The organism is Streptomyces sp. NRRL F-6676, from assembly GCF_000725625.1.
Taxonomy (GTDB): domain Bacteria; phylum Actinomycetota; class Actinomycetes; order Streptomycetales; family Streptomycetaceae; genus Streptomyces.
Genome location: NZ_JOHS01000019.1, coordinates 1 through 57,671, shown reverse-complemented (window position 1 = coordinate 57,671; position 57,671 = coordinate 1). Strand labels below are relative to the sequence as shown.

At 68.7% G+C, this 57,671-nt stretch carries 46 protein-coding genes, 1 tRNA gene and 1 pseudogene (1 of these 48 running past the window's edge); 16 read left to right on the top strand and 32 right to left on the bottom strand.

The window, feature by feature from the left end:
- From IO29_RS15220 to IO29_RS15210, 3 genes are all read right to left on the bottom strand, one after another.
- A protein-coding gene (locus IO29_RS15220) for an ATP-binding protein (protein ID WP_030380015.1) crosses the window boundary here: on the bottom strand, positions 1–2,400 show its 5' portion. The gene continues 258 nt to the left of window position 1, outside the view; only the first 2,400 of its 2,658 coding nucleotides appear in the window; it begins with the start codon at positions 2,398–2,400; the stop codon falls past the left edge of the window.
- Positions 2,401–2,694: 294 nt separating this feature from the next.
- Positions 2,695–3,018 carry an STAS domain-containing protein gene (locus IO29_RS15215; RefSeq protein ID WP_030380016.1) on the bottom strand — a complete coding sequence of 108 codons (324 nt, stop codon included), beginning with the start codon at positions 3,016–3,018 and terminating at the stop codon, positions 2,695–2,697.
- Positions 3,019–3,370: 352 nt separating this feature from the next.
- Positions 3,371–4,012 (bottom strand): TetR/AcrR family transcriptional regulator, encoded by a 642-nt coding sequence (locus IO29_RS15210; RefSeq protein ID WP_030380017.1) that lies wholly within the window; start codon positions 4,010–4,012, stop codon positions 3,371–3,373.
- An 81-nt stretch (positions 4,013–4,093) separates the two neighbouring features.
- Here IO29_RS15210 and IO29_RS15205 point away from each other — a divergent pair, with 81 nt between their 5' ends.
- Genes IO29_RS15205 through IO29_RS15195 form a run of 3 tightly spaced genes read left to right on the top strand, consistent with a single transcriptional unit; the run spans position 4,094 to position 6,243 of the window.
- The gene (locus IO29_RS15205) at positions 4,094–4,879 is read left to right on the top strand and encodes an ABC transporter ATP-binding protein (protein ID WP_030380018.1); all 786 of its coding nucleotides are present in this window, start codon (positions 4,094–4,096) and stop codon (positions 4,877–4,879) included.
- Between the two features lie 19 nt (positions 4,880–4,898).
- Positions 4,899–5,657, top strand: a complete 759-nt coding sequence (locus IO29_RS15200) for an ABC transporter permease (RefSeq protein WP_030380019.1) — start codon at positions 4,899–4,901, stop codon at positions 5,655–5,657.
- 13 nt (positions 5,658–5,670) lie between these two features.
- On the top strand, positions 5,671–6,243 hold the full coding sequence (locus IO29_RS15195) for a cob(I)yrinic acid a,c-diamide adenosyltransferase (RefSeq protein ID WP_030380020.1): 573 nt from the start codon (positions 5,671–5,673) through the stop codon (positions 6,241–6,243).
- A gap of 140 nt (positions 6,244–6,383) precedes the next feature.
- Here IO29_RS15195 and IO29_RS15190 read toward each other — a convergent pair whose 3' ends face one another.
- Entirely contained in the window at positions 6,384–6,923 is a 540-nt protein-coding gene (locus IO29_RS15190; RefSeq protein WP_234307528.1) for a snapalysin family zinc-dependent metalloprotease, read from the bottom strand.
- Positions 6,924–7,149: 226 nt separating this feature from the next.
- On the opposite strand from IO29_RS15190, the gene IO29_RS15185 reads away from it, so the two are divergent.
- Positions 7,150–8,997, top strand: coding sequence for a glycoside hydrolase family 18 chitinase (locus IO29_RS15185; RefSeq protein ID WP_030380022.1), 1,848 nt, complete (start codon positions 7,150–7,152; stop codon positions 8,995–8,997).
- An 84-nt stretch (positions 8,998–9,081) separates the two neighbouring features.
- Here IO29_RS15185 and IO29_RS15180 read toward each other — a convergent pair whose 3' ends face one another.
- From IO29_RS15180 to IO29_RS15060, 25 genes are all read right to left on the bottom strand, one after another.
- On the bottom strand, positions 9,082–9,528 hold the full coding sequence (locus tag IO29_RS15180) for a DUF2550 domain-containing protein (RefSeq protein ID WP_030380023.1): 447 nt from the start codon (positions 9,526–9,528) through the stop codon (positions 9,082–9,084).
- A 154-nt stretch (positions 9,529–9,682) separates the two neighbouring features.
- Positions 9,683–10,057, bottom strand: coding sequence for a F0F1 ATP synthase subunit epsilon (locus IO29_RS15175; protein WP_030380024.1), 375 nt, complete (start codon positions 10,055–10,057; stop codon positions 9,683–9,685).
- A 114-nt stretch (positions 10,058–10,171) separates the two neighbouring features.
- On the bottom strand, positions 10,172–11,608 hold the full coding sequence (gene atpD / locus IO29_RS15170; RefSeq protein ID WP_030380025.1) for a F0F1 ATP synthase subunit beta: 1,437 nt from the start codon (positions 11,606–11,608) through the stop codon (positions 10,172–10,174).
- 6 nt (positions 11,609–11,614) lie between these two features.
- A complete protein-coding gene (locus IO29_RS15165) occupies positions 11,615–12,550 on the bottom strand; it encodes a F0F1 ATP synthase subunit gamma (RefSeq protein WP_030380026.1) in 936 nt (311 codons plus the stop codon).
- A 21-nt stretch (positions 12,551–12,571) separates the two neighbouring features.
- Entirely contained in the window at positions 12,572–14,161 is a 1,590-nt protein-coding gene (atpA, locus tag IO29_RS15160; protein ID WP_030380027.1) for a F0F1 ATP synthase subunit alpha, read from the bottom strand.
- Positions 14,162–14,314: 153 nt separating this feature from the next.
- Entirely contained in the window at positions 14,315–15,136 is an 822-nt protein-coding gene (locus IO29_RS15155; protein ID WP_030380028.1) for a F0F1 ATP synthase subunit delta, read from the bottom strand.
- Entirely contained in the window at positions 15,133–15,693 is a 561-nt protein-coding gene (locus IO29_RS15150; RefSeq protein WP_030380029.1) for a F0F1 ATP synthase subunit B, read from the bottom strand. Before IO29_RS15150 ends, IO29_RS15155 begins: the two co-directional genes overlap by 4 nt.
- Before the next feature lie 41 nt (positions 15,694–15,734).
- Positions 15,735–15,965, bottom strand: a complete 231-nt coding sequence (atpE, locus tag IO29_RS15145; RefSeq protein WP_006142454.1) for an ATP synthase F0 subunit C — start codon at positions 15,963–15,965, stop codon at positions 15,735–15,737.
- A 72-nt stretch (positions 15,966–16,037) separates the two neighbouring features.
- Positions 16,038–16,859 (bottom strand): F0F1 ATP synthase subunit A, encoded by an 822-nt coding sequence (gene atpB, locus IO29_RS15140; protein WP_030380030.1) that lies wholly within the window; start codon positions 16,857–16,859, stop codon positions 16,038–16,040.
- 225 nt (positions 16,860–17,084) lie between these two features.
- Complete coding sequence (locus tag IO29_RS15135) at positions 17,085–17,522, bottom strand: Cg1360 family ATP-synthase-associated protein (protein WP_030380031.1); 438 nt, start codon at positions 17,520–17,522, stop codon at positions 17,085–17,087.
- 345 nt (positions 17,523–17,867) lie between these two features.
- Entirely contained in the window at positions 17,868–19,175 is a 1,308-nt protein-coding gene (locus tag IO29_RS15130) for an MraY family glycosyltransferase (protein WP_030380032.1), read from the bottom strand.
- Positions 19,176–19,314: 139 nt separating this feature from the next.
- A complete protein-coding gene (gene glyA, locus IO29_RS15125; RefSeq protein WP_030380033.1) occupies positions 19,315–20,577 on the bottom strand; it encodes a serine hydroxymethyltransferase in 1,263 nt (420 codons plus the stop codon).
- 120 nt (positions 20,578–20,697) lie between these two features.
- Positions 20,698–21,354 carry an arsenate reductase/protein-tyrosine-phosphatase family protein gene (locus tag IO29_RS15120; protein ID WP_030380034.1) on the bottom strand — a complete coding sequence of 219 codons (657 nt, stop codon included), beginning with the start codon at positions 21,352–21,354 and terminating at the stop codon, positions 20,698–20,700.
- 52 nt (positions 21,355–21,406) lie between these two features.
- Entirely contained in the window at positions 21,407–22,054 is a 648-nt protein-coding gene (locus IO29_RS15115; RefSeq protein WP_030380035.1) for an L-threonylcarbamoyladenylate synthase, read from the bottom strand.
- Between the two features lie 56 nt (positions 22,055–22,110).
- Positions 22,111–22,950 carry a peptide chain release factor N(5)-glutamine methyltransferase gene (prmC, locus tag IO29_RS15110; protein WP_030380036.1) on the bottom strand — a complete coding sequence of 280 codons (840 nt, stop codon included), beginning with the start codon at positions 22,948–22,950 and terminating at the stop codon, positions 22,111–22,113.
- Between the two features lie 92 nt (positions 22,951–23,042).
- Positions 23,043–24,119 (bottom strand): peptide chain release factor 1, encoded by a 1,077-nt coding sequence (gene prfA / locus IO29_RS15105; RefSeq protein ID WP_030380037.1) that lies wholly within the window; start codon positions 24,117–24,119, stop codon positions 23,043–23,045.
- 105 nt (positions 24,120–24,224) lie between these two features.
- Positions 24,225–24,446 carry a 50S ribosomal protein L31 gene (gene rpmE, locus IO29_RS15100; protein ID WP_030380038.1) on the bottom strand — a complete coding sequence of 74 codons (222 nt, stop codon included), beginning with the start codon at positions 24,444–24,446 and terminating at the stop codon, positions 24,225–24,227.
- A 194-nt stretch (positions 24,447–24,640) separates the two neighbouring features.
- Positions 24,641–25,798 carry an LCP family protein gene (locus tag IO29_RS15095; protein WP_030380039.1) on the bottom strand — a complete coding sequence of 386 codons (1,158 nt, stop codon included), beginning with the start codon at positions 25,796–25,798 and terminating at the stop codon, positions 24,641–24,643.
- A 203-nt stretch (positions 25,799–26,001) separates the two neighbouring features.
- On the bottom strand, positions 26,002–28,053 hold the full coding sequence (gene rho / locus IO29_RS15090; protein WP_030380040.1) for a transcription termination factor Rho: 2,052 nt from the start codon (positions 28,051–28,053) through the stop codon (positions 26,002–26,004).
- A 418-nt stretch (positions 28,054–28,471) separates the two neighbouring features.
- Positions 28,472–29,428 (bottom strand): homoserine kinase, encoded by a 957-nt coding sequence (thrB, locus tag IO29_RS15085; protein WP_030380041.1) that lies wholly within the window; start codon positions 29,426–29,428, stop codon positions 28,472–28,474.
- Between the two features lie 411 nt (positions 29,429–29,839).
- Positions 29,840–30,898 (bottom strand): threonine synthase, encoded by a 1,059-nt coding sequence (thrC, locus tag IO29_RS15080; RefSeq protein WP_030380042.1) that lies wholly within the window; start codon positions 30,896–30,898, stop codon positions 29,840–29,842.
- 6 nt (positions 30,899–30,904) lie between these two features.
- The gene (locus IO29_RS15075; protein ID WP_030380043.1) at positions 30,905–32,206 is read right to left on the bottom strand and encodes a homoserine dehydrogenase; all 1,302 of its coding nucleotides are present in this window, start codon (positions 32,204–32,206) and stop codon (positions 30,905–30,907) included.
- 154 nt (positions 32,207–32,360) lie between these two features.
- A complete protein-coding gene (lysA, locus tag IO29_RS15070; RefSeq protein ID WP_030380044.1) occupies positions 32,361–33,761 on the bottom strand; it encodes a diaminopimelate decarboxylase in 1,401 nt (466 codons plus the stop codon).
- Positions 33,762–33,792: 31 nt separating this feature from the next.
- The gene (nrtL, locus tag IO29_RS15065; RefSeq protein ID WP_030380045.1) at positions 33,793–34,770 is read right to left on the bottom strand and encodes an ArgS-related anticodon-binding protein NrtL; all 978 of its coding nucleotides are present in this window, start codon (positions 34,768–34,770) and stop codon (positions 33,793–33,795) included.
- Between the two features lie 310 nt (positions 34,771–35,080).
- The gene (locus IO29_RS15060; protein ID WP_078618298.1) at positions 35,081–35,584 is read right to left on the bottom strand and encodes a response regulator; all 504 of its coding nucleotides are present in this window, start codon (positions 35,582–35,584) and stop codon (positions 35,081–35,083) included.
- 372 nt (positions 35,585–35,956) lie between these two features.
- Here IO29_RS15060 and IO29_RS15055 point away from each other — a divergent pair.
- Together IO29_RS15055 and IO29_RS15050 are read left to right on the top strand one after the other, a co-directional pair.
- Positions 35,957–36,028, top strand: a tRNA-Arg gene (locus tag IO29_RS15055).
- A gap of 308 nt (positions 36,029–36,336) precedes the next feature.
- Positions 36,337–36,969, top strand: coding sequence for a hypothetical protein (locus IO29_RS15050; RefSeq protein WP_234307682.1), 633 nt, complete (start codon positions 36,337–36,339; stop codon positions 36,967–36,969).
- An 88-nt stretch (positions 36,970–37,057) separates the two neighbouring features.
- Here the strand turns inward: IO29_RS15050 and IO29_RS15045 are convergent, their stop codons facing one another.
- The 3 genes and pseudogenes from IO29_RS15045 to IO29_RS40355 all read right to left on the bottom strand — a co-directional run.
- On the bottom strand, positions 37,058–37,495 hold the full coding sequence (locus tag IO29_RS15045; protein ID WP_234307681.1) for a nuclease-related domain-containing protein: 438 nt from the start codon (positions 37,493–37,495) through the stop codon (positions 37,058–37,060).
- 508 nt (positions 37,496–38,003) lie between these two features.
- The gene (locus IO29_RS15040; RefSeq protein ID WP_324608191.1) at positions 38,004–38,273 is read right to left on the bottom strand and encodes an ATP-binding protein; all 270 of its coding nucleotides are present in this window, start codon (positions 38,271–38,273) and stop codon (positions 38,004–38,006) included.
- Positions 38,274–38,523: 250 nt separating this feature from the next.
- Positions 38,524–38,604, bottom strand: a pseudogene (locus IO29_RS40355) (hypothetical protein); the annotation flags it as partial.
- 296 nt (positions 38,605–38,900) lie between these two features.
- Here IO29_RS40355 and IO29_RS40220 point away from each other — a divergent pair.
- The 10 genes from IO29_RS40220 (at position 38,901) to dpdD (ending at position 57,414) form a co-directional block, all read left to right on the top strand.
- Positions 38,901–39,149 carry an ATP-binding protein gene (locus tag IO29_RS40220; protein ID WP_324608190.1) on the top strand — a complete coding sequence of 83 codons (249 nt, stop codon included), beginning with the start codon at positions 38,901–38,903 and terminating at the stop codon, positions 39,147–39,149.
- Positions 39,142–39,408, top strand: a complete 267-nt coding sequence (locus IO29_RS40215; RefSeq protein WP_324608189.1) for an ATP-binding protein — start codon at positions 39,142–39,144, stop codon at positions 39,406–39,408. The genes IO29_RS40220 and IO29_RS40215 overlap by 8 nt, the downstream gene beginning before the upstream one ends.
- Positions 39,409–39,881: 473 nt before the next feature.
- Positions 39,882–43,205, top strand: coding sequence for a protein DpdE (gene dpdE, locus IO29_RS15030; RefSeq protein WP_030382960.1), 3,324 nt, complete (start codon positions 39,882–39,884; stop codon positions 43,203–43,205).
- Between the two features lie 17 nt (positions 43,206–43,222).
- The gene (gene dpdF / locus IO29_RS15025) at positions 43,223–45,799 is read left to right on the top strand and encodes a protein DpdF (protein WP_158709361.1); all 2,577 of its coding nucleotides are present in this window, start codon (positions 43,223–43,225) and stop codon (positions 45,797–45,799) included.
- Positions 45,799–46,665 carry a protein DpdG gene (gene dpdG / locus IO29_RS15020; RefSeq protein ID WP_030382958.1) on the top strand — a complete coding sequence of 289 codons (867 nt, stop codon included), beginning with the start codon at positions 45,799–45,801 and terminating at the stop codon, positions 46,663–46,665. Before dpdF ends, dpdG begins: the two co-directional genes overlap by 1 nt.
- Positions 46,658–49,714, top strand: coding sequence for a protein DpdH (gene dpdH / locus IO29_RS15015; protein WP_051707826.1), 3,057 nt, complete (start codon positions 46,658–46,660; stop codon positions 49,712–49,714). Before dpdG ends, dpdH begins: the two co-directional genes overlap by 8 nt.
- The gene (locus IO29_RS15010) at positions 49,711–50,394 is read left to right on the top strand and encodes a hypothetical protein (protein WP_030382956.1); all 684 of its coding nucleotides are present in this window, start codon (positions 49,711–49,713) and stop codon (positions 50,392–50,394) included. Before dpdH ends, IO29_RS15010 begins: the two co-directional genes overlap by 4 nt.
- Positions 50,395–50,466: 72 nt before the next feature.
- A complete protein-coding gene (dpdJ, locus tag IO29_RS15005) occupies positions 50,467–54,882 on the top strand; it encodes a protein DpdJ (RefSeq protein WP_234316387.1) in 4,416 nt (1,471 codons plus the stop codon).
- Positions 54,879–55,406 (top strand): phospholipase D-like domain-containing protein DpdK, encoded by a 528-nt coding sequence (gene dpdK / locus IO29_RS15000; RefSeq protein ID WP_051707825.1) that lies wholly within the window; start codon positions 54,879–54,881, stop codon positions 55,404–55,406. The genes dpdJ and dpdK overlap by 4 nt, the downstream gene beginning before the upstream one ends.
- Positions 55,396–57,414, top strand: coding sequence for a protein DpdD (gene dpdD / locus IO29_RS14995; RefSeq protein ID WP_030382953.1), 2,019 nt, complete (start codon positions 55,396–55,398; stop codon positions 57,412–57,414). Before dpdK ends, dpdD begins: the two co-directional genes overlap by 11 nt.
- The last annotated feature ends 257 nt before the right edge of the window (positions 57,415–57,671 follow it).

The window sequence follows — 57,671 nt, the reverse complement described above, 5'->3', positions numbered from 1 at the left end:
CGACGACGACCGCGAAGCCGACGCCGACGCGGAGGACGACGCCGACGGCGACGGATCGTCGGCCGTGCCGTACGTCCCGTCCGGCCCGGGATCCGACGGCGTCGCCGCCTTCACCCCGGCCCCCGCCTCACCCTTCCCACCGCCGTCCTTCTTCGCCGTGTCCCCGCCCAGGCTGTCGTCCCCGCTGTCCTGGCCGATCGACGGATCGACCCCGATCCGCTCGGAGGGCGCGTTCTCGTTGTGGTTGTTGTCGGAGGTCGCCCCCAGCGTCACCACCGTGCCGAGCACGGCCACGAGCAGCGCCCCCGCCCCGGTGGCGACCAGGTTGCGCCGGGTACCGCGTGCCACCCCGCGGAGCCCGCCCCGCCGGCGCCCGTCGACAGCGGCACCACCGACGGCACCCGCACCCGCACCCGCCCCCGGCGGCAGCGCCGCCACCTCCCGGTACGACACCAGCGTCGCGGTGTCCCCCACCGGAGGCCACGCGGCCGGGGAACCCCCCACCGCGGGCTCCTCCCCCGCCGACTCGACGGCGCCGAAGTCGGAGGCGAGCACGAGCGCCGCCCCCGGCGCCGTCCCCGCCCGGTCGTCGACGAGCGCCAGTGCCCGCCGTCCCGCGACGGTCCCCCGCCGGTCGGCGACCGCACCGCGCAGCCCGACGGACGTCTCCAGCTCGGCCCGCGCCCGGTCCAACTGGCCCTCGCAGAGCGCGAGGACGCCCAGCTCATGGTGGAAGTACGCCTGGTCGGCCACCTCCCCCGCGAGCCGCGAGGCCTCCGCGCCCGCCCGCAGCGCCCGCTCCCAGGCGCTCCACCGCAGACCCGCGGCGAACGCGGGCGCGGCCTGCCGGGCGAGCCGCACGGCGACGGGGCGCTCCGCCTCCGCGTCGGCCTCCGGCTCCTCGGCATCCTCGTCCACCGGCGTGGTGAGCGGCACCAGCGCGGTGAGCGCGGCCAGCACGGCGTCGGCCTCGGCCGAGACCCGCTCGGGCGTGACCGAGGGGTGCCCGGCCCACCAGGCGTAGTGCCGGGCGGCGGTCAGCAGGTGCTCCTCGGCCGCCGTGCCGTACCCGGCGGCCACCAGCTGCTCCAGGACCCCGGCGGCGAGCCGGTAGCGGGCGCCGACCGGGGTGACCAGCGCGCAGCCGGCCAGCTCGGCGAGGGCGGCGTCCGCGTGGGTGTCGTCGACGAGCGCGGGGAGGTGGGTGAGGTGCGGGACCTCGCCGTCGAGCGCGACCGCGAAATGCAGGGTCTCGCGGGCCGACCGGCTCAGCCGGGAGGCGAGCAGCGGGGCGGCCGCCGCGGCCTCGGCGAGCGGGGGCAGCGGCTCCTCGTCGCCGGTGCCCGGCTCGGGCGCGGTGTCCTGGACGGCGGCGGCCCCGGCCTTGGCGTCCTCGAAGACGCCGTACTCGTCGAACGCCTCGGCCTCCAGGCGCAGCCGGTCCCGCTGCCGCAGCAGCGCCCCGGCCTGCTTGAAGCGCAGCGGGAGCCCCTCGGACTCGAAGAGGAGGTCGCCGGCCCAGTTGGACTCCTCCTCGGTGAGGACGCGTCCGACGGCCCGCTCGAGGAGTTCGACGCAGCCGGCGCGGTCCAGCCCGCCCAGTTCGACGTCCTCGAAGGCGGCTTCGGCGGAAGGCGCCGGCACGTCGGGCGTGACGGCGCACAGGTAGGCGCACTCGGGGGTGGCGTCGAGGAGGTCGTCGAGGGCGGCGCCGCCGAACTGAAGGTCGTCGAGGAGGACGACGGCGCCGATCTCGGCGAGGGCCTCGCGCAGTTCGTCGCGGTCCGGGCGGTACTCGGGGGCGTCGTACACGGCGTGGTACAGGTCGTCCAGCAGTTCCTCGGCGGTGCGCCGGTGGCCGCAGAGGCGGACGACGCCGTCGGGGGCGAGGCCGGCGCAGTCCCCGGCGACCGCGTCCAGCAGGACGGTGCGGCCGGAGCCCGGGGCCCCGACGAGGCGGACGGAGCGGCCGCGGGCCAGCAGCCCGACGAGCCGGTCGTGCACGTCCTCGCGCTGGAGCAGCCCGGAGTCCGGGAGCGTGGGGCCCGGCGGCACGGGCGGCCGGGCGGCGCGCTCGCGCTCGGCGCGGCGGGCGGCGCTGTACTTCGCGGGCCGCCCGGGGTGTCCGGGGCTCCCGGGATGTCCGGGGCGTTCCCGCGGCGGGCGGCTCTCGATCTCGCTGCCGTCCACCGGGTTGACGGTGAGCAGGAACTCGCCCGCGACGAGCTGGACGGTGCGGGCCGGAGCGGGCGCGTGCTGGCCGAAGTCGGCGGTGAGGGGGTCCCTGGGCGGGCGCCGGGCGGTGCGGCCCTGGCCGTCACTGCCGTCACGACTGCCACGGCTGTCACGGCCGTCACCGTCGTGGCCGTACTCCTCGGATCCGGCGTTGTTCGGGTCCATCGGTTCTAGCCCCCAAAAGCGTCGTGTGCCGAAAACCCTCCCGGCCTTGCCGCACACCGCGCTGTCGCTTCTGGTCCGGTACCCGCCCGGGCTGACGGGCGGCGGGCAGCCGAACCCTAAACCTTCGCACAGTATCGCGGAACAGTCGGGGTACCGGGCGGTCCGCAACATCACGGCTTCATGAGGATTGGGCGCGTCGTACGGTTCGCGACGAGACGTACGCCCCTGCCCGGTGCCGTGCGCCGGGCGGAACCGGCCCCGTGCGCCGGGCGCGTCCGGCCCCCGGGCGGGTGGTCAGACGCGGGGCAGGGACTCCACGCCGATGCCGCCCTCGATGGCCAGGATGCGGTGCAGCCGGGTGGCGACCAGCAGCCGCTGCATCTGGGGCGGGACGCCGCGCAGGACGAGCCGCCTGCCGCACCGCCCGGCCCGCCGGTGGGCTCCCATGATGACGCCCAGTCCGGTGGCGTCCCAGGAGTCCAGTTCGGACAGGTCGAGCACCAGGTCGCCGACTCCGTCGTCGACGGCCGAGTGCAGGACCGTACGGGCGTCCGCCGCGCTCCGGACGTCGAGGCGGCCCCCGACGACCAGCCCGGCGTGGTCGCCCCTGATGTGCATATGCGCTCCCCGAGAGTGCGGTGTCGAACTCCGTTGTCCGTGGTGGTGCAAGTCTGATGCGACTCCGATGCAACTCCTGACTGCCTGATGGGCGGTCCGGTTGCTGGTTGTTGGCGAACCGATACCGAATTCACTCCTGCGGGTGATCCCCCCGAGGTGCGTACGGTGCCGGTGTACGCCATTCGCGTGAGCCGCGTGCGGCCGGCGCCCGCCGGTGTGGCGGCGGGCGCGGACGGGGTGTCAGTACGCGCGTCACCAGTCCTCTCGGCGGACCCTAGCGCCCGTTCGCCCGTCTGTGACCGCTAAGTAACGCGGGTCACGTCTCACTTGACGGACATCACACCGGGTCGGGTCATTCCATGCCCCGGACGGCGTAGTTGAGCACGCGCTCGCTCAACAGCTCCTCGATGTCGTCGAGAAGGGCCAGCGCCTCGCGGGACACTTCTCGCACGTCCCGGCCGGCCCTCATCTCCCGTCCGACCGCGGCCGTGAGGGCCGAGTGCGCCCAGGCGATCTGCCCGGCCATCAGCCGCGGCAGCGGGTCGTCCGCAACGGCCCCGGTCTCCTCCCGCAGGGTCCGTTCCAGATCGACCTGAGCCTCCTGAGCGAGGGCCCACATCCGGGCCCGCAAGGTGGGGGCCTCCTCGATGACCCGGGTGAACGCGGCGTACCCGGGGAGCAGCCCGACCCGGGGCGAGACCGTCTCGACCTCCTCGCGCAGTTCCCGCAGCACCGCGCAGGCGGCGGACTCACCCCGCCTCCGCCCCCGCACCCACCGGGAGAGCCGGTCGACCATCCCGGCGGAGCGGTCGAGGAAGAGGTCCTCCTTGGCCGGGAAGTAGTTGTAGACGGTGTTGACGGACACGTCCGCCGCCTCGGCGACCTCCGCGACCGTCACCGCGTCGAACCCGCGCTCGACGAACAGCCCGGTGGCGACGTCCGAGATGTACTGCCTGGTCTGCCGCTTCTTCCGCTCCCTGAGTCCCTCAGCCATGCCCGCATCCTAGTCGGTCTTGGGTGGACTTAAATTTTGGAGTCATTGCAAACTTTCAGTTCCTCTGTTTTTCTGTGGGGCATGGCACCTGTCATCAGCGCGGCCGGACTGGCCCGCACCTTCACCACCAAGCGCGGCCCCGTGGACGCCGTGCGCGGTGTCGACCTGACCGTCCACGAAGGCGAGATCCTGGGTCTCCTCGGCCCGAACGGGGCAGGCAAGACCACGACCCTGCGCATGCTCACCACCCTGCTCGCCCCCACCGGCGGCGCGGCCACCGTCGCCGGGCACGATCTGGCCGGCGAGCCGGCCGGGGTGCGGCGGGCGTGCGGGTACGTCGCCCAGTCCGGCGGCGTCGATCCGGCGATCACCGTGCGGGAGGAACTGGTCACCCAAGCCCGGCTGTACCGCCTGCCGAAGGCCGAGGCGGCCGGCCGCGCCGAGGAGCTGGCCCACGAGCTGGACCTCACCGCACTGCTGGACCGCAGATGCGGCGCGCTCTCCGGCGGTCAGCGGCGCCGCCTGGACATCGCGATGGCGCTCACCCACCGCCCGAGGGTGCTCTTCCTCGACGAGCCCACCGCCGGCCTGGACCCCGGCAGCCGCGCCGACCTGTGGGACCTGGTCCGCCGGCTGCGCGACGCGCACGGTACGACCGTCTTCCTGACCACCCATTACCTCGACGAGGCCGACGCCCTCGCCGACCGTCTGGTCATCGTCGACCACGGCGTCGTCGCCGCCGAAGGCACCCCGGCCGCGCTGAAGCTGGCGCACGGCGGCTCGATCGACGCCACGCTCCAGGACACGTTCCTCGCGCTCACCGGCCGCGGCCCCGCTCCGGCCGGCACCGACCCCGTATCCGTATAGGACAGACAGGACAGCCGAGATGCTCGCCCACCTCCTCCATGACACGGCCCTCGTCTACGGCCGCTCTCTGCGCCAGTCCCTGCGCTCCCGCTTCGCGCTGCTGTTCGGGGTGCTGACGCCGCTCCTTTACCTGCTCTTCTTCGGACCGCTGCTGACCGGGCTCCCGCTGGGTGGCGGGGGCAGCTCCTGGCAGGTGCTCGTCCCCGGACTGTTGCTTCAACTCGGCCTCTTCGGCTCCCTGTTCGCGGGGTTCGCGGTCATCATGGAGAAGGGGCAGGGGGTGGTGGAGCGGATGCGCGTGACACCGGTCAGCCGGCTCGCCCTCCTCCTCGGCCGGGTGCTGCGGGACGCCACCGTCCTCGTCGTCCAGGCGGTACTGCTGGTGGCGGCGGCGCTGGTGACGGGGCTGCGCGCCCCACTGGCGGGGGTCCTGATCGGCTTCGCGTTCGTCGCCCTGCTCACGGTCGCACTGGCCTCGCTGTCGTACGCGATGGCGATGAAGGTCGCCACACCGCAGGAGTTCGGCCCGCTGATCAACGCCGTGTCGATGCCGTCGATGCTGCTCTCCGGCCTGATGCTCCCGATGACCCTGGCACCGGCCTGGCTGGACGTGCTCTCGCATCTCGTCCCGTTCCGCTATCTGGTGGACGCGGTCCGGGACGCCTACGTGGGCCAGTACGCGACCGCGCACATGCTGCACGGCACGCTCGTCGCGATCGTCTTCGCGGCGCTCGCCGTGGCGGCGGGCACACATGTGTTCCGGACGGCCGGGGCGTAACTACCCTGGTCGCATGGTCAATCTCACGCGCATCTACACCCGGACCGGCGACAAGGGCACCACCAACCTCGGTGACATGAGCCGCGTTCCCAAGACCGATCTCCGGATCTCGGCGTACGCGGACGCCAACGAGGCGAACGCGGTGCTCGGGACGGCGATCGCGCTCGGCGGCCTCGATGCGGACGTCGTCCGGGTCCTCACCCGCGTGCAGAACGACCTGTTCGACGTGGGGGCGGATCTGTCGACGCCCGTGGTGGAGAACCCCGAGTTCCCGCCGCTGCGGGTGGAACAGTTCTACGTCGACCGGCTCGAGGCGGACTGCGACCGGTTCAACGAGCGGCTGGAGAAGCTGCGCTCCTTCATCCTGCCCGGCGGCACCCCGGGCGCGGCCCTGCTGCATCAGGCGTGCACGGTGGTGCGGCGGGCCGAGCGGTCGACGTGGACGGCGCTGGAGGCGCACGGCGAGGTCATGAACCCGCTGACCGCGACCTACCTCAACCGCCTCTCCGACCTCCTGTTCATCCTGGCCCGCGTGGCGAACCTGGAGACGGGCGACGTGCTGTGGGTGCCGGGCGGGGAGCGCTGAGGCCCCGTCCCGACAGAGGGCCGGAGGGCCGGAGGGCCGGAGGGCCGGAGGGCCGACGGTGCCGCCGCGACGGGGCGCCGGCTCACGGGGCGCCCGGAGCTGCCGGGCTCACCGGGCTCACCGGGCTCACCAGGCAGTCTCTAGTCGTCCGAGGGCGGCGGCCATCCCGGTACCGGGTCGCCCACGTCGTGGGCGGCGAAGAAGTCCGTCACTTCGGCGACCTCCTCCGCGTCGGGCCGGGTGTTGGCGCACTCCGGCCCCGCCCAGCCCCCCGACATCACCTTGGAGCACGGGCTGCCCGGTCCGAGATCGGGGAGGGACAGGATGTGCCCCAGCTCGTGCACGGCGACCCGGGTGGGCCGGTAGACCTGTGCGTCACCGGTCTCCAGATACACCCAGCCCCTGCCCAGCCCGTTGACGTAGACGTGCGAACCGGTACCGGTCGCGGTCGTGTACTCCTTGACGCGCAGTGACGCGGGAGTGCTCTGCTCGACGAACCTGATCCCGGGGACGGCCGTGTTCCAGATGTTCATGGCCTCGCGGACGGGTTCCGCGTAGGAACCGGCGAGTATCAGATCGACGGGGATGGTCTCGGGCTCCGGCTCCGCGGCGCCCGCCGGGGACCCCGCCCCCACCACGACGGCACCGGCACAGGCCAGGGCCGAGATCAGGCTCAGCACTCGTCGACGCACCCTCACGACCTCCCCGTGGTCCTGCCCGCTGCGCTCACGCTACCCGTCAACTTCCGTGCGTACACGCCAAGTTGGCGAACAGCGCACGCTCCCCTCCGCAAACGCGGCCTCCGCACTCACTGGTCCAGACCTATTGACGGATGGTCCAGACCTTTCTACTCTCGCGGCAGCGTGCACAGTCATGCCCCCGACAACCCCACACAAGGAGGCGCGGATGCGCTTCGGACACCGGGCTGCCGCAGGGTTCGCGACCCTGCTCCTCCCCCTCGCCGGCCTCGTCGGCCTCGCGAGCCCCGCTCAAGCCGCCACCTCGGCCACCGCCACCTACGCCAAGACCCAGGACTGGGGCACCGGCTTCGAGGGCAAGTGGACCGTCAAGAACACCGGTACCAGCAGCATCAGCTCCTGGACGATCGAGTGGGACTTCCCCTCCGGGACCGCCGTGACCTCCGCCTGGGACGCGGACGTCAGCCACTCCGGCAACCACTGGACCGCCAAGAACAAGTCCTACAACGGCACCCTCGCCCCCGGCGCCTCCCTCTCCTTCGGCTTCAACGGCTCCGGTTCCGGCTCCCCCGGCGCCTGCACCCTGAACGGCGCGAGCTGCGACGGCGGCACCACGGTCCCCGGCGACAACCCGCCCTCCGCGCCGGGCACCCCCACCGCCTCCTCCGTCACCGACACCTCGGTCAAGCTCTCCTGGAGCGCGGCCAGTGACGACAACGGCGTCAAGAACTACGACGTCCTGCGCGACGGCGCCAAGGTCGCCACCGTCACGTCCACCTCGTACACGGACACCGGCCTCACCGCCGGCACCGACTACTCGTACACGGTCCAGGCCCGCGACACCGCCGACCAGACCGGCTCCCCCAGCGGCGCGGTCAAGGTCCACACCACCGGCGGCGGCACCACCGACCCCGGTGACGGGGACGACGGCGGCACCACCGGCGGCAAGGTCAAGCTCGGCTACTTCACCGAGTGGGGCACCTACGGCCGCAACTACAACGTCAAGAACATCGTGACCTCCGGCTCCGCGTCGAAGATCACCCACATCAACTACGCCTTCGGCAACGTCACCGGCGGCAAGTGCGCCATCGGCGACTCCTACGCCGACTACGACAAGGCGTTCACCGCCGACCAGTCCGTCAGCGGCGTCGCCGACACCTGGGACCAGCCGCTGCGCGGCAACTTCAACCAGCTCCGCGAGCTGAAGGCCAAGTACCCGAACATCAAGGTCATCTGGTCCTTCGGCGGCTGGACCTGGTCCGGCGGCTTCGGCGAGGCCGCGAAGAACCCGGCCGCCTTCGCCGAGTCCTGCTACAACCTGGTCGAGGACCCGCGCTGGGCCGACGTCTTCGACGGCATCGACATCGACTGGGAGTACCCGAACGCCTGCGGCCTGTCCTGCGACAGCAGCGGCGCGGCGGCCTACAAGAACCTGATGCAGGCCCTGCGCGCCAAGTTCGGCAACAGCAACCTGGTCACCTCCGCCGTCACGGCCGACGGCACCGACGGCGGCAAGATCGACGCCGCCGACTACGCGGGCTCCGCCCAGTACGTCGACTGGTACAACGTGATGACGTACGACTTCTTCGGCGCCTTCGACGCGGACGGCCCCACCGCCCCGCACTCCCCGCTCACCTCGTACAGCGGCATCCCGACGCCGGGCTTCACCACGGCCGACGCGATCGCCAAGTACAAGGCGAAGGGCGTCCCCGCGAGCAAGCTGCTCATCGGCATCGGCTTCTACGGCCGCGGCTGGACCGGCGTCACCCAGGACGCCCCGGGCGGCACGGCCACCGGCCCCGCGGCGGGCACGTACGAGCAGGGCATCGAGGACTACAAGGTCCTGAAGAACTCGTGCCCCGCCACCGGCACCGTCGCGGGCACGGCGTACGCGCACTGCGGCACCAACTGGTGGTCGTACGACACCCCGGCCACCATCGGCACGAAGATGTCGTGGGCCAAGAACCAGAGCCTGGGAGGCGCGTTCTTCTGGGACTTCAGCGGTGACACCAGCAACGGCGAGCTGGTGAGCGCCATCAACAGCGGCCTGTCGTAACGACGACCGCACACACGTCGGCCCCCTTCCCGCTCGCTCACACGGGAAGGGGGCCGATGCACGTTCCCCAACAGCTCCGTGGACTCAGGCCACGTTCACCCTCTGTCCCGGAGGCGCCGCCTCCAGCCACGCCAGGAAGCCCGTCAGCGCGTCGTCGCTCATCGCCAGCTCCAGGCGCACCCCGCGGTGCAGACAGGTCAGGATGACGGCCTCGGAGAGCAGCGCCAGCTCCTCCTCGCCCTCGGGGGCGCGGCGGCCGGCCACCTCGATGGCCGAGCGTTCCAGCAGACGGCGCGGGCGGGGCGCGTAGGAGAAGACGCGGAACCACTCGACGCGGTCGCCGTTGTAGCGCGCGATGCCGTACCCCCAGCCCTTGCCGCTGGTGTCGGTCTTCTCGGGGACGTCCCAGCGCAGGCTGCAATCGAAGGTGCCGCCGGAGCGCTGGATCAGCCGGCGTCTGAGACCGAAGACGAAGAGCGCGACGGCCAGGAGCGCGATCACCGCTCCGCACACAGTCAGGGCGAGGACCATCGGCGCCGACCTCCTCGTCTCCCCGGCCATGTCCCAGGCCGTCGGATCAGGTAACGGAACGGAAAAAACATCCGGATTCGCCTCAGCCGCGGCCGGCACCGGAGCAATCCGGTACCGGCCGCGGCTGAGGGGTGTCAGGGCATGTGCGGGGCGGTCAGTGTGCCGACACCGCACGCAGTCGGACGTCCGCGCGGCGCTCGGCGGACGCGTCCGCGTCCGACTTCGCGCGCTCGAGCGCCCGCTCCGCGCGCTGGACGTCGATCTCGTCCGACAGCTCGGCGATCTCGGCCAGCAGCGACAGCTTGTCGTCCGCGAAGGAGAGGAAACCGCCGTGCACCGCGGCGACGACCGTTCCCCCTTCACTCGTACGGATGGTCACGGGGCCCGACTCCAGCACACCGAGCAGCGGCTGGTGACCGGGCATGACGCCGATGTCGCCGGAGGTGGTGCGCGCGACGACCAGGGTGGCCTCGCCGGACCAGACCTGGCGGTCGGCGGCGACCAGCTCGACGTGCAGCTCAGCAGCCAAGGGTGGCTCCTCGGGTCACCACCCGGCGGTGATGCCGGGTGTTGGTTACAAGTCTAATGGGCGTGGAGGAGGGGACGGGGACGACCCCCGCCCCCTCCGCCGCGAGCACCGGGCTCAGGAGACGCCCAGCTCCTTCGCGTTGTTCTTCAGGTCCTCGATACCGCCGCACAGGAAGAACGCCTGCTCGGGGAAGTGGTCGTACTCGCCGTCGATGATCGCGTTGAACGCGGTGATCGACTCGTCCAGCGGCACGTCCGACCCGTCGACGCCGGTGAACTGCTTGGCGACGTGGGTGTTCTGGGACAGGAAGCGCTCCACGCGACGGGCGCGGTGGACGGTGAGCTTGTCCTCCTCGCCCAGCTCGTCGATGCCGAGGATCGCGATGATGTCCTGGAGGTCCTTGTACTTCTGAAGGACCGTCTTGACGCGCATCGCGGTGTTGTAGTGGTCCGCCGCGATGTAGCGGGGGTCCAGGATGCGGGACGTGGAGTCCAGCGGGTCCACGGCCGGGTAGATGCCCTTCTCCGAGATCGGACGGGAGAGCACCGTCGTCGCGTCGAGGTGGGCGAAGGTGGTGGCCGGGGCCGGGTCGGTCAGGTCGTCCGCGGGGACGTAGATCGCCTGCATCGAGGTGATCGAGTGACCGCGGGTCGAGGTGATGCGCTCCTGGAGGAGGCCCATCTCGTCGGCCAGGTTCGGCTGGTAGCCCACCGCGGAGGGCATGCGGCCGAGCAGGGTCGAGACCTCGGAACCGGCCTGCGTGAAGCGGAAGATGTTGTCGATGAAGAACAGCACGTCCTGCTTCTGCACATCGCGGAAGTACTCCGCCATGGTCAGACCGGCCAGCGCCACCCGCAGACGGGTGCCCGGGGGCTCGTCCATCTGACCGAAGACCAGCGCGGTCTTGTCGATGACGCCGGACTCCGCCATCTCCTCGATGAGGTCGTTGCCCTCACGGGTGCGCTCGCCGACACCGGCGAACACGGAGACACCGTCGTGGTTGTTGGCGACGCGGTAGATCATCTCCTGGATGAGCACCGTCTTGCCGACGCCGGCACCGCCGAACAGGCCGATCTTGCCGCCCTTGACGTACGGGGTCAGCAGGTCGATGACCTTGACGCCGGTCTCGAACATCTCGGTCTTCGACTCGAGTTCGTCGAAGTTCGGCGCCTTGCGGTGGATGGACCAGCGCTCGCCGTCGTAGGTGTCGTCGGCGTTCAGCACCTCGCCGAGGGTGTTGAAGACCTTGCCCTTGGTGAAGTCGCCGACCGGGACGGTGATGCCCGTGCCGGTGTCGGTGACGGCCGCCTGGCGGACCAGGCCGTCGGTGGGCTGCATCGAGATCGTGCGGACCAGGCCGTCACCCAGGTGCTGGGCGACCTCCAGGGTCAGCGTCTTCTTCGCGCCGTCCTGGGCCGGGTCGGCCACCTCGACGTGAAGGGCGTTGTAGATCTCCGGCATGGCGTCGACGGGGAACTCCACGTCGACGACCGGGCCGATGACCCGGGCGACGCGGCCCGTGGCAACGGCCGTCTCAACTGTCGTCGTCATTACCTGTCACTTCCCCGCGGTCGCGTCGGCCAGGGCTGCGGAGCCACCGACGATCTCGCTGATTTCCTGGGTGATTTCGGCCTGGCGGGCCGCGTTGGCAAGCCGGGACAGCGTCTCGATGAGCTCTCCGGCGTTGTCGGTGGCCGACTTCATCGCGCGCCGCGTGGCGGCGTGCTTGGAGGCGGCCGACTGGAGCAGCGCGTTGTAGATCCGGCTCTCGACGTAGCGCGGCAGCAGGGCGTCGAGGACGTCCTCCGCCGACGGCTCGAAGTCGTACAGCGGAAGGATCTCGTCCTTCGCCGACCCCGCGGCGGCAGCCGCTGATGTCTCCGTCCGGGCCACCTCGTCGAGGCTGAGCGGCAGCAGCCGGTCGTCGAGCGCCGTCTGCGTCATCATCGAGACGAACTCGGTGAACACGATGTGGAGCTCGTCCACGCCGCCGTCCGCCGTGTCCTTCTCGATGGCCTCGATCAGCGGGGCCGCGACCTTCTTGGCGTCCGCGTACGTCGGCTCGTCGGTGAACCCGGCCCACGACTCCGCGACCTTGCGCTCACGGAAGTTGTAGTGGGCGAGGCCACGCCGGCCGACGATGTACGTGTCGACCTGCTTGCCCTCGCGCTCCAGGCGCTCGGTGAGCTGCTCCGCGGCCTTGATGGCGTTGGAGTTGAAGGCGCCGGCCAGACCGCGGTCGCTGGTCAGGAGCAGCACCGCGGACCGCGTGACCGTCTCGGCCTGCGTGGTCAGCGGGTGCTTGGTGTTCGAACCGGTGCCGACCGCCGTGACCGCGCGGGTGAGCTCGGTCGCGTACGGCGTGGAGGCCGCCACCTTGCGCTGCGCCTTGACGACGCGCGAGGCGGCGATCATCTCCATCGCCTTGGTGATCTTCTTGGTCGCGGTGACGGATCGGATGCGACGCTTGTAGACCCGGAGCTGGGCTCCCATGAGTCAGGTCCCTTCCTTACGTCACTTGGCCGCGGCCGGGGCATCCTCGCCGAGGAGCTTGCCGTCCGAGGTCTCGAACTGCTTCTTGAACTCGGCGATGGCGTCGCCGACGGCCTGGAGGGTGTCGTCGGACATCTTGCCGCCCTCCTTGATGGAGGTCATGAGGCCCTGCTCCTTGCGGTGCAGGTGCTCCAGGAGCTCCTTCTCGAAGCGGCGGATGTCGGCGACCGGCACGTCGTCCATCTTGCCGGTGGTGCCGGCCCAGACGGAGACGACCTGGTCCTCGGTCGGCATCGGCTGGTACTGGGGCTGCTTGAGCAGCTCCACCAGCCGCTGACCGCGCTCCAGCTGCGACTTCGACGCGGCGTCCAGGTCGGAACCGAAGGCGGCGAACGCCTCCAGCTCGCGGTACTGGGCGAGGTCGAGGCGCAGTCGGCCGGAGACCTGCTTCATCGCCTTGTGCTGCGCGGAACCACCGACTCGGGAGACGGAGATACCGACGTTCAGCGCGGGACGCTGACCGGCGTTGAACAGGTCCGACTCCAGGAAGCACTGGCCGTCGGTGATGGAGATGACGTTGGTCGGGATGAACGCCGAGACGTCGTTGGCCTTGGTCTCGACGATCGGCAGACCGGTCATCGAACCGGCGCCCAGGTCGTCGGAGAGCTTGGCGCAGCGCTCCAGCAGCCGGGAGTGCAGGTAGAAGACGTCGCCCGGGTAGGCCTCGCGGCCCGGCGGACGGCGCAGCAGCAGGGAGACGGCGCGGTAGGCGTCGGCCTGCTTGGAGAGGTCGTCGAAGATGATGAGGACGTGCTTGCCCTCGTACATCCACTGCTGGCCGATGGCCGAGCCGGTGTACGGCGCCAGGTACTTGAAGCCGGCCGGGTCGGACGCCGGGGCGGCGACGATGGTCGTGTACTCCAGCGCGCCGGACTCCTCGAGGGCGCCACGCACGGAGGCGATGGTCGAGCCCTTCTGGCCGATGGCGACGTAGACGCAGCGGACCTGCTTCTTCGGGTCGCCCGAGCGCCAGTTGTCGCGCTGGTTGATGATCGTGTCGACGGCCAGGGCGGTCTTGCCGGTCTGGCGGTCACCGATGATCAGCTGACGCTGGCCGCGGCCGACCGGGGTCATGGCGTCGACGGCCTTGTAGCCGGTCTCCATCGGCTCGTGCACCGACTTGCGCTGCATGACCGTGGGGGCCTGCAATTCGAGGGCGCGGCGGCCGGACGTCTCGATCTCGCCGAGACCGTCGATCGGGTTGCCGAGCGGGTCCACGACGCGGCCGAGGTAGCCCTCGCCCACGGGGACCGACAGGACCTCGCCGGTGCGGGTGACCGGCTGGCCCTCCTCGATGCCGTTGAACTCGCCGAGGACGACGCAGCCGATCTCGCGCTCCTCGAGGTTGAGGGCGAGACCGAGGGTGCCGTCCTCGAACTTCAGCAGTTCGTTGGCCATGGCCGAGGGCAGCCCCTCGACCTTCGCGATGCCGTCGCCGGCAAGGGTGACCGTACCGACCTCCTCGCGCGAGGCCGCGTCCGGCTGGTACGACTGGACGAAGTTCTCCAGTGCGTCCCGGATCTCCTCCGGCCGGATCGTGAGCTCCGCCATCTGGGTTCCCTGCTCTCCTTGTTGGGCCCGAAGTTTCACTTTGGGGGGGATGTCTGACACTCCGGACTCCCCCCTTGAACGAGGTGAATCCTCTGCACGGCCCAACGCGGGCCGTATTACTGCGTCGTTGTACGTTGCCGCCGGCGGGCCGGACTAGCTCACCATGCGGCGGGTGGCGTCCTCGAGCCGGTCCGCGATCGACCCGTTGATGACCTCGTCACCGACCTGCACCCGGATCCCGCCGACGACTTCGGGGTCGACGTCGAGGTTGAGGTGCATCGGGCGGCCGTAGAGCTTCGCGAGGGCGGCGCCCAGGCGCTGCTTCTGCGGGTCGCTCAACGGCACCGCCGAGGTGACGACCGCGACCATCCGGTCCCGCCGCTCGGCGGCGAGCCTGGACAGGGACTCCAGTCCCGACTCCAGGCTACGTCCCCGGGGCGCGGTGACGAGTCGCGTCACCAGGCGCTCGGTGACGGGCTTGGCCCGGCCGCCGAGCAGACGGTGCAGCAGCTCGCTCTTGGCCGACGCCGCGGCGGCGCCGTCGGTGAGCGCGGACCGCAGCCCGGTGCTGGAGGCGACGATCCGGGCGAACCGGAACAGCTCGTCCTCCACCTCGTCCAGCGTGCCGTTCTTCTGCGCGGCGGTGAGGTCGGCGATGTCCGCCAGCTCCTCCAGCACGTCCACCAGGTCGCGCGAGCGGGACCAGCGGGAGCGCACCGTGCCGGACACGAGGTCGAGCGCCGTGCCGCCGACCTGGCCGCCCAGCAGCCGCTGGGCCAGCTGGGCCTTGGCCTCGGCGGGCTGCGCCGGGTCGGTGAGGACCCGGCGCAGGCCGACCTCGCGGTCGAGCAGCGCGGTGACGGCGGCCAGCTCGTCGGCGAGCGCGCCGGGGTCGGCGGCCGTCGAGTCGGTCAGCGCGTCGAGGCGCTCGCGTGCGGCGGCCAGCGCCTCACGGCTCGCTCCGTGTGCGGTCATCGAGCCGCCTCGGCCTTCGACGGGGCGTCGGCCTTGTCCTCGAGCTCGTCGAGGAAGCGGTCGATCACGCGGCTCTGCCGGGCGTGGTCCTCCAGGGACTCGCCCACGAGCTTGCCGGCGAGGTCGGTGGCCAGCCGGCCGACGTCCTGCCGCAGCGTGTGCGCGGCGGCCTTGCGGTCCGCCTCGATCTGCGCGTGACCGGCGGCGATGATCTCCTCACGCTGCCGCTGGCCTTCCGCGCGCATCTCGGCGATGAGCGCGGCACCCTGCTCCTGCGCCTCCTGGCGGAGCCGCGCGGCCTCGTGCCGGGCCTCGGCGAGCTGGGCCTTGTACTGCTCGAGGACGCTCTGGGCCTCGGTCTGCGCGGCCTCGGCCTTCTCGATACCGCCCTCGATGGCTTCCCGTCGCTCTTCCAGAACCTTGTTGATGTTCGGGAGGAGCTTCTTGAACAGGAAGCCGAAGACGATGACGAAGGCGATCAGGCCGATGACGAGCTCGGGGATCGGCGGGACGAGGGGGTTCTCCGTCTCCGCCGCGAGCTGAACCAGGGGGCTCACATCAGTGCCTTTCGTCTAGTCGGCTGGGCTGAATCAGCAGGTCACTTGCCGAAGACGAACGGCATGACCAGACCGATCAGCGCCAGGGCCTCACAGAAGGCGAAGCCGAGGATCTGGTTGGCGCGGATCAGACCGGCGGCCTCGGGCTGACGGGCCAGGGCCTGGGTGCCGTTGCCGAAGATGATGCCGATACCGACACCGGGACCAATGGCAGCGAGGCCGTAACCGATGGAGCCGAGCGAGCCGGAAACAGCGGCAAGGGTCTGGGACATGCCAGTTCTTCCTTTTCTTTGCGGACCGGTGGGGGTTGGCCACCGGACGATAGGGGGTGGGAGCCGGGGTGCTCAGTGGTGCTCGGCGAGCGCACCCTGGACGTAGCTACAGGCCAGGAGGACGAAGACGTACGCCTGGACGGCCTGGATGAAGAGCTCGAACAGCGTCATCACCAGGACCATGACGAACGAGACGCCGGCGTAGGCGATCCCGATGCCGTTCAGCAAGTACCAGCTGGCGATGGTGAAGAGCAGCAGCAGGGTGTGGCCCGCGAACATGTTCGCGAAGAGCCGCACGGCGTGCGTGAACGGCCGGATGAACAGGTTCGAGAAGAACTCGATGGTCATCGACAGCGGCAGCACGGGGCCGATGGAGGGGTCGTAACCCGTGACGTTCTTGAAGAAGCCGACGAATCCCTGCCGCTTGAAGGTCAGGATGACCCACGTCAGCCAGACGATCACCGCGAGCACCAGCGGGTACGAGATGATCGCCGTCACCGGGAAGGCCGCGAGCGGGACGATGGACCAGAGGTTCATCATCCAGACGCAGAAGAACAGCGAGACCATGAAGGGCACGTACTTCTCGCCCTCACGCTTGCCGATCGTCTCGTAGACGATGCCGCGGCGGACGAAGTCGTAGCCGGCCTCGGCGATCATCTGGAGCTTGCCCGGCACGACCTTCGGCCGGGCGAAGGCGGCCCAGAAGAACCCGACGATGACCAACGAGCCGAGCAGCGCGAGCAGCATCGTCTTGTTGAAGTACAAGTTGCTGTCCCCGTCGCCCCACAGGGGCTCGAACAGGAACGAGTGCAGGCCCGGAGCGGGGAAGCCACAGCCGTCGAAGATGTGGCAGTCGGTCTCGAAGGCGAGCACCTGCGTCGGGTCAGCACTCACCGCGGGCTCCTTCAGCGTGGCGCATGGGTAGGGCAACCTCGTTGTGTCGGCGCGGCGAGCGGCCGCGGGTCGGCACTGGACTGGTGTTACGGATGTGGGGGCGGCTGAGGGGCATTGAGCCTCGCGATTGAGCAGGCGTCAGCTCTGGTGCCCGCGCCCGCGATGCCGCAGTTGGCACCGGACGATAGCAGGATCTCCTGGTCGGCTTTATCTCGGCCCTATCCCTCACGGCCTCGACCCTGTGGTCGTGGGCCGGTCGCTCCGCTCCGAGTCGGGTTCGACGTAGAAGATCTTGGCCTTCATGTGCGCCCGGGCCTGGGCCACCATCCACACGAGGGTGGCCACGACGAGCCCCGCGGCGAAGGCCCTGGGGTTGAACAGAGTGGTGTCCTTGAACAGCCCCATGAAGATGACCAGCAACAGGAGTTGGGCGACGTACAGCATCAGCCCCATGGCCTGGAACAGGTGCGGAAGCGATTTTGCCGTCCACTGGAGGACGTACAGACCGATTCCCATGAAGAGGATGGCGAGCACCGCGCCGACCGCGGCGCCGAGGGCGCCCTTGCCGCCGGCGACCCCGGCACTGACCGCGACGGCGATCGCGCCGGCAGCCGCTGTGGGCACAGCGGTCTGCAACAGGTTCCGGACGTCATTGGACGGCATGGCGGCTACTCCGCATTGCTGGTGGGGGCAGGTGTCGTCATGGACGAGCGTAGTCCCGGGGCGAGGCCGAACCTCTCGGTCGAGAGGCCGACGAGAGGCCGTCGATTGACGTCTCTCGGCTCTGTCCTGGGTTCTCGTGAACCGTATCACAAACTATTTGATGAGGTCTTTACCTGGTTGGTGTGCCAGGTGTCACACATGAGGGTGAACCTGCGCGTCTGCGCGAATACGGGGCCCACTTGTCTGGTATTGCCCCGCTTCGCACCCCCACGTCTTGGCAACGCGTTAGTCAGATTCTTACCTTGAGACCTTCACGAGGAGGTCTGGCGGGGGTGGCGCGAACGGTCACCGCCGGCCCCGGATCCCCAGCGCGCTGGCCCCATGTGCCCCGGCGGCGACGGGCGTACGCGGCTCCCTGTCCGTCCCGGTCCCGGGCTCGGTCGTGCCGTCCGTCTCCTCGGGGCACTCGGCGGCGGCCAGGTACCTGCGCCGCCGGTAGCGGGGCGGCACGATCCGCTGGGCCCACCTGGGAGCGCGCGGCCGGAACCGCGGCAGCAACAGCAGCACCAGCCCCACCGCGCTCAGCGCGACGATCCCCAGCACGATCCACATCGACGCCGAGTTGACCGAGTACGCCAGCGCCCCGAACGCGATCAGCGCCGACCAGAAGTACATGATCAGCACCGCCCTACTGTGCGAGTGCCCGATCTCCAGGAGCCGGTGGTGCAGATGACCCCGGTCCGCCGCGAACGGCGACTGGCCCCGCCATGTGCGGCGCACGATCGCCAGCACCAGGTCGGCCGCCGGCACCGCGATGATCGTGAGCGGCAGCAGCAGCGGGATGTAGACGGGCACCGTCTGGTGCACGGTGTTGCGCTCCGAACCGGAGAAGAGGTTCATCGCGTCCGGGTCGATCTGCCCGGTGATGGAGATGGCCCCCGCCGCCAGCACGAGACCGATCAGCATGGACCCCGAGTCGCCCATGAAGATCCGCGCGGGATGCATGTTGTGCGGCAGGAAGCCCAGGCACATGCCCATCAGGATGGCCGCGAACAGGGTCGCCGGGGCCGCCGCCTCCAGCCCGTAGCCGTACCAGATGCGGTACGCGTACATGAAGAACGCGGCGGAGGCGATGCACACCATGCCGGCGGCGAGACCGTCGAGGCCGTCGACGAAGTTGACCGCGTTGATGGTGATGACGACGAGCGCGACCGTGAGCAGCGTGCCCTGCCACTGGGTGAGCGCGAACAGGCCGACGCCCGGGATGGGCAGCCACAGGATGGTCAGACCCTGGACCACCATCACACCGGCGGCGATCATCTGGCCGCCGAGCTTGATCAGCGCGTCGATCTCGAACTTGTCGTCGAGGACGCCGATCAGCCAGATCAGCGCGGCTCCGGAGAGCAGGGCGCGCGGTTCGTTGGAGTTGGAGAAGACCGCGTTGAGGTTGGTCAGATGGTCCGCGACCAGCAGCCCGGCGCACAGTCCGAAGAACATCGCGATGCCGCCGAGGCGGGGGGTGGGTTCTCGGTGCACGTCCCGGGCGCGGATCTCCGGCATGGCTCCGGCCACGATCGCGAACTTCCGTACCGGTCCTGTCAGCAGATACGTCACCGCGGCCGTGATGCAGAGCGTCAGGAGGTATTCACGCACGGGCTTCCCCACAGGTCTCGCTGGCCATCCTCAGCCCCACACCCTAGCTGTGTCGTGCATATGGGTGAGGACTTACGGGTAGCGACGATGGTTGCACGTGTGGCTGTGCACGGGCCGCGCCTACCCGGTTCCCACTGGATTACGGGGCCCGTTGCGGTGGATACGGCGGATATCTCCCGGTGAGCCCGACGACGGCGTCGCGCACGCGCTGGATCTCGCCGTCCTCTCCGACCTGGCCGGATCTCTTCAGTACGGCACCGAGCAGCCGCCCGATCCTTCCCATTTCGGCCTCCCCCATCCCCTGCGTGGTCACCGCGGCGGTGCCGAGCCGCAGGCCGCGGGCATCGCCGTACGGCAGGGCGCAGGTGTCCAGGACGAGGCCGGCGGCGGCGAGCCGGCCGCGGGCGGTGCGGGCGTCGACGCCGAGCGGGGCGGGGTCGACGGTGAGGAGGTGGGTGTCGGTGCCGCCGGTGGTGACCGAGAGCCCCTCGGCGGCCAGGGCGGCGGCGAGCGCGCGGGCGTTGACGACGACCTGGTGGGCGTAGGCGGCGAAGGCGGGGGTCGCCGCCTCGCCGAACGCGACGGCCTTCGCGGCGACGGCGTTCATCTGGGCGCCGGCCTGGGTGAAGGGGAAGACGGCGCGGTCGACGCGCTCAGCGAGGTCCGCGCCGCAGAGGATCATGCCGCCGCGGGGGCCGCGCAGCACCTTGTGGGTGGTGGCGCAGACGACGTCGGCGTACGGCACGGGGCTCGGTGCCGCTCCCCCGGCGACGAGGCCGATGGGGTGGGCGGCGTCGGCGATGAGGTGGGCGCCCACCTCGTCGGCGACGGCGCGGAAGGCGGCGTAGTCGAGGTGGCGGGGGTAGGAGATCGAACCGCAGACGATCGCCTTGGGGCGGTGGGCCCGGGCGAGGGCGCGGACCTGGGCGTAGTCGATGAGGCCGCTGTCGGCGTCGACGCCGTAGCCGACGAAGTCGAACCAGCGGCCGGAGAAGTTGGCGGGCGAGCCGTGGGTGAGGTGACCGCCGAAGGGGAGGCCCATGGCGAGGACGGTGTCGCCGGGGCGCAGGAGCGCCGCGTAGGCGGCGAGGACGGCGGAGGACCCGGAGTGCGGCTGCACATTGGCGTGCTCGGCGCCGAAGAGGGTTTTCGCCCGGTCGACGGCGAGGCGTTCGGCGGCGTCGACGATCTCGCAGCCGCCGTGGTGGCGGGCGGCGGGGTAGCCCTCGGCGTACTTGTTGGCGAGGGGCGAGCCGAGGGCTTCCAGCACGGCGGGAGAGGTGAAGTTCTCGGCGGCGACGAGCTGGAGGCCGGTGGACTGCCGGGTGAGCTCGCCGAGCAGGATGTCGGCGACCTGGGGGTCCTGGTGGCGAAGGGCGTGTGCGGGGGGTGCGACCGTCATGGGGTACTCCGGAAGCGACGGTGACGTGCTCCCACGGTAAGCCCGGGACCGGGGTGCCGCCTCCGGGCGCCCTGCCGCGGGGGCGCCCGCAGGGGCGCGCTCCCGCGCGTGCCCGGCGGCTCACGCGCGGGCGGGAACTCCGGTCAGGGCGGTGACGACCGGGTCCAGTGCCTCGTTTATCTCTTCGCCGATGGACCGGAAGAACGGCAGCGGCGCCCCGTACGGGTCGTACACCTCGTCCGCCTCCGCCGTCGGCGCCAGCAGCCAGCCGCGGAGCGCCGCCGCCGCACGGACCAGCGCGCGGGCGCGGCCCACCACCCCGTCCTCGAGCGGCGGCAGCGTCGCCATGTCGATCGCGTTGACCAGCCGCGTGAACTCCTTCAGCGTGAACGTCCGCAGCCCCGCCGAGTGCCCCATGGAGATCACCTGCGCCCGGTGGTCGCGGGTCGCGGTCAGCACCAGGTCGGCCTCGATGACGTGCTCGTCGAGCAGCTCCCGCCCCACGAAACCGGACGCGTCCGCGCCGAAGTCGGCCAGCACGGTCTCCGCGTTGGTCTCCATGGGCGCCCCCTCGTGCCCCCAGGTGCCCGCGCTCTCCACGACGAGCCCGCCCCACAGCGGATCGCCGAGCCGGTCGGCCAGGGCGTGCCGGGTGAGCCGCTCGGTGATCGGCGAGCGGCACACGTTGCCGGTGCTGACGTGGAGGATGCGGAAGGTGTCGCGGGGAGCGCCGTACGCCGGGCCGCCCCACCCGTCCCCGTTGCCTATGCCACGCATGGGGGTCCCCCCTGCTCGAGCGCGGCCGAGAGCCCGGGGGATTCAGGGGCCGTCAATTCGCCACCTCGAGGTCGGGTACGACCTTGCGCAGATCCTCCGGGGAGAGGGCGCCCTGGCGCAGCAGTACCGGGACCTTGCCGGTGACGTCGACGATGGAGGACGGCACGTTGCCGGGGGTGGGGCCGCCGTCGAGGTACACGGAGACGGAGTCGCCGAGCATCTCCTGCGCGGCGTCGCAGTCCTCCGGCGCCGGGTGGCCGGTGAGGTTGGCGGAGGAGACGGCCATGGGGCCGACCTCGGTGAGCAGCTCGATGGCGACGGGGTGCAGCGGCATGCGCACGGCGACCGTGCCGCGGGTCTCGCCGAGGTCCCACTGCAAGGACGGCTGGTGCTTGGCGACGAGGGTGAGCGCGCCCGGCCAGAACGCGTCGACGAGCTCCCAGGCCATCTCGGAGAAGTCGGTGACGAGCCCGTGCAGGGTGTTCGGGGAGCCGATGAGGACAGGCGAGGGCATGTTGCGGCCGCGCCCCTTGGCCTCGAGCAGATCGCCGACGGCCTCCGCGGAGAAGGCGTCGGCGCCGATGCCGTAGACGGTGTCGGTCGGAAGCACCACGAGCTCGCCCCTGCGCACGGCGGAGGCCGCCTCGCGCAGCCCGGTCGCGCGGTCGGTGGCGTCGTTGGTGTCGTATCGCCGTGCCATCTAGGGGGCCTCCTCGTACGCGTACTGCATCGTTGTCGTCAGGGGCGCGAGCCGGTTCACGGCAGCGCCTTGCGGGCGGTCGCGAACCGCGGCCGGTTGTTGAGGTCGGGGTGGTCGGCCGCGTCGGCCCAGCCCTTCTCCTCGGCGAAGATCCACGGCACCTGGCCGCCCTGCGTGTCGGCGTGCTCGACGACGACGACCCCGCCGGGCCGCAGCAGCCGGTGCGCGGTGCGTTCCAGGCCCCGGATGAGGTCGAGGCCGTCCTCGCCGGAGAACAGGGCGAGGTCGGGGTCGTGGTCGCGGGCCTCGGGGGCGACGTACTCCCACTCGGTGAGCGGGATGTACGGCGGGTTGGAGACGACGAGGTCGACCTGTCCGTCGAGGTCGGGGAAGGCGGTCAGGGCATTGCCCTGGCGCAGCTCGACCCGTGACCCCTCCATGTTCTTGCGGGCCCACTCGTGGGCGTCCTCGCTCAGCTCCACGGCGTACACGCGCGAGCGCGGAACCTCCTGGGCCAGGGCGAGCGCGATGGCGCCGGAGCCGGTGCACAGGTCGACGATGCACGGCTCGACGACGTCCATGGCCCGTACCGCGTCTATCGCCCAGCCGACGACGGACTCGGTCTCCGGGCGGGGCACGAAGACGCCGGGGCCTACCTGGAGCTCCAGATAGCGGAAGAAGGCGCGTCCGGTGATGTGCTGAAGCGGCTCGCGGGCCTCGCGGCGGGCGACGACCTCCCAGTACCGGGCGTCGAAGTCGGCGTCCTTGACGGTGTGCAGCTGCCCCCGCTTGACGCCGTGCACGAACGCGGCGAGCTCCTCGGCGTCGGTGCGCGGCGAGGGCACGCCGGCGTCGGCGAGCCGCTGGGTGGCCTGGGCCACCTCGGCGAGCAGCACGCTGCGGGGGCTGGGGGTCCGCCCCCCGGGATTAGGCTGCACCGCTCGTCCTCCGGTCACTGTGTTCGTACGTCCCTGCCCTGCGGCCCGCCCTACGCGGCGGCGAGCTTGGCCGCCGAGTCCGCGTCGACGCAGGCCTGGATGACCGCGCCGAGCTCGCCGTCCAGGACCTGGTCCAGGTTGTACGCCTTGAACCCGACCCGGTGGTCCGAGATGCGGTTCTCCGGGAAGTTGTACGTACGGATCTTCTCGGAGCGGTCGACGGTGCGGACCTGGCTGCGGCGGGCGTCCGCGGCCTCCTTCTCCGCCTCCTCCTGGGCCGCCGCGAGGAGCCTGGAGCGCAGGATACGCAGCGCCTGCTCCTTGTTCTGGAGCTGGCTCTTCTCGTTCTGGCAGGAGGCGACGACACCGGTCGGAATGTGCGTGATACGGACCGCGGAGTCGGTGGTGTTGACCGACTGCCCGCCGGGCCCGGAGGACCGGTAGACGTCGATCCGGAGGTCGTTCGGGTTGATCTCGACGTCGACCTCCTCCGCCTCGGGCGTGACGAGCACCCCGGCGGCGGAGGTGTGGATACGGCCCTGCGACTCGGTCGCCGGGACGCGCTGCACGCGGTGCACGCCGCCCTCGTACTTCAGCCGCGCCCACACGCCCTGCCCGGGCTCGGTGGCGCCCTGGCCGCCCTTGGTCTTCACCGCGACCTGGACGTCCTTGTAGCCGCCGAGCTCGGACTCGGTGGCGTCGATGATCTCGGTCTTCCAGCCGACGCGCTCTGCGTAGCGCAGATACATGCGCAGCAGGTCCCCGGCGAACAGGGCGGACTCGTCGCCGCCGGCACCGGCCTTGATCTCGAGGATGACGTCCTTGTCGTCGTTGGGGTCGCGCGGGACGAGCAGCAGCCGCAGCTTCTCGGTCAGCTCCTCGCGCTGCTGCTCCAGCTCCTTGACCTCGGCGGCGAAGTCCGGGTCGTCGGCGGCGAGCTCGCGGGCGGTGCCGATGTCGTCGCCGACCCGCTTCCAGGACCGGTAGGTGGCGACGATCGGGGTCAGCTCGGCGTAACGCTTGTTGAGCCTGCGCGCGTTGGCCTGGTCGGCGTGCACGGCAGGGTCGGCGAGCTTCGTCTCCAGGTCGGCGTGCTCACCGACGAGTTCCTCGACCGCCTCGAACATCTCCGGCTCCCATGTGAAATGACGAACAGTGGCTGCACCGCAAAGCGCCGGCCCCGGCGCCCCCGCCATGACGGCGGGGGCCCGGGGACCGGCGCTGTGGGCTCGCTACTTCTTGGCAGCGGCAGCCTTGCCGAAGCGGGCCTCGAAGCGGGCCACGCGGCCACCGGTGTCGAGGATCTTCTGCTTGCCCGTGTAGAACGGGTGGCACTCGGAGCAGACCTCGGCGCGGATGGCGCCGGACTGGATGGTGCTGCGAGTGGTGAACGACGCGCCACAGGTGCAGCTGACCTGCGTCTCGACGTACTCGGGGTGGATGTCGCGCTTCAAGGTGTCTCCTAGGTTCGGGAGGGCGCCGGGTCGCAGCCGCGGGATGCGGAGCGTGAACCGGAGCCGACGTGCCAGTCTGCCAGCAACTGGCCGCATCCCCCAAAACGGGGGGTTGCGGCCAGTTATTCCGGCGACCGGGGGTGGGGGTTCGGGTGCGTTGCCGGGTGCGGGTGGGTTCGTGGTTGCTCGCGCGCTCAGGACCCCGTCACGACCCCCTTCGCCTCGCCGGAGGCGGTCCCCTCCGTCGCGGCGGAGGGGATCGCCTTGTCCCCCTTCAGCGCCGTCCAGACCTGCGCGGCCTTGGCCTCGTCCACGAGCACCCGGTTCCCGTTCGCCGGGTCGTAGCGGACCGGCATGGTCACCATGTGCATCCGGTCCGCACTGATCCCCTTCAGCCCCCCGGCGAAGGACACCAGGTCCTTCACGGACCCCAGGTCGGAGTCGGTGGTCACCGCCTTCGTCGCCGTGTCCGCGAGGTCGTACAGCTTCTTCGGACTCGTCAGCACCCCGATCTGCTTCACCTGGGTGACCAGCGCCTTCATGAACGCCTGCTGCAACTGGATCCGCCCGAGATCGGACCCGTCGCCCACACCGTGCCGCGTCCGGACGAGCCCGAGCGCCTGCTCGCCGTCGAGCCGGTGCGTGCCGGCGGCGAGGTCGAGGTGGCTGTCGGGGTCGTCGATGGCCTTGGTCGTCGTCACCTCGACCCCGCCGAGCTCGTCGATGAGCTTCTGGAAGCCCGCGAAGTCGACCTCCAGGAAGTGGTCCATCCGGATGCCGGTCATCGTCTCGACGGTCTTGACGGCGCAGGCGGCGCCCCCGGTCGAGTACGCGGAGTTGAACATCACGCCGGACGCGGCGGGACGGTCGCCGCCGTCGGCGCCGGTACACGCGGGGCGGTCGACGAGCGTGTCGCGCGGGATGGAGACGACGCTCGCCTTCTTGTGGCCCTCGTACACGTGCACGATCATCGCCGTGTCGGAGCGTGCCGTGCCGTCGTCGCTGCCGCCGCCCAGCTTCTTGTTGCTGCCGGAGCGGGTGTCGGAGCCCAGGACGAGGATGTCCTCGGAGCCGTTGTCGACGTTGGAGGGCCGGTGCCCGCCCAGCGCCTGGTTGAGGTCGACGCTGCGGATGTTGCCGTTGAGCTTGAGGTACAGATAGCCGACGCCGGTGCCGCCGAGGACGAGGATGCCGAAGGCGACCCAGGACGTGACGCGCAGGGCCTTGCGCCGCGCGCTGAGCGGCTTGCGGCGGCGGCCTCTGTTCCCGCCCCGTCGGGAGCCCCCGGGGCCTCTGGGGCCCGTGGGACCGGTGTCCGGGGTCACGGCGTCCGGTGTGGTGTCGGCGGGCATGTGCTCCTCGGTTCGCGTCGGGTCGTCCCCCCATGGTCACTCCGTTCGGGGAGACGGCGATAGCCGACATAGGGTTGCACACCCCGTTGTGCCCCCTGTGTTCGATTTGTCACCGCGCGAACGGCGACGGCTCGCGGGGGCCCGGACACGCAGGAGGGGCGTACGGCCCACCGGCCGTACGCCCCTCCTGGTCGTGCCTGCGCTCAGTCGCCGTTGCCCGGCGCCGGCGTCGTCTTCTGGATCTGCATCAGGAACTCGGCGTTCGACTTCGTCTGCTTCATCTTGTCGAGGAGCAGTTCGATCGCCTGCTGCGAGTCGAGCGCGTGCAGCACCCGGCGCAGCTTCCAGGTGATGGCCAGCTCGTCGCTGCCGAGCAGGATCTCCTCCTTGCGGGTGCCGGACGCGTCGACGTCCACCGCGGGGAAGATGCGCTTGTCGGCGAGCTTCCGGTCGAGCTTGAGCTCCATGTTGCCGGTGCCCTTGAACTCCTCGAAGATCACCTCGTCCATGCGGGACCCGGTGTCCACCAGGGCGGTGGCGAGGATGGTCAGCGAACCGCCGTCCTCGATGTTGCGGGCCGCACCGAAGAAGCGCTTCGGCGGGTACAGGGCCGTGGAGTCGACACCGCCGGAGAGGATGCGGCCGGAGGCCGGGGCGGCGAGGTTGTACGCGCGGCCCAGACGGGTGATCGAGTCGAGCAGCACGACGACGTCGTGGCCCAGCTCCACCAGGCGCTTGGCGCGCTCGATGGCGAGCTCGGCGACCGTGGTGTGGTCCTCGGCCGGACGGTCGAAGGTCGAGGAGATGACCTCGCCCTTGACCGACCGCTGCATGTCGGTGACCTCTTCCGGACGCTCGTCGACCAGGACGACCATCAGGTGGCACTCGGGGTTGTTGTGCGTGATCGCGTTGGCGACCGCCTGCATGATCATGGTCTTGCCGGTCTTCGGCGGGGCCACGATCAGACCGCGCTGGCCCTTGCCGATGGGCGAGACCAGGTCGATGATCCGGGTCGTCAGCACACCGGGGTCCGTCTCCAGACGGAGCCGGTCCTGCGGGTAGAGCGGGGTGAGCTTGTTGAACTCCGGGCGGCCGCGGCCGTGTTCGGGCGCCATGCCGTTGACGGAGTCCAGGCGGACCAGCGCGTTGAACTTCTCGCGGCGCTCGCCGTCCTTGGGCTGGCGGACCGCGCCGGTGACGTGGTCGCCCTTGCGCAGGCCGTTCTTGCGGACCTGGGCGAGGGAGACGTAGACGTCGTTCGGGCCGGGCAGGTAGCCGGAGGTGCGGATGAACGCGTAGTTGTCGAGGATGTCCAGGATGCCCGCGACGGGGATCAGGACGTCGTCCTCGTTGATCTGCGGCTCCTGCACGTCGTCGCGTCCGCGCCGGCCCCTGCGGTCGCGGTACCGGCCGCGACGGCCGCGGCGGCCGGTCCCGTCGTCGTCGTAGCCGTCGTCCTGCGGGCCGCCGCCACCGCGCTGCTGGTTGTTCTGCTGGCCGCGCTGCTGGTTGTTCTGGTCGTCGCCCTTGTTGCGGCGGTCCCGGTCACCGCGGTCGCCGCGGTCCCTGTCACCGCGGTCACCGCGGTCGCGGTCCCGGTCGCCGCGGTCACGGTCGCGGCCGCGCTCGCGGCGGCTCTGCCGGCCCTGACGGCCGTCGCCGCCCTGGTCGCCGTCGCCGCCCTGGCCCTGGCCCTGGTTCTGCTGGCCCTGGTTCTGCTGCGGGGCGGGGGCCTCGGCCTTGGGCTCGGTGCGGGCCTCGGCGGCGGCCGTCTCGGGGCTGCCGGCCTCGGCGGTCGCGCGGCGCCGGCGGCGCTCGGCGGGGGCCTCGCCACCCGCCGGCTGGCCGGGGATGTCGATCTGCTGCTGGGAGGCGGCCTGCTCGGCGGACTGCTCGGCCTTCTTGGCGGCGGACCCGGTCTCGTCACCGGTACGCGTACGGGAGGTGGCCCGGCGCTTCGGCTTGGTCTCGCCCGCGGCGTCCGCGACGGCGGGCGCGGCGGCCTTGGCGGGGGCTCCCCCGGCGGCCTGCGCCTCCTTGATGACCTCGATCAGCTGGCTCTTGCGCATCCGCGCGGTGCCCCTGATACCGAGGCCCGAGGCGACCTGCTGCAACTCGGCCAGCACCATGCCCTCGAGGCCGGTGCCACGGCGCCGCCGGGAGCCGGCACCGGTGGCAGGCGCGGAGGCGTCCGTGGCGGGCGCGGCAGCGGTGTCCTCGACACGTGCGCCCATCAGATCGGTGGTGTCGCTCACGAAGGGTCCTTCCCTGGAGCGGACGTCGGCCTGTCTGGCTCGGCGACCGGTTGTGCTGTCCGGCTTCGGTCCGATGCTGTCGGATCGTGCCGGGGCGGTGGTCCGCCAACGCGGCGGAGGAGATTGCTGGTGATGGCGTTTGCCTGAGCGGTGGCACGTGGTGTCGGTGTCACGCGGCCGGCGCACGCCGGTTCCGGAGCGTGCCCGGCAAACAGCTCAGCGCTGCCGTACGGCGTACTGCCCGCATACGTCGTACGGAACACGGTGCGGCTTGGGAGGCTCCCGGAAGAATGTCTGTCCCGGACGGGGACACGAAGCACCTCGCCATGGCGGGGTCGGGTGCAGACTTGAGGTTAACACTACCGGATCCAACAAACATTCCCCCTCTCGAAATCCGGCAACCGGACGCTGTGGGTGGTTATCGCCCGGCACCGGCCTCGGCGCCGGCCTCCGCACCGGGGGCGGCGAGCGGCAGCACGCTCGCCCCGGTGCCGTCGAGTTCCAGCCGGTTGGCGGCCCAGCCTGGGCCCGCCAGATCGGCGACCTTGTCGGCGCTCGCCGGGTCGGCGAGGGCCAGGACGGTGGGTCCGGCGCCGGAGATGACCGCCGGGACGCCGTCCCCGCGCAGCCGCTCCACCAGCGCGGCGCTCTCCGGCATGGCCGGGGCGCGGTACTCCTGGTGGAGGCGGTCCTCGGTGGCGGGCAGCAGCAGTTCGGGACGCCGGGTCAGGGCCTCGACGAGCAGGGCGGCGCGGCCCGCGTTGGCGGCGGCGTCGACGTGCGGGACGGTGCGCGGGAGCAGTCCGCGCGCGGTCTCGGTCAGTACCGGTTTCCCGGGTACGAAAACCACTGGAACGATGGAATCGGCGGGCTCGGTCCTGATGGCCCGGGCGGCGCCGGCGTCCATCCAGGAGAGCGTGAAACCGCCGAGCAGACAGGCGGCGACGTTGTCGGGGTGGCCCTCGATCTCGGTGGCCAGCTCGAGCAGCGCGGTGTCGTCGAGCCTGGCCTCACCGCCTATGGTGACCGCCCGCGCGGCGACGATGCCGGCGCAGATGGCGGCGGAGGAGGAGCCGAGGCCGCGGCCGTGCGGGATGCGGTTGGCGCACACGATCTCCAGGCCGCGGGGCTGCCCGCCCAGCACGTCGAAGGCGGTGCGCAGGGCGCGGACGAGGAGATGGCTCTCGTCGCGGGGCAGGGTCTCGCTGCCCTCGCCCGCGATGTCGATGTGCAGCCCTGAGTCGGCCACCCGGACGACCACGTCGTCGTAGAGCCCCAGCGCGAGGCCGAGGGCGTCGAAGCCCGGGCCGAGGTTGGCACTGGTGGCGGGGACGCGCACCCGGACGGCGGCGGCGCGGAACGCTGGACCGGCCATCGCTCGATGACTCTCCTTGAACTGCGGGACTGTCGAATGGCGTTCGACGCGGGGGAGGCGCGCGACCGGCATCCGAATTCGGGACCTGTGCTGCGGGATGTCTGCTGCGGATGTGGAGGTTTCGGTACGTACGGGCGATACGTACGGGGACCCATCGGCCGCGTACGGCCGCGGAGCGACCCGGCAGGCGCCTGGCGGGCACCGGAACCGGCCGCGTGGGGTCGCGCGAAGGGCGCGACACCGCGGCATATGCGGCGGGCGGGTTCGGTACAGCCTATCGAAGGTGGGTTCAGTGGCGACATAGGGCGCACGGGAGGCGCACGATGCGTGTCGCCTCCCCCGCCGTGCACCCCCGCACCGTCGCGAACGCGGCGGCAGGGGGTGCGGGCGGTCCCGCCGTACGACTCCCCGTTACGCGAGCCCGAGCCGCTCCGCCGCCGTCGCCGCGTCGACCGGCACGGTGACCGGCTGCGGCGCTCCGGCGACCGCCCAGTCCGGGTCCTTGAGCCCGTTCCCGGTCACCGTGCAGACGATCCGCTGCCCCGGGTCGACCTTGCCCTGCTCGGCCGCCTTCAGCAGACCGGCGACCGAGGCGGCCGAGGCCGGCTCCACGAACACACCCTCCTGCGCCGCCAGCAGCCGGTAGGCGCGCAGGATCTCACGGTCCGTCACCTCGTCGATGGCGCCGCCCGATTCGTCCCGCGCGGCCAGCGCGAACTGCCAGGACGCCGGGTTGCCGATGCGGATGGCGGTGGCGATCGTCGACGGGTCCTTGACGACCTCGCCGCGCACGATCGGCGCCGAACCGGAGGCTTGGAAGCCCCACATGCGGGGCGTGCGGGAGGCCACGCCGTCGGCGGCGTACTCGGTGTAGCCCTTCCAGTAGGCCGTGATGTTGCCCGCGTTGCCGACCGGCAGGACGTGGACGTCCGGGGCGTCGCCCAGCATGTCCACGATCTCGAACGCGGCGGTCTTCTGACCCTCGATCCGTACCGGGTTGACCGAATTGACCAGCGCCACCGGGTAGTTGTCGGAGAGCGAGCGCGCGAGCGTGAGGCAGTCGTCGAAGTTGCCGTCGACCTGGAGGATCTTGGCGCCGTGGATCAGCGCCTGGCCCATCTTGCCGAGCGCGATCTTGCCCTGCGGCACGAGCACCGCGGAGACCATTCCGGCGCGTACGGCGTAGGCGGCGGCGGAGGCAGAGGTGTTGCCCGTGGAGGCACAGATGACTGCCTTGGCACCCTCCTCCTTGGCTCGCGTGATGGCCATCGTCATGCCGCGGTCCTTGAAGGAACCGGTCGGGTTGGCGCCCTCCACCTTGAGGTGGACCTCGCAGCCCGTGCGCTCGGAGAGCACCTGCGCGGGTACGAGCGGCGTGCCGCCCTCGCGGAGCGTGACGACCTCGGTGGTGTCGGAGACCGGCAGCCGGTCCCGGTACTCCTCGATGATTCCGCGCCACTGGTGGGTCATTGCTGGTTACTCTCCTTCAACCCGCATGATGCTGGCGACGCCCCGCACGGTGTCGAGGCTGCGCAGCGCCTCGACGACACCGGTGAGGGCGGCGTCGGACGCGCGATGGGTGACGACGACGAGGGAGGCCTCGCCGTCCCCGTCCGGCCGGCTCTGCTGGCGGACGGTGTCGATCGAGACGCCGTGCTCGGCGAACACGGTGGCCACCTGGGCGAGGACGCCCGGTTTGTCGGCGACGTCCAGGCTGATGTGGTACCGCGTGACCACCTCGCCCATCGGCGAGACCGGCAGCCGGGTGTACGCGGACTCGCCGGGCCCGGTGGTGCCGTGCAGCCGGTTGCGGCAGACGGCGACGAGGTCGCCGAGGACCGCCGAGGCGGTGGGCGCGCCGCCCGCGCCGGGGCCGTAGAACATCAGCTGCCCGGCGGCCTCGGACTCGACGAAGACGGCGTTGTAGGCGCCGCGCACGGAGGCCAGCGGATGGCTGAGCGGGATCATCGCGGGGTGCACGCGCGCGGTGACCGAGCCGCCGTCGGCCGCGCGCTCGCAGATGGCGAGCAGCTTGATGGTGCAGCCCATCTCCTTGGCGGAGGCGAAGTCGGCGGCGGTGACCTCGGTCATGCCCTCGCGGTAGACGTCGTCCAGGCGCACGCGGGTGTGGAAGGCGATCCCGGCGAGGATGGCGGCCTTGGCAGCGGCGTCGAAGCCCTCGACGTCGGCGGTCGGGTCGGCCTCGGCGTACCCGAGCGCGGTGGCCTCGTCGAGGGCCTCCTGGTAGCCGGCGCCCGTGGAGTCCATCTTGTCGAGGATGAAGTTGGTGGTGCCGTTGACGATGCCGAGGACCCGGTCGACCTTGTCGCCGGCGAGGGACTCGCGCAGCGGCCGGATCAGCGGGATGGCACCGGCGACGGCGGCCTCGTAGTAGAGGTCCCGGCCGTGCTCGGTGGCGGCGGCGTGCAGCGCGGCGCCGTCCTGGGCGAGGAGCGCCTTGTTGGCCGAGACGACGGAGGCGCCGTGCTCGAAGGCGGTGGTGATGAGGGTGCGGGCGGGCTCGATCCCCCCGATGACCTCCACCACGACGTCGATGTCGCCGCGTTTGACGAGGGCGGTGGCGTCGGTGGTGACCAGGGCGGGGTCGATGCCCTCGCGGACCTTGGCGGGCCGGCGTACGGCCACTCCGGCGAGTTCGAGGGGGGCGCCGATCCGGGCGGCGAGGTCCTCCGCGTGCGTCGTCATGATGCGCGCCACCTCTGAGCCGACGACCCCGCAGCCCAGCAGCGCCACTTTCAGCGGACGCGTACGCATCATCCGACCTCGTTTCCTCATACCGTCTAGGTTCGACCAGTCTCACGCACCGGACCGGAATTCCTGCCCTTGGTCCGGATTGTGAGACATGCATTTCATTGTCGCGGCGGCGGAAGGCGGGAGATCTTCCGCCGCCGTGGAGCGGTTGACGAGGGGTTCAGCCGACGTCGAGCCGCAGCAGGTCCTCCTCGCTCTCCCGGCGCACGATGACCCGCGCCTCGCCGTCGCGCACGGCGACGACCGGCGGCCGCAGCGCGTGGTTGTAGTTGCTGGCCATGGAGCGGCAGTAGGCGCCGGTGGCGGGGACGGCGATGAGGTCGCCGGGCGCGAGGTCGGCCGGCAGGAACGCGTCCTTGACCACGATGTCGCCGCTCTCGCAGTGCTTGCCGACGACGCGGACGAGCATCGGCTCGGCGTCGCTCGTACGGGAGGCGAGGGCGACGCTGTACTCGGCGTCGTACAGCGCGGTACGGATGTTGTCGGACATGCCGCCGTCGACGGAGACGTACGTCCGCAGTCCTTCCAGCGGCTTGACGGTGCCGACCTCGTACAGCGTGAAGGTGGTGGGGCCGACGATGGCGCGGCCCGGCTCGACGGAGATGCGCGGCGTGCGCAGCCGGGCGGACTCGCACTCGCGAGTGACGATCTCGGTGAGCGCCTTGGCGATCTCGTGCGGCTCGCGGGGGTCGTCCTCGCTGGTGTAGGCGATGCCGAGGCCGCCCCCGAGGTCGATCTCGGGGAGTTCCACCCCGTGCTCGTCACGGATGTCCTTGAGCAGCCCCACCACCCGGTGGGCGGCGACCTCGAACCCGGACATGTCGAAGATCTGCGACCCGATGTGGGAGTGGATGCCGATGACGTCCAGCGAGTCGAGCTGCAACGCCCGCCGCACGGCCTCGGCGGCCTGCCCGTCGGCCAGCGGGATGCCGAACTTCTGGTCCTCGTGGGCGGTGGCGATGAACTCGTGGGTGTGCGCCTCGACCCCCACGGTCACCCGGATCTGCACCCGCTGCCGCTTGTCCAGCTCACGGGCGATGTGGGCGACGCGCACGATCTCCTGGAAGGAGTCGAGCACGATCCGCCCGACCCCGGCCTCGACGGCCCGGCGGATCTCGGCCGGGGTCTTGTTGTTGCCGTGGAAGGCGATGCGGTCCGGGGAGAGCCCCGCGGAGAGGGCGGTGGCGAGCTCGCCTCCCGAGCACACGTCGAGGTTGAGCCCCTCCTCGTCCAGCCAGCGCACGACGGCGCGGGAGAGGAAGGCCTTGCCGGCGTAGAACACGTCGGCGTCGTGCCCGAAGGCGGTGCGCCAGGCGCGCGCCCGGGCGCGGAAGTCGGCCTCGTCGAGGACGTACGCCGGCGTCCCGACCTGCGCGGCGAGCGCGTTGACGTCGACCCCGCCGACGGTCACGACACCGTCCGCGTTCCGGGCGACGGTCTGGGCCCACACCTTGGGGTCGAGGGCGTTGGGGTCGGCGGGCGGAGCTGCGCTTGCTACGGAGCGCCCTTCGGGAAGGACGTCGGCGTGCCGGGGCCCGGCGGGATGTGCGGAACGACTCATGGGTTTCTCTCCAGCTTCTGAGCCTCTGACCTCAGAGGTGGACGGGTGCGCTGATGCCGAGCAGGGACAGGCCGCCGGCCAGCACCGTCCCGGCGGCTTCGGCGAGGGCGAGCCGGGCGCGGTGGGCGGCCGAGGGTTTCTCGTCGCCGAGGGGCAGCACGGTGTGCTGGACGGCGAGGAAGGCGTCGGCGGTGGTGACGAGGTGCCGGGCGAGCCGGTCGGGCGCGCGGTGGTGCGCGGCGCGCGAGAGGGCGTGCGGGTACTCGGCGAGCGCGTGCAGCAGGGGCTGGGCGCCGGGTACGTCCACGGCCCCGGGCTCGGGCGTGAGGTGGAGCCGGGCCGCACCGCGCGCGAGGGCGCACGCCCGGGCGTGCGCGTAGCGCACCCGGAACAGCGGGTTGCTCTCGCGCTGCACGAGGTGGTCGGCGGTGATCCGGGGCCGGTCGTGCGCGGCGGGATGCAGCAGCGCCCAGCGGGAGGCGTCCCCGCCGAGCGGCGCGGGGTCCTCACCGGCGGGCACGGGCCGCAGCGTGACGGGCTTCCCGTGCGCGACCTCGGCACGCCCGCCCTGGCTGGCGATGATCCGCACGAGCGAGTCGGCGACGACTTCGGCGCGGATGTCGTAGGGGATGCGGAGCGCGACGGGCTCGCCGGCGAGCTCGTCGGAGAACCCGTACCGACTTCCCTCTTGGTCGATCTGCCGCACAAGAGCGGAGGCGGCGAGCTCCCCGTCGAGCCGGATGTTGAGAAACCCGGGCCCACTGACGACGACGTCGGCGACGCCGTCGGCGTCGCGGAGCCGCGGCCGCAGGATGTCGGCGACCTGGCGCGGCGACCGCCCGGCATCCCGGGCGAGCTGGAGGGCGATGTTGGTGGCGTAGTCCCCGGAGCCTCCGGGCCCCGGCGGCGTGACAACGGCACGCACGGGAACGGCCACGCTCAGCTCCCCGTCATCGACAGCGGACCGCACCGCGCGCAGCACGGTACGGGAGAACTCGACGGGGGTCACGAGACAAGGGTAGGGGAGGAGGGGGGTGGGAAGGCGAGCGGATAAGGGCGGGGTATCGGGATGTGGACGGGGCTGGGGTTTTCGGGATGTGGACGGGGGCCGGGTTATCGGGGTGCGGACGGGGCCGGGTTATCGGGGTGCGGACGGGGGCGGGGTTATCGGGGTGCGGACGGGGCTGGGGTTTTCGGGATGTGGACGGGGCCGGGGTTTTCGGGATGTGGACGGGGCCGGGGTTTTCGGGGTGCGGACGGGGCCGGGGTTATCGGGATGTGGATGGGGGCGGCGGGAGTACGGGACGATCACGGGATGGTCAGGGAGCGGGTTGCGCCCCGGCCCGCCCGACATGCCCGGTTCCGGGCCCGGAATCCGGCGAGGACTCGCCCTCACCGCCACCACGCTCCAGCAGCTCCCGCACGACCCGCACGAGCTCGGCAGGGTCGAACGGCTTGGCCAGAAAGGCATCGACGCCGACGTCGAGCCCGCTCTCGACCTCGTACTGCGTACAGGCGCTGACGACGGCGAGCGGAAGATGCCGGGTCCGAGGATCGGCCCGCAGCCGGGCGGCGGTCCGCAACCCGTCGAGCCGGGGCATGACGACGTCGAGGGTGACGACATCGGGCCGCACCCGATGCACGACATCCAGACACTCGACACCATCGGCCGCGGTCACGACCTCGATGCCCTCCAGCTCGAGATTGACCCTGATCAGCTGCCGGATGACCTTGTTGTCGTCCACAACAAGCACCCGGCCGGACGCGCCTGACACAACTCGAGAGTAGGTCGAGCCGGGGCACGGCGTCCGGGTTTTGCCCACTTCCGACCCGTGCGGGGGGAGTGGGGGCGTGTTTGTGGGCGTGCGGGGGGTGGGGGGCGTTGTTTGTAGGCGTGCGGGAGGAGCGGGGGCATGTTGGTGGGCGTGCAGGGAGGTGGGGGCATGTTGGTGGGCGTGCAGGGAGGTGGGGGCATGTTGGTGCCCGTGCACGAGGGGCGCCCTCCCACCGCGTCCGGGGTAGCGATGCGCCTGCCTCCGCGGACCCCACCGTTGCGGTGTGCAGAAGGCTGCCGCCCCTGCTAGGGGACCACCCCGCACCCGACACGTCCGGCCCCAAAACCCGTTCATGACCACGCCGAAGGAGCTGGTAGTGTTCTACCCGTCGCCGCAAGCACCACCAACCGCGGCCGACACGCCCCCGTAGCTCAGGGGATAGAGCAACGGCCTCCGGAGCCGTGTGCGCAGGTTCGAATCCTGCCGGGGGCACCTTGGATCAGGTGCCCAAAGACCCCGTCACCAGCGGAAACGCTGAGGTCGGGGTCTTCGCGTATGACCAGGCGTGTGCGGTCCGGAGCGGCTCTATGTCGGGGTCTGTGGACGAGGCGTGGACGGATTCTTGAGGCATTCCCGCAGGTGACGCCGCGCATCGAAGCCGAGCAACTGCGCCCCTCATTATCGTCGTACCGGTATTGGATGACGCCGAGGATGGGAAGCTTGAGCGTTGCTCGGCGCTGCCGCGCTGTCTTCGACCGACACGGGCGGCGGACAGCTGATCGGACGAGGTGGGGGATCTCGTGGACGTGACCACGCTTGCAGTTGCGCTCATCGGTGTCGGAGGAACGCTCGGCGGAACTCTGGGCGGAGCGCTGCTCAGCCAGCGCGCAACCCGGGAGCAGAACCAGCGCGCGGATCGTGAACGAGCAGAGGACCGTCACGACCGAGCGCAGGAAGCTAGAAGGGATCTCTACGCCCGCCTGAACACCACAGCCCGCGCTTACCGGGTCGCTGCCCGAGACACCGTCCGAGCAGCCGAGCGTGGTGAAACCGTCGAGCCAGCAGCCCTTGACACCGCCAGGGACGCTTGGTTGGAGCAATACTCTTCGGCGCAGATGGCGCTGCCGAAGTATGTCCACGAGATTGTTTCGACCCTCAACAGGGCGCTCGGAGTCGGGTATTCCGTGGTCAAGCAGTTGCCGAACAGTCCTGACCCAGACGAGTCGTACAGCCGTGCCAAAGCTTGGTTCAGCGGTCCAATGTCCGACGGGGTGTATCTACTGCGGGTCACTCTGCGCCATGACCTCGGTGTCGAGGTCGAGCCCGACTTCGAACGCACCTGCACACGGATGCTCGCCGCGCTCGATGGCGAGCGAAGGAACCTTGAACGCCTGCTCTCCTCCGAACAGGCCCGGGCGACCCGGCCTGCTTGACGGGCCAGGAAAACGACGAGGCCTTTGGGCATCACGCCACAGGCCTCAAACACGAGCAAGGTCATGTCGACGCCGGCAGGACCTGGCCTCAAGCCTGACGATAGCGTGCGACGCCGTACACCTGCTCGACTGTCAGCACCCCTGGGAGCGGTGCTAGTGCTGCCACCTCGCGCTCCCTGTACACGCGCACGCTGAGTTGAGCGACGGGCACCTTCAAATCGGTCACGCCGGCGAAGACGAGTACCGGCTCCACCGGTACGGGAGAGCCGCCATAGCGCTCAAGCACTCGAGCTACCCGCTTGGCCTCAGCTCGGCTCTTGCGCGCATAGGACACCGGCTTTCCGTGATCGACCTTCACAGAGTCGTCGCCGACCCATACGACCCTTTTGTGGTGGTGCTTCGCATTGATGCTGAACACGCCACCGGGCCCGATCAACAAATGGTCCACGTCCGCCTTGTCGGCCAAGAGGACGGAATGCAGGACGCGCCGGCCGTGCCGCTTCAAGCGGCTCAGTTCGGCTCCCACCCGCGGGTGCGGACGAGGAGTGCTCGGCCACCCTGACCACGTCCTCTCCGTCGGTTTCGGGCATGGCGGGGGTAAGGACTTGACGCGAGTCGGTCACGCCGGCCGTTGAGGTGGACGAGTCAGCCGGTCACCGGACGCGGTTCGGTCACTGCGATCGGAGAGGGGACAGAAGAGGTAAGGACGCGCGGCCGGAACGGAGACAGGGCCGGTACGTCGGGTACAAGTTCGGCCACCTCGCGGCAGACGGACGCCGCGTCGGTCGGCGACACATAGGGGGTGCGCATGCGCGCCCATCCGCCGGAGGTGTCACCAGCCACGGACCGGCCCGGCCGCTCCACCGGAACGGTGGAAGCAACGCCAACCGCCTCGGGAGCGATGTCGCCGAGGCCTCGCCGCTGACGCGGTGGCAGACGCGTCCGCTGAGCTGAGTGTCTGTGGTTCCCGCCTGCGGAGATTCCGCTGGCTTCGGTCAGACCGGGAGCCCGTCGGTGTTGATGATGGTCAGCGGTTACTTGCGGTGGATCACGGCGAGGATGCTGCCGGGCTGGGCGATGGTCTCGCGTTTCACCGACCGCTGGTGGTCGAAGTCGAAGTCCTCCAACGACTTGCGGGCCGGAAACCGGGCCGCCCGGATGCGGCTTTCGGCGCCGTGGGAGTCGCGGACGGCGACCTCGGGCTGGAGGCAGGCCGCCAGATATTCCTCGTGGCTCCAGCCCTCCGCCTGAGCCCATTGCGCGAGTCGGGTGGCCGCCTCCCGCAACGCCGGGGCCTTCAACACGCGTGTTAGATAAGCGAGTTCGGATGTAACATCGCGGCTGCTGCCGGCCGCCTCCATGGTGGTCATGCGATCCCCTCCCCCGCGCTGGCCCAGGCCCGCCCTCGATGACACCGAAGATGCGGTCGTAGGTTTCCAAGGACCGCTGTTCGGCCTCGAGCGGGTCCACGGAGTGGGCAGGCCGGCGCCGTGCCTCCTCCAGACCAGCTTTGACCTCGATCAGACGGCCGACCGCGCGTGGATGGACGGAGTAGTCGCAGGTGTCGATGCGGACGTAATAATCCCGGGGCAGCCGCAGCGAGGTCCGCCACCAGCCCGGCGGCAGCGGCAGCATCCCTGCCCGGTCGGTGTCGACGTCGTCGGAGGGGCGAGCCTGCAACGTGCGGTGGATGCGCCGGTGGGCCCGCCGCAGCCAGTCCTGCAGCGGGACGTTGAAATCACTGAGTGAAGCGAGTACCCGTCCCGGCAGGAACGAGGTCTCCAGATATCCGTTCGCCCGCTCGACGAGCCCTTTCGCCTCTGGGCTCCCGGGCCGGCACTGGATGATCCTGATGCCCTGCAGCCCGGCGAAAAGGCCGCGAAGTCCTCCATCGGCCGCGGCCGCCCCGCCACGAGTCGACCGCACCCCCGTTGTCCCAGACCAGAGCTTTGACGACACCGCTCATCTGGGCCAGCAACTGCCAGTGCCCGGCGATCAGGTCCGCTGAGGCCCACCTGCGAACCCTCGACTTCGTCACGGGCAAGGAGAACATCGTCTTCCTCGGCCCGCCCGGGACGGGTAAGACGCATCTGGCGACAGGGGTCGGGATCTGGGCCTGTCAGGCTGGCCATCGCGTCGCCTTCGCGACCGCGGCCCAGTGGGTGACCCGCCTTGCGTAGGCGAACGAGGTGGGCCGCCTCGACGACCAACTCGTCCGCCTCGGCCACGTTGATCACCGGCGACGAGGTCGGATACATCCCCTTCGAGCCCGCGGCCGCCAACCTGTTCTTCCAGTTCATCTCGGGCCGCTACGAACGGGCGTCGGTGATCGTGACCAGCAACAAGCCCTTCGGGCGCTGGGGAGAAGTCTTCGAAGACGACACCGTTGCCGCCGCGATGATCGACCGTCTCATCCACCATGCCAAGTCATCTCGCTGAACGGAGACAGCCACCGCATGCGCGGACGGGACCTCGGACGGGTGGCCACCGCCCGCGCAGGGGAATGAACACCAACTGACGTCACGTGGCCCACTTTTCAACCGGAGCCCTCGGCCCGCCATTCGGCCGTTGCCGACAGAGATTCTTGGATGCAGAGCGAGCGCAGTCAGGGATGACTGGCTGGAGTGCATGCAGGCTGCACCACCTGACGGTGGAGGGGAGTGCCCACTTTGGCATCCGACCTGCTGAAACCACGACAAAAGAGATAGGCGTCCCTTATCATCCGTTGCACGTTGCATCTATGAGGTGGCGCCGCATCCACCCCCGCAGACGACACATCCTCAAGGGTTCAACAACCTAGAGCACTTGTGATCAAATGGTGAAGGATATGCAGCTACGGCGCCGGGGGGCGCTGCGCCCTGGGGAGGGCGACTTGCACAACAGTCGGGGGCAAGACCGTGAAGCAGGGCCACATGATCAGCGCAAGACAACTCGGTACCTTTGTGCGCGTGCCTGGGGGCCCGGGGATCGGCAAAGTCGGGGAGGTAGACGCGGGGCACATCCGCGTTGACTACTTCGAGTCGCCGTCCGCCATGATCGCACAGTCGCAATGGGTGGCGGACCACCTGGGCCAACGGGTCGTTCTGGAGCGCGAGGAGCGCATCTGGTGGAGGAGTCCGGACGGATTGTGGAACGCAGGTCGCGTCATACAGGCAGAGCCCGCTCGGCGTTCCTACATCGTCAGATTCCCCAACATGGACTACGACCTGCCCGTTCCTGAGGAACATCTTCACGTTCGCTGGGATCGTCCCGTGGTGGACCCCGCTGCGGATCTGACCGTCCGCGGTGGCAGTACGACGCCGTACCGGGACGCGAGACTCCCCGTCCTTAAAGACATCGTCCGGCAGCGTGGCGCCTGCGCTGACATGAGCACGTTCCTTTCGTCGACGGTGGAGATTTTTCCACACCAGGTGAACGCCGCACTCACGGTCCTCTCCGACCCTGTCCAGCGCTATCTCCTGGCTGATGAGGTCGGCCTCGGGAAAACGATCGAGGCCGGGTATGTCGTGCGGCAGGTCCTCATCGACAATCCCGAGGCGTGCGTGGTGGTGGTCTCGCCCGCCGCTCTTCGCCGCCAGTGGCTGTCCGAACTCACGGACAAGTTCCACATCGGGGACTTCCCTGAAGCAGGGATCGTCGTCACCAGCCACGAGACCCCCGAGAAGTGGACTGGATACAGCCATGCCGACCTCGTCGTCGTGGACGAGGCCCACGCACTGGTGCAGGTAGGTCCGGATGAGACGCCTTATAGGGAGTTGTGCGAGCTTGTACACGCGGCCGAGCGGTTGCTGCTGCTGTCTGCCACCCCCGTGACGTCGGGCTACCTGACGAACCTTGGTCTGCTTCACCTGCTCGACCCGGAACTCTACTCGTGGGAGCGGCGCCAGGACTTCGAGGACCGTTACCGCATGCGTGAAAAGTTGGCCAACTCGGTCTACTCCTTGGACCCCGAATACACCTACGTCATCAGGGACAGCATCGACCAGATTCGAGCGCAGGTTCCCTCCACCGATGTCCGTTTGGCTCAACTCGCGGACGAAGCCCTCGACATGCTCGACGAGGAAGACGAGTTGAAGAGTCCCGATGAGCAAGTTGAGTTCACCCGTCGGGTCACTGAGTTGCGTGCACACATCAGTGAGACGTACCGGATCCACCGTCGAGTGATTCGCAACCGGCGTGAGGCGGTGCTGCAAGAAGGCAGTGGCCCCGACGCCGAGGCACTTCCCTATGAGGTGCGTGGCCGCCAGCGCCCTGAACCCATCTACTCGCCCTCGACGGTCATGGAGGCCGGGGGCGCAGTCGTGATGCGCTGGTGGAACTCGGTACTGGATCACCTGGAGAACGAGGGGCTGAGCGATCACCTCTCGCAGTACGCCATGCCCTTGGCGGTTCTCACCTCGCGGGCATTGGCACTTCCGTATGACGCCATCGATGCGCTGCGGTGGCGGGTGGGGGCTGACGCCGATGCCGGCGAGCGTGCCGGGCTCTCACCGCGGGAGCAGGATCTGCTTTCCGGTGTGCCGGTGCTGGCCTGCGAGTCGTTTGTGCTGGCCGAGGCCGAGAGGGACTGGCCTGCGGCGGGTGAGCCGAGCAAGGAGGACCTGAAGGACATCATTCGGGCGGTGCTTCCTGTGATGCGGAAGGCAAGGCGCACCGTCGTTTTCTGTGGGCCTGGCCAGTTGGCTGGTGTGCTGGCAGGTCAGTTGCGCTCCGACTTCCCGAAAGTAGTGGTCGCCGAGCACACGCGTGCTCTGGGCGCGGCTCAGGCGGCAACCGAAGTCTGTCGTTGGACAGATCACACGCCCGGGCAGGCAGTACTCGTCGTTGACGATACGGCCGAAGACGGCCTGAACCTGCAGGCAGCCGACTGTGTCATCCATCTGAGGCTTCCCTGGTCGCCCAACCAACTGGAGCAGCGTCTGGGCCGCATTGACCGCTATCCGGGGCCGGCTCTGCCCGGTGCGAGGGTTCCCGCGCTTCAATTCCGGCTGGCCGAGGAAAACGGCCCGGACAGTTCGTTCGCGGAGGCGTGGGCCGCTCTTCTTGGGGATGGTTACAGGGTCTTCGATCGTTCCGTTTCCACCCTGCAGGACGCCATCGCCCAGTCCGTCACCCGTGTGTGGACCGGTGCAGTGGAGGGCGGGCCAGAAGGGCTTGTGGCGCAGCAGGAGACTGTGGGTGCCCAGCTTGGCAAGGAACGCAACGAAATCCGCAAGATGGACCTTTTGGAGTCCATCCACGTGTCGTCTCAGCGCTTGCGCAGCATTCCGGCCGCGCTGACGGAAGTCGAGCTTCATTGGTCAGAGACGGAAAAGGCGCTCCTGGCCTACACGGACGGCACCTCAGGGGGTATCAGGCTGCCTTCCCTCGATCGTTCCATCCAGGGAGCCCCGGCTCGGCGCTTTCTGATCAACGACGGCTCGGCCCGTCCGCTTCTCGCGCCCCGTCACTGGAAGCGGGTCAAGGATCGCATCCCCGACGATGAGATCGCTCACGCGATGTTCAATCGGTCGCGGGCACTTCGCAGTCGCGACGCACGACTGTTCCGCGTGGGCAATCCTCTGGTGGACATGCTGTCCGAAGCCGTCCTCAGCGACAGTCTCGGCCAGAGTGCTGCCTTCAGGCGAATCGACCGCGGCATGTCGCTAGAGCAAGAACCGCAGCCGTACTTCGGCTTCGATTTCCTCATCGAGGCTGACACCTCTGCCGCACTGGAACACGTCAAAGACAGCGCGGACGCCGCAAGGGCCCTACGCCGCCAGGCGGATCGGATCTTCCCTCCTGTCATCAGGCGCGTTTGGATCGAATCGGGTACGAACCAGCCCATAACGACGGACGCCCAGTTGGCCTTCCTGAATCGTCCATACGACAAGAGCAAGGGTGACTGCAACTACAACAGTCAGCGTGCCTCGGAGTTGTTCGAGGTGTTCGGAGGCCAGGAGCACGCGGCCACGTACGTGCGTGACGCGCAGCAAGCGGCGTTGAAGTTTCTACACGCGCACACGGATCTCGCGGCAATCTGTCAGGACGCCCAGCACAAAGCGCTGGAGGTTTCCGCGGTGCTGCACTCGCAGGCCCACGCGCGGCAAGCGGCGGGCCGACTTCTTCGCGACACCGAAAGCCTGGTTACCGACGCGGAGGTGCTGACCTCCCTCGCTGAGGGGTTGTCGCAGCCCGTTGTCCGGGTCGTCGCGACTGCCTGCCTGGTGCGCCGCGGATTGGAACGGGCCTACTGATGTCTGAAGATGCATGGGTGAGCGCTCAGCGCCTGTTCCACGAGTGGCCTGAGGTGAAGCCGGACGTGCTGGCCAAGGGCGTTCTTCGCCGTTTGAGGGATGCCCTGGCCGGGCTGCAGAAGGGTGCTAGCGGCTGGCTGGACATTGTCTCGCTGACTCGGCAACTCCTTCTGCACCACCAGGCGCTGGGGCGGACGGGCCAGTTGTCCGTGCCGCTGCGAGAGGGCCTGCCCACCGTTGATCAGTGGCGGCAGGGCGGTTACGACGTGGTGGTCGACGGGAGCCGTGTACTTCTGCGAGGTCAGGAATGGGCTCCGGTTGAGGGTGACGGACCGGCTCACAAAGCAGGGCTTGCACAGGTCCGTGAAGCAGTCTTGGGAAAGGACTCCGTCCTGTGCCGGGTCCTGGAAGCAGTGCCGGCCGATCCGTTTTGGAAGGATGTCCTCGGATACGGTCACTATCTTTCCAAGGGGCAACGTCAAGCGGCACGCTCGGTCGTCCTGATGCCGGCAGACGAGACACTTCTGGTCTGCCTGCCTACCGGCCACGGTAAGACGCCGGTGGCACTGGCCGGTGCCGTGCTGGCCGGCCGAAGCAGTGGCGTTTCCTTGATGATCGTTCCCACTGTGGTCCTGGCCATCGACATGGAGCGACGTGTTCGTGAGTTGTTGAGCAGGCGTGATCCTGGCGCTCTGCACAAGCGGTATGCGTATTTCGGGGAGTTGAACGAGGCCGACAAGGAGCAGATGCGATCGGACATCTCCGCGGGGCGACAGGCACTTGTCATCGCTTCTCCGGAAGCTGTGGTCGCCGGGCTCAGTAAAGCCCTTCGCGATGCCGCCCAGGACGGGCACCTGAACTACGTGGTCCTGGACGAGGCGCACCTCGTCGAGCAGTGGGGCAACGAGTTCCGCTCGGAGTTTCAGAGCCTGGCTGCCCCCCACCGGGCGTGGAGAGAGATCGCTCCCAAGGGGCGTGCGCCCAGGACAGTCGCAATGAGTGCCACGCTCACCGAGCAGCAGGTAACGACTCTACGGGACCTGTTCGGTTCCGGTGAACGCACCGAAGTGGTATGGGCCTCCGAACTTCGCAGCGAACCTGCTTACTTCTTCGACGCGTTCAACTCGGATGAGGAGCGGTCTGCAGCAGTTCTGAGGGCTGTTGTGCGCCTGCCGAAGCCGATGGTGCTGTATGCGACTCAGAAGAAGCACGCCGCCGAGTGGGTTGAGGCTCTGCGCACTGCAGGAATGCAGCGCGTCGCCGTCGTGCACGGGGACGTCAACGACGCTGGGCGTCGTCGCGCGCTTGAGGGCTGGTCGGGCCGCACGGATCATGGTGCTGTTGCAACCGAATACGATGTTGTCGTCGGCACCTCCGCTTTTGGGCTGGGGGTCGACCTCGATGATGTACGCAGTGTCGTACACGCTTGCGTGCCCGAGACCGTGGACCGCTACTACCAGGAAGTCGGACGCGGCGGCCGCGACGGCAGTCCCTCGATTGCCTACCTGGCGTCGGCACCGGGCGACCATGCCACGGCCCAGTCGCTGAACGAGCAGAAGATCCTCATGGCGGACACTGCGTGGGGACGGTGGCGGGCGATGTTCACCAAGGGGCATCACCTTCACGGTAACCGCTACTTGCTCGACTTGACCGTGCGGCCACCGCGGATGTCCGTTGGGTATGCCACGCACAGGGACTGGAACGTTCGCCTGCTCAACATGATGGATCGCATCGGACTGATCCGGGCCTTCCCTCCTACACCCCCGATTCGTGAGTCCGGCGAAGATGCTGCGAACTGGCAGGCGCGGATCACCGAGTTCTACGACACTGTCCGAGACCGGATCGAGATCGAACTGGTGGAGGGGCAGACCAACAATCCAGAGCACTTCCGCGCCGCTTACGAGGGCATCCGCTCAAGTGTCAAGGATGCCCAGCGGAACTCTCTGCGCGTGATGTTGACCGTCTTGCGTCACGAGCGGTGCATTGCTGACACCCTGGCCGAGTATTACTCGATCGCAGGCGGCAGGGGTGGGCGTCACTACACCATGACAGCCTGCCGTGGTTGTCCTTTCTGTCGGCGTCAGGGACTTCCGTCTGAAGAGGCGGCGTCCCACTATCGCAAGCCGCTCTCGCCGGATCCGACCGCTGTTGAGTGGCCCTTGTCCGACCCTCCTCTGGCCCACTTGCACCCCCGGACTTCGCACCTCAGCATCTACTGGCAGGACTCTGCGGAGCGCAGAGAGAACTTGCTGCCTGTGCTGGTGAAGATGGCGCGCTCGGGTGTATGCCACTTCGCCGGCCCCGGCCTTGACACAGAACTGGCCCGCCAGATACAGGAGCAGGCACCGGGGCATCCAGTGCTCGTCGATCACGACAGCAGCCTGGTGGGCAGTGGCACCCCAGCCACCATCGCCTGGGTTGCCGATGAGGCGACATCGCGCCTCGATGAGGAACTCCAATACCGGCTTGAGGATGGGGACCCTCTATATCTCCTGCTTCCCCGGCAGGTAGAGGACCCAACCAGGCCCGGGGTTCCCTTCGTGACCACCCACCCGTCGTTGAACATCCAGCACGCGAGAAGCGAGTTCAGGTAATGGCATTGCTCAACACGCCCGTACCGTATCCCGGCGAGATCTGGGTGGTCGCGCGCTTCCTGGCCTCGCGATCCGGTCCAGTGGCCTACGACACGCTCCGTGCCTTCCTTGAACCGCACAGCCGCGAATCAAAGAAGCTCACGACGGTCCATTACGCCCTCTCTGCTCTGCGGTCATTGGGGCTCGCCGAGGAAGGCAGCGACGGTCAGGACTGGGCTTTGTCGGGTGACCTCGCGACCCTCTCTTGGCACGACTATGCCGCCTTCCAGCGTGCCCTGCGCTCCGCCGTGCTGGGCCTGCGCGGGCACCAACCGGCCGAGACCGCCGACGACCTGCGGCGAGCTCTCGTGTGGAGCCTGACCCGCGATCCGTTCTCGGAGTCCTTCAATTGGGTCGTGGTGGACAGTCGTCACCAGAGAGACGCGCCTGATGGAGAGTTGGTCTTCGTGAACGACACACGATGGTCACCGTTCACGGCGTGGGCGACATGTATCGGTTTGGGCGCCCCGGCACCACATATCGCCCAACGCTACATTCCGGACTGCACGCGCGCCGTGCAACAGGTGTTGCAAGAGCACCTGCCACCTGACACTCCCGCGGATGCTCTGGATATCCTGCGCCTGCTGCGCGAACACCTTCCCGTCCTTCCGGGCGGGGCCCTGTCCAACAGTTTGGGCTATGGGATCGCGGACGGCCGGACTGCCGGCGCGGCGCTTTCCTTCGCCTTGATGCGGGGCGAGTACGAGAAGTGGCTCGTCTTGAGCAGCGACTCCGACGCAAAGCAGCCGATCAAGGTGCAGGACCCCGAGCAGTCGTCCCTGCGCCTTTGCTCGTCCATCGCCCGACAGGAGGTCGCCCATGTCTGACTTCCATCGTTCCGTCTGCTGGGACGTGGAGAACGTGACGTCCACGATCCAGACGGAAGCAGTCGTCGCCTCGGCTGCTGTCTTCCTTTCCACGCACACGCGGTTGAGCATTCAGCGTTGCCGGATCAATGGCCGGTCGTTCAGCAGCACGGGTGAGAGTGTCACAGAAGAGGATGTTCAGGACGACTTCCTCAACCGGCGCCCAAACACCGGGACACTGCTCCTGCCGGTGGTCGGTGAGTCAGGATCTGGCAAATCTCATCTGGTGCGCTGGGTCAAAGAGAAGATCAAGGACTCCGACGACCGAAAGATCATATACCTTGAGAAATCTAAGACGAGTCTCCGACATGTGATCGATTCTCTCCTCGACGGGGTTGAGGACGAAGAGATCGAACAGATCCGCAAGGACATTCGGCATGTCACCGGGACCTTCACTGCGACCTCGTTGGCGCGTCGTCTCATCACTCAGTTGAGCGTCACTCTTGCCGACCTCGGCAAGGATGCGGTCACGGGGAAGAAGCGCCAACTCGTCGGGCCACGCGGCGTCTCCCTGCTCCTGCAGGATCCACTTCTCCAGGAGCAGATGCTGGAGCCTGAAAGCTTCATTCCCAAGTTCGCCGAGCAATTCCTCAGTGACCGCGAGACCGGCGAGGAACGCCCTCAACGCTTTTCTCTGGACGACCTCCCCTTGAGCCCGGACGCCATCTCCAGCGACATGGCGGCTCCTACGCGGCATTTCGTCGGCATGTTGATGTCCAAGCCCGAACTGCAGGTGCTGGCTGTTGAACTGCTCAACGCGTACTGGGACAAGGCCGTCCAGGAACTGTCGTCGCTTGGAGGCGGCCGTCTCCTGGGGGCGATGAAGAAGGTGCGCGAGATCTACGCCCGCCAGGGCAAGGAGATCATTCTCCTGGTGGAGGACTTCGCTCTCATTCAAGGTGTCCAGGGAGACCTGCTCGACGCGATCACCGAGACATCGCAGCGGGACGGGAAGACGGCACTCGCGCCCATGCGGACCCTCATGGCGATCACGAGCGGATATTTCCACGATCTTCCAGAGACAGCAGCCACCAGGATCAGCACGTCTACCGGAGGCTTCGTCTACAACCTGGACATCGTTCTGGGAGAAAGCAAGACGGGGGCAGAGGACATCGCCACGTTTGTGGCAAAGTACCTCAACGCCGCGCGAGTGGGGCGTGATGCCCTGGAGCGCGCTGAGGGCGACTCGGTCCCCAACAAGTGCGACGACTGCACCATAAAGAGCCTGTGTCACGATTCTTTCGGTGCTTCCGTCGACGGGTTCGGCCTCTACCCCTTCAATCGTGCGGCTCTAACTCGCGTCGTTCACAGTGTGGCTCCCCAGGAGAACCCCTACGCATTCATCCCGCGGACCGTTCTGGGCAGCGGAATCATTCCGATCCTGAACGACGCCTACGGGTCGATCAGAAAGGGTGAGTTTCCGAGCGCCTTCTTCCAGGAAAATTACAAGGCCGTCAGGGGGGTCGATAAGACGCTGCCCAACAGTGTCAGCGAAGACGTCGAGGCACGCGACCCCCTGCACGCCAAGCGCCGGCGCAAGGCGCTGGAGGTCTGGGCTGATGCTCCCGCCCAGTTGGTGAACCTGCCGCAAGGCATCGGCGAGGCATTCTCCCTGCCGGAGTTGGATGTCGACGGGCAAAGTGCCGCTCCCGTCCGCTCCCTACCAACGGGAGGAACCTCCCAGCAGGCCATCACTCTCGTCGATGCACCACAGACGCCGCGGGCTACTCCCGCTCTCCAGCGCAAACTCGACGTGGTGGAAGACTGGGCAGCCAGCGGTTCACGCCTCACCACCGAGGTGGCGCACATCGTCCGCACCATGGTCTCCCGATCGGTTCACTACAGGGAAGACTGGCTGACGCCTCCCCTGAAGCCGATCGGAGTCGGCGACGCGGAGGGGGCTGGATGGAACGTCAAAGCCAGCACCATCTCGATCGAGGACGCCAGTGCCGAGGCGCTCAACAAGAGTGCAGCAATCACCCTGGAGCGCAATCCTCGCAACGGTGAGTTCTTCAAGAGCCTGGTCAGGGTTCACGCACAGGATGCCGACGGGATGCGGCCTCAAGATGTCGTCAGACTCGCCAGTACCGCCGAGACATACCGAGCGGCCTTGCGTGAACGGGTCGCGCTCAATACTGAACACTCCGACAGGGACTTGGTCGCCGGACTGCGCGTATCTCTGCTCGGGGCTGCCCTCGCCGGGCAGGTGGTCCCGGGTATGCCGATCGATGCCCTCTACGCTGCCGCCTTCGACAAGGGGCAGGCGTGGGCTCGGCCAGATATCTCGTCGCGCACCGAGACGTGGGTGAAGCGGCTTGAGGCACACCTGCAGCATCGCGCCGCTCTTGTGGAGGCACTGCTGAGCTCTCTGGGACTTGGCCAGGGTGCGGGTGCCGTCCACGTCATTGACGCGGCACGTGCTGTTGCCCTCGTGACGGAGGCCGCGCAAAAGTGGGACTTGTCGAGCAGTGAATTGCCGAAGTGGGCGAAGGAGGCGGCGCACCCCCTTCGCGCCGGGTGGGATCTTGCGGTGCGTGGTCAACTGCAAGAGTTGACCACCCTCGTCCACGAGATCCGTGAGCGCTTCCCCAAGTCGAGCGGCCCTGGTGATCGTCTGGTCCAGCAGGTGTCGACGGCCCTGCAGATGGCCAATGCCGAAGGCATTACAGGCCCCCAGGGGCCTGAGTTGGAGATGCGGGCGGCATCTGTCGCGGAAGCCGACTGGAACACGGTGTCCCTGTTGGAGAAAGAACTGTCCCGCATCACCGAGAACCAGGACCAGTCGGCCGAGAACATCCTGGCCGTGGCGGCCGCGCCACGGTCACCGCATCTGCAGGCGATGCGCGCCTATCTGAAGACCGCCGACGACTTGCTTGACACGGCTCTGGCGGCAGCGCGGATGCAGACCCAGAACGCGGTCAGCGATGCCGCGGACCAGTTGGAAGGTCTGCTCGTGGAGTGGCAGCAGGCCGTAGATGACGCCACACCCCCGGCGGAGGCAGGCAAGTGAGCAGCGTGACGGTTCTGGAGAAGGCGCAGGAGCTGCAAAACACGGCCCGCAGCATCTCTGAAAGCCAAAAGGAGCGAGACGACCAGGAGCGGGTGCTCCGCCGTATCGATGAGGTGCGTACAGCGTTGCGGGCAGCGATGGTGCAACAGCAGATCGCGGTGCTGCTGCGCGAGCGCACCGGCCAGGCCCTGGACGTGTCCGGGTTCGACACTGCACGGGCCAAACTCGCATCGAAGTCGCGCGGCGGTCTGCCCAGCGACCGGGCTTTCGTTGATGCCAAGCGCGCCTTGGAGGCATTCACCAGCGAGTTGAGTTCCTCTCTCAAGCAGCTTTGGAAGACGTGGGCCACCGCACGGATCCAAGAGGCCTCCCCCGCCCAGTTTGTCACCCTGGGCCCTGAAGAGCGACTGGAGGCGTCTGAGCTCTATGAGTCGATGAAGGCCAAGGCGAACCGCCCCAAGGTCGACAGCGCCAGCATCCTGACGTTCTGCAGCGATCGTGACACGCTTCAGGCGCTCCTTCAGCATGCGCCGGCCGATGCACCGCAGGGGCTCCTCGAACTCATCAACCGACTGGATGCAGGCGGGGTGACTCTTCGAGAACTCTCGGACACGGACATCGCGCTAATGCGAGAGTATGACCAGGACAGCTGGTACACCGTCACTCGGAAGGCGAACTGACAACCTGTGGCATCAACGACACTGCGCCGCGCCGTTTTGGGGAAGGCACTCACTGCTCTGGAGGAGCGGGAGTTGCCCCTTCTTGAATGGGGCGTCACCGATGGCGCGCTCTCCGGGGAAGAGGTGGAGGATGCTCTGTGGTCGGTACTCGATAAGGACGAGGACGCCGCGTCGCTGTTCTCTGACTCCGACCAGTTGAAGACGGCGCTGATCAATCAGCAACTCCTCTTCTACGTCCCCTTCGGTGGAGCCGAGCGGTATCGGACACGGTTCGCCGAAGGGGTTCGGCTGACTGCCTCTCTGCGGCAGATCTTCGGCCCCTGGCCTGGTCATCCGCTGCAGGCTGACTGGTGGGAGAGAGGCAAGCCTCTCGTCGCCGACTATCGTCTGCACGTCTCCGAGCGCCACTACCCCAAGCGTGAAGTTTCGCCCGCGCAGGCGATCGCCGAGATGGAGGTGACGACAGGGTGGACCGGGATGCATTCCACGGTCGCCGGGGTGCTTATCGGCTCGTATGCCCTCTCGCGTTTCCAGGTCGACGCCACCAAAGCCGTCACCAACTCCCTGTCTAGCAGGGACTCGCGTGGCGTCGTGGTCGGCGCCGGCACGGGTAGCGGCAAGACCCTCGCGTTCTACCTTCCGGCCTTCGCGGCGATGGCCAACCACAAGGGTACGGGGGTGCACACCCTCGCCCTGTATCCACGCGTCGAACTGCTGCGTGACCAGTTGCGTGAAGCAGTCAAGAATGCCCTTGAACTGCGGCAGCGAGGTCTGCCCAGTCCCACGATCGGCGTGCTCTACGGGCGTACACCGCCCTACAGCGAAGACGTGACGCACGGAACCTATGAGTGGGCCGAACAGGGAGGGGCCCGTGTCTGTCCCTATCTGACGTGTCCGACCGGGGACGGCGGCGCCATGCTCTGGTCTGACCAGGACAGAGTCCGCAACGTTGAAGTGCTGCGGTGCTCCTTGTGCAAGAAGGGGGAGATACCTGACGGGATCATGGCCCTCACCCGGGAGTCGATCAACAGAGTTCCGCCCAAGCTGCTCTTCACCACGACGGAGATGCTCAACCGCAGCAGCGCTGGGTCAAAGTTGAGCAGGACTCTCGGCTGGACGGGGTACGGTCCCCGTGCCGTCCTGCTCGACGAAGTGCACACCTACTCCGATTCCACAGGTGCCCAAACAGCCCTGCTGCTGCGGCGCTGGCGTCACGCACGCCGCGGCCCCGTCACCTTCGTCGGGCTGAGCGCCACCCTGCGTCAGGCTGACCGCTTCATGGCGGAACTCGTCGGGCTCTCTGCGCAAAGCGTCACCCTGATCGAGCCACACAGCAGGGACATGGAGTCGGAGGGCCGCGAGTATCACCTCGCGCTGCGCGGCGACCCCTTGTCAGGCACGAGCCTTTTGTCCACCACTATCCAGACAGCGATGCTCCACGGACGCCTGCTCGACAGGAATCGGCAGGCAGGCACGACACTGCACGGGACCAAGGGATTCCTCTTCACCGACGACCTGGATGTCACCAACCGCCTCTATGACGACCTGCGGGACGCAGAGGGCGGGCAGTACGGAAAAAACCGCCGCCGGTGGGGGGCTGCAGTACTGGCAGCCCTGCGTTCCACGGACCTGCCAGCCGAAGAGGAGCGTTACCTCGCGGGCCAGTCCTGGAACCTTCCGGAGAGGATCGGGCACAACCTCAGTGCCGACCTGAGCCAGCGTCCGTTGAGGATCGGCCGGACCTCCTCCCAGGATGCGGGCGTCGATACGGACGCCGATCTTGTCGTCGCGACAGCCTCTCTCGAGGTCGGTTTCAACGATCCCGACGTCGGACTGGTGGTCCAGCACAAGGCGCCTCGCGATCCGGCTTCCTTCCTGCAGCGCCGGGGCCGGGCCGGACGTGAAAGGGGCACGCGCCCGCTCACGATCGTCGCCCTGTCCGACTTCGGCCGAGACCGGCTGGCCTACCAGGACTACGTGTCCCTGTTCGCTCCCGAGGTAACTCCTCGCACTCTGCCGGTGCAAAACCGCCACATCATCAAGATCCAAGGCGCTCAGGCCTTCATCGACTGGCTCGGCAGCCGGTTGCGTAACCGCAGCCTGTGGGTCAGCGCCCGAACGCTGGCAACAGGAAACACCTACCCCGACTCCAAAAATAAGCAGTTGCCCGCCGCCCGAAGGGCGATCATTGAGGATCTTCAGAGACTCCTCGACGGGGACGACACCCTCCTGCGCTCTCTGACAAGCCATCTGCGAGGCGCGCTGCGCCTGAGCGCCGACGAAGTGCAGGCCCTGTTGTGGCAGCAGCCCCGGTCTTTGCTGCTGGCAGTCGCTCCGACCCTCTTGCGACGTCTTATGGCCGGCGCATCGCCGATCCATCAGGATCCTGGCACGGTCGACCGGAAGGCTTTTCTGCCCGAGTTCGTCACGGCCTCGCTGTTTGCTCCGCTGAATCTTCCGGAGGTGAGCTTTGATCTCCCCTTCGCCACGTCCGACGACGAGGACCGACTGCCCGTAGGTCGCGCGCTGCGGGAAGCGGTGCCCGGCCGTGTCAGCCGCCGCTTCGGGTATCGCGATGACCGTCACCGCACGTGGCTGGAGGTTCCCACCGAGGTCGAAGACGCCGTGATCGATCTAGGGAACATTCTCGACGCGCCGGAGCGGCAGGGCCGTTGGAACACCGGCCGCACGGATGTGCAAACGGTCGAGGTCACTCGCCCTCGGCGGATTAGGCTTGCGCAGCCGGACGACGAGATCGGGACTTCCTCGCAGGGCATCCCCTTGTGGGCCACCCAATTCGTGGACAACCCTGCGGGTCCACCGGTTGCAGCGGACGTACCCAAGGTGCCCGAGTGGCGGGATCAGGTGCTGTCCATCGGGTTCGCCACTCACGCCTCCAGCAACCCTACCGAGGTGCGCCGGATGACCTATGGCGCTGTGGCCGAAGTGATCAAGGGCAAGCCGGGCAAGCGACACAAGGTACAGGTCAGCTACGTCCTCGAGGGAGCGAGGGCAGCCATGGGCTTCACCTCGTCCGTCGACGCCATACGGATTCAGATCAAGCCCTTGGATCCCTCTGCGCCGGGCGTGGTGGAGCATTTGAACTCTCCCCAGTGGCGTTCAAAGGCGTTTGTGAACACCGTCCTGGAGGACCAGCGGATCGCTGCGGCCGCCAACTCGTTCCAGCGTGGATGGTTGACCCTGGTCTACCTCTCCGCATTCGCGCTCGAGGGACTGGAGGGCACCAAGCCCAAGGCGATTCACGCGGGACTGTCGCAGGGCGCCTGGCGTGACAGCATCAAAGAGGTCATCCCACTGCTGTACAGGCAGGATCCCTCTGCCTCGTCTGCGGACATCGGCAGTCCTGCCGACCGTGTCATCAGCGATCTGCAGGAACTCAGCCACAACCCTGATGTCGTGGCCGTGCTGGACGATGCCGGCTCACTGCTGTTCGGCGAGAACCTCCATATCCGCACAGCTGACCTGGCCCGCCGCGCCTACCGGGACACCTTGGCCGCCGCGGTCCTGGAGGCCGTGACCCGGGCCTGTCTCGACGCACGTGATCAGGACCTGACGCTCGACGTGGTGCCGGGTACCGGTTCGACACCGGATCACATCTGGATCAGCGAGACGTCCGAGGGCGGACTCGGCGTGGTGGAGAAGTTGGCGGAGACCTACGGGCGAGATCCTGCCCGCTTCTGGAGCCTGGTGAGCACGGCTCTGCGTCCCAACAGCTTCGAGCAGACCGATGTACGGCTGACGAATCTGCTCCGTCATGTGGTGGAGGTCGAACCTTATGGCGAGTTGGCCCAGGCAATGAGCGAGATGCGCACTGCTGCGTCGGCTCAGAACAGCAAGGACGCACTGCAGCGCATCCGGTCCGCCTGGAGCGAACTCGATGGTGCGCCGCGGCACGGTGATGTCGCATCGCTCGCGATGCGTTTGCTTCGCCGCGGCTCCGACAGCCTGACCGACGCGACGGCCCTTGCCCTGGTGCAGGCATGGGATCAGTTGGAGGAAGCAACCGGGATCGAGGTGGACTCCCGGATCATCGCCTACGCCGTGGGCGCGTCCAAGATCCAGTTGCCTCACAAGGTCAGCCCGGACCAGGCGTTCAGCATCCTGTGGCCCCGAGGCGACCAAGCACGAAACTACCATCTGGACTCCTACCAGCCCTACCGTGCGATAGACAACCCGCAGATCCTGGATCGGCTTCTGGCAGCCGCCGCGCACTCGCAGGTAAGGCCACGCCTTAATGCCACATCGCCGGATTGGCCTGCCGGGTATGCCCAGGTGCTCACGTCGCATCCTGCCGTCGAAGTGGTCGTTCCCCTGGACCGACCCGAACTGCTGCGCCATGTGCTGCTGAACATCCCTGCCCTGCACGTGGACCGTGGAAGTCTCAGGCTGTACGGCGAGGTGACCCAGGTATACCGGGACAGCCGCGAGGTCGTCGTGAAGGCCGTCATCAAGGAGTCCGAGCAGTGACTGTCCCTTCTCGTACACTGCGCACCAATGCGCGCAGCGCCCTGCGCGCGGACTCACTGATCCGGACGGCGCTGCTGGCTCAACTGTCGGCGCCTGGCGGTGAGGTCTGGCTGGTGTCTGCCTGGGTCAGTGATGTGGATCTGGTCGACAACGCTGACGGCTCCTTCGACTACCTTCTGGGCGGAAATCCCCCACTGCAGTGCCGGCTGTCCGACCTGCTGCTGTTGCTGGCGAACAGCGGTACCGCCGTGCGCGTGGTGACCCAGGACGCTCCTGCGAACGCACTCTTCCTGGAACGTCTCGCCTTGGGCCGTGACGAGGGTACGGATCTGGAGGTGTTCCTGGACGAGGTGATTCACGAGAAGAGTCTGGTGGGCCCGGGCTGGATGTTCGAGGGTTCTATGAACTTCACGCGCAACGGTCTTGCCCGGAACAAGGAAAAGATCACCTATTCGTTGGATGAATCGGATGCGGCGCAGGCAATAGTGGAATACCAACATGAATGGACGGCACGTGGCGTCTGAGGAAGAGGCAGGACAACAGACGGCAGGTACGCAGCAGTTCGTGGATCACTTCCTTCATCGGGACCGCAACGATGCTGGTAAGTACCCAAGCGGCATCACGCTGCTTCGGGATGCGGCCGTCAAGTACCGCACGTCCCCGATGGTGCTGCCGTGGTTGAACGAGAAGACACAGCGCATGGCCTACTACGTGATCCCTCGCCGGCGCGAGGAGCTCACTGCTGTTCGCGACCTCCTGGTGGCGTTTGTCGGCCCCTCTTTTGCGAAGTACGGCTACGACGCGCCTGCCGCGCTCGACAAACCGCATGAGGCTGCGATCCTTCAGCGCTACGGGGCAGGGAGCACCTTCGTCGTCCAGGCGACCGCAGACACGGACGAGAGGAGGCGCCTGAGGACTGCGCTGGAACGCATGGTGGAGGTGGTGGAGCGGGCCCCCGCGCGGTCCTGGTCTGCACCCAAACCACTGGGGCGTCTGCTGGCCGATTTCGAGGCAGCCCTCCTCAGCGGTGCGCCACAGACGGCTCAGGCTCTTCTTCAGCAGATCGACCGCCAGGGCGGTCTCTCGCCGGCCAACGTCAAACACCTGGAGATCAGGCTGTGGGCCGCGCAGGGAAGGGCGAGCGAGGTACTGGCACTGCGCGGGCTGCGCGAAGTACTGCTTCAGGACCCACCGGTCTTGGTCAAGGACATGGTGCTGTCGGCTCTGTTCACAGCGCGCATCGAACCCGCGCTTGCTGAAGGTGACCTGGCCCGCGCCGTAGACGCATTGAAGGCGCCGGACAGCCATCTCTCGCTGCTGGCGGACGCAAACCTGCTGGCCCTGAGCGAGCAGGCCGTCACGGTGCTGCTGGTTGGCATGCACGCGCGGGGCGAAGAGGAGGAACTCTCGCGCAGCATCGCTCTCGTCGATGCCGAAGGCTGCGGGGGCGCCGTGCCCGAGGCACTCGCGTTCTACCGCCGCCAAGCCCCTGCAGTCCGCGCCAAGGAACCGGACTGGGCGCAGTCGGATGCGACATCTGCGGCAAAGCCCGAGGGCGAAAAGGTGCCGGCTGACACGGCCCTGAGCACGTGGGCAGAGGTGGTCGAGGCTGTCGCCCAGGGCGACAAGGCTGCCTTCGACCTCTGTCGCAGGATGGACATCCAGCGAGGCGGCACCTCGGTGCCGCCTGATTCGGTATCCGACGGTGAAATGGCCGAGGTGTTCGGCAGCCTCACCGATGCCGAGTACGAGGTCGTATGGCAGTACGCGCTTGGGCCGTTCCTGCAGGAACTCACCCGCTCAGACCTCACTTTCCCGCACACGCTGACCACAATCATGCGGAGCATTGTCAACCAGCGCTGCGACCCGGCGAACCTCGCCGTCCTGGACCTGCTCCTGGAACTGTTCCTTCGCTCTGCCCCACAGGCAGCAGAGTACGAAGAGTTCCTGGAACAGCTGAGCCTGCGGTTCGACGAATGGGTTGCACCCGAGACTGCTGGGCAGGCCCTCGACTTCGTCGACCGCCTGGTGGCATGGGCCGCGCCAGCGCCCGAAGCCCGCGTGCAGACAGCCCAACTCCTGCTCTATCCGTTGCATGTCCACATGCTCCGGCTCGACGGGGCATACCTGTCCACTGCGCGGTCGCTCAGCAAGGAGCTCGCGCTCGGGCTGGACTGGCCTGAGCGAACCACCGACCGGGCTGAGGAGAGCGAGCCGGTTGTCGACGCCGCGCAGATCCTGGTCTACGGTCTGGACGAGGGCGTGCTCCAGCGAGTCCACGACCGCATCACCCGCCAGTTCCCGGGCGTGAAGGTGATTCTCTCGGCAGAAAAGGTCGCATCCAAGCGTCTGAAGGAGACGGCCCGTAACTGCGATTTCAGTGTGGTCATCACGCAGTGCGCTGCTCATGCGGCCACCAACTGCATCGGCCAGTACGCCAAGGAAATTGTCTACCCCCGGGGGGCCGGCTCGGCCTCTGTGACTCACGCAGCGATCACCGCCTTGTATGACCATGCCGCTAAACAGCAGTGACCATCTCCCCGACTGCGAAAATGCACCTTGTGCCGCGACCGACGGTCACGGCACAAGCATGTCCGATCTCGGTACAGACGGTGGCACGCGGCCGGGCCCGAATTCGGCGAAGCGGCTCACGCACTGCCCAGTATCCCCGTACCATTCCATCCGACGCCAAGAGCTCGTAACACGATCTTGGTGAAACGTGCTGGTTGGCCGTGACCGGTGTGAAGATTCGGCCGTTCGTGATGGTGTGAGTACTCGGCCGTGGATCG

Excerpts from the sequence above, each read along its gene's own strand:
- IO29_RS15195 (WP_030380020.1), top strand. The coding sequence starts at position 5,671 with ATGGTCAATCTCACGCGCATCTACACCCGGACCGGCGACAAGGGCACC.
- IO29_RS15180 (WP_030380023.1), bottom strand. The coding sequence starts at position 9,528 with ATGGTCCTCGCCCTGACTGTGTGCGGAGCGGTGATCGCGCTCCTGGCC.
- atpA (WP_030380027.1), bottom strand. The coding sequence starts at position 14,161 with ATGGCGGAGCTCACGATCCGGCCGGAGGAGATCCGGGACGCACTGGAG.
- IO29_RS15135 (WP_030380031.1), bottom strand. The coding sequence starts at position 17,522 with ATGCCGTCCAATGACGTCCGGAACCTGTTGCAGACCGCTGTGCCCACA.
- dpdE (WP_030382960.1), top strand. The coding sequence starts at position 39,882 with ATGATCAGCGCAAGACAACTCGGTACCTTTGTGCGCGTGCCTGGGGGC.
- IO29_RS15155 (WP_030380028.1), bottom strand. The coding sequence starts at position 15,136 with ATGACCGCACACGGAGCGAGCCGTGAGGCGCTGGCCGCCGCACGCGAG.
- dpdH (WP_051707826.1), top strand. The coding sequence starts at position 46,658 with ATGTCTGACTTCCATCGTTCCGTCTGCTGGGACGTGGAGAACGTGACG.
- thrB (WP_030380041.1), bottom strand. The coding sequence starts at position 29,428 with ATGGCCGGTCCAGCGTTCCGCGCCGCCGCCGTCCGGGTGCGCGTCCCC.
- glyA (WP_030380033.1), bottom strand. The coding sequence starts at position 20,577 with ATGACGGTCGCACCCCCCGCACACGCCCTTCGCCACCAGGACCCCCAG.
- IO29_RS15075 (WP_030380043.1), bottom strand. The coding sequence starts at position 32,206 with ATGATGCGTACGCGTCCGCTGAAAGTGGCGCTGCTGGGCTGCGGGGTC.
- IO29_RS15165 (WP_030380026.1), bottom strand. The coding sequence starts at position 12,550 with ATGGGAGCCCAGCTCCGGGTCTACAAGCGTCGCATCCGATCCGTCACC.
- IO29_RS15200 (WP_030380019.1), top strand. The coding sequence starts at position 4,899 with ATGCTCGCCCACCTCCTCCATGACACGGCCCTCGTCTACGGCCGCTCT.
- dpdG (WP_030382958.1), top strand. The coding sequence starts at position 45,799 with ATGGCATTGCTCAACACGCCCGTACCGTATCCCGGCGAGATCTGGGTG.
- IO29_RS15115 (WP_030380035.1), bottom strand. The coding sequence starts at position 22,054 with ATGGCACGGCGATACGACACCAACGACGCCACCGACCGCGCGACCGGG.
- IO29_RS15095 (WP_030380039.1), bottom strand. The coding sequence starts at position 25,798 with ATGCCCGCCGACACCACACCGGACGCCGTGACCCCGGACACCGGTCCC.
- IO29_RS15120 (WP_030380034.1), bottom strand. The coding sequence starts at position 21,354 with ATGCGTGGCATAGGCAACGGGGACGGGTGGGGCGGCCCGGCGTACGGC.
- prfA (WP_030380037.1), bottom strand. The coding sequence starts at position 24,119 with ATGTTCGAGGCGGTCGAGGAACTCGTCGGTGAGCACGCCGACCTGGAG.
- thrC (WP_030380042.1), bottom strand. The coding sequence starts at position 30,898 with ATGACCCACCAGTGGCGCGGAATCATCGAGGAGTACCGGGACCGGCTG.
- IO29_RS15205 (WP_030380018.1), top strand. The coding sequence starts at position 4,094 with ATGGCACCTGTCATCAGCGCGGCCGGACTGGCCCGCACCTTCACCACC.
- IO29_RS15185 (WP_030380022.1), top strand. The coding sequence starts at position 7,150 with ATGCGCTTCGGACACCGGGCTGCCGCAGGGTTCGCGACCCTGCTCCTC.
- atpD (WP_030380025.1), bottom strand. The coding sequence starts at position 11,608 with ATGACGACGACAGTTGAGACGGCCGTTGCCACGGGCCGCGTCGCCCGG.
- lysA (WP_030380044.1), bottom strand. The coding sequence starts at position 33,761 with ATGAGTCGTTCCGCACATCCCGCCGGGCCCCGGCACGCCGACGTCCTT.
- IO29_RS15215 (WP_030380016.1), bottom strand. The coding sequence starts at position 3,018 with ATGCACATCAGGGGCGACCACGCCGGGCTGGTCGTCGGGGGCCGCCTC.
- IO29_RS15210 (WP_030380017.1), bottom strand. The coding sequence starts at position 4,012 with ATGGCTGAGGGACTCAGGGAGCGGAAGAAGCGGCAGACCAGGCAGTAC.
- atpE (WP_006142454.1), bottom strand. The coding sequence starts at position 15,965 with ATGTCCCAGACCCTTGCCGCTGTTTCCGGCTCGCTCGGCTCCATCGGT.